General features: G+C 67.5%; 51 protein-coding genes and 1 riboswitch (2 of these 52 cut by a window edge). Of the genes, 21 read left to right on the top strand and 30 right to left on the bottom strand.

From position 1 onward, the window contains the following. From U742_RS0111955 to U742_RS0111975, 5 genes are all read right to left on the bottom strand, one after another. Positions 1-216: the 5' end (the start) of an L-serine ammonia-lyase gene (locus tag U742_RS0111955; protein ID WP_029353290.1), read on the bottom strand. Its footprint begins 1,149 nt before the window's first position; the window shows 216 of its 1,365 coding nt (coding positions 1-216); the start codon lies at positions 214-216; the stop codon falls past the left edge of the window. A 147-nt stretch (positions 217-363) separates the two neighbouring features. Then, complete coding sequence (gene soxG, locus U742_RS0111960; protein ID WP_029353292.1) at positions 364-945, bottom strand: sarcosine oxidase subunit gamma; 582 nt, start codon at positions 943-945, stop codon at positions 364-366. Next, on the bottom strand, positions 938-3,949 hold the full coding sequence (locus U742_RS0111965) for a sarcosine oxidase subunit alpha (protein WP_029353294.1): 3,012 nt from the start codon (positions 3,947-3,949) through the stop codon (positions 938-940). The genes soxG and U742_RS0111965 overlap by 8 nt, the downstream gene beginning before the upstream one ends. Continuing rightward, positions 3,946-4,236 carry a sarcosine oxidase subunit delta gene (locus U742_RS0111970; RefSeq protein WP_029353295.1) on the bottom strand — a complete coding sequence of 97 codons (291 nt, stop codon included), beginning with the start codon at positions 4,234-4,236 and terminating at the stop codon, positions 3,946-3,948. The genes U742_RS0111965 and U742_RS0111970 overlap by 4 nt, the downstream gene beginning before the upstream one ends. Positions 4,237-4,253: 17 nt before the next feature. Next, entirely contained in the window at positions 4,254-5,504 is a 1,251-nt protein-coding gene (locus U742_RS0111975; protein ID WP_029353297.1) for a sarcosine oxidase subunit beta family protein, read from the bottom strand. A gap of 423 nt (positions 5,505-5,927) precedes the next feature. Here U742_RS0111975 and U742_RS0111990 point away from each other — a divergent pair, with 423 nt between their 5' ends. The 5 genes from U742_RS0111990 (at position 5,928) to serA (ending at position 11,933) form a co-directional block, all read left to right on the top strand. Next, the gene (locus tag U742_RS0111990) at positions 5,928-6,716 is read left to right on the top strand and encodes a tellurite resistance TerB family protein (RefSeq protein WP_029353300.1); all 789 of its coding nucleotides are present in this window, start codon (positions 5,928-5,930) and stop codon (positions 6,714-6,716) included. A 273-nt stretch (positions 6,717-6,989) separates the two neighbouring features. Continuing rightward, complete coding sequence (locus U742_RS0111995) at positions 6,990-7,826, top strand: outer membrane protein (protein ID WP_051661103.1); 837 nt, start codon at positions 6,990-6,992, stop codon at positions 7,824-7,826. Positions 7,827-8,001: 175 nt separating this feature from the next. Beyond that, the gene (locus U742_RS0112000) at positions 8,002-8,811 is read left to right on the top strand and encodes an outer membrane protein (protein ID WP_051661105.1); all 810 of its coding nucleotides are present in this window, start codon (positions 8,002-8,004) and stop codon (positions 8,809-8,811) included. Between the two features lie 154 nt (positions 8,812-8,965). Beyond that, positions 8,966-10,141 (top strand): phosphoserine transaminase, encoded by a 1,176-nt coding sequence (locus tag U742_RS0112005; protein ID WP_029353304.1) that lies wholly within the window; start codon positions 8,966-8,968, stop codon positions 10,139-10,141. Positions 10,142-10,346: 205 nt separating this feature from the next. After that, complete coding sequence (gene serA, locus U742_RS0112010) at positions 10,347-11,933, top strand: phosphoglycerate dehydrogenase (protein ID WP_029353307.1); 1,587 nt, start codon at positions 10,347-10,349, stop codon at positions 11,931-11,933. A gap of 51 nt (positions 11,934-11,984) precedes the next feature. On the opposite strand, the gene eda is transcribed toward serA, so the two are convergent. Further along, a complete protein-coding gene (gene eda, locus U742_RS0112015) occupies positions 11,985-12,632 on the bottom strand; it encodes a bifunctional 4-hydroxy-2-oxoglutarate aldolase/2-dehydro-3-deoxy-phosphogluconate aldolase (protein ID WP_029353308.1) in 648 nt (215 codons plus the stop codon). Positions 12,633-12,808: 176 nt separating this feature from the next. On the opposite strand from eda, the gene puuE reads away from it, so the two are divergent. Then, a complete protein-coding gene (gene puuE / locus U742_RS0112020) occupies positions 12,809-13,726 on the top strand; it encodes an allantoinase PuuE (RefSeq protein WP_029353310.1) in 918 nt (305 codons plus the stop codon). 11 nt (positions 13,727-13,737) lie between these two features. Here the strand turns inward: puuE and U742_RS0112025 are convergent, their stop codons facing one another. Beyond that, complete coding sequence (locus U742_RS0112025) at positions 13,738-14,205, bottom strand: potassium channel family protein (RefSeq protein WP_051661106.1); 468 nt, start codon at positions 14,203-14,205, stop codon at positions 13,738-13,740. Positions 14,206-14,255: 50 nt separating this feature from the next. On the opposite strand from U742_RS0112025, the gene U742_RS0112030 reads away from it, so the two are divergent. Then, a complete protein-coding gene (locus U742_RS0112030) occupies positions 14,256-15,095 on the top strand; it encodes a GNAT family N-acetyltransferase (RefSeq protein WP_029353315.1) in 840 nt (279 codons plus the stop codon). Here the strand turns inward: U742_RS0112030 and U742_RS0112035 are convergent. Continuing rightward, the gene (locus tag U742_RS0112035; RefSeq protein ID WP_029353317.1) at positions 15,073-15,999 is read right to left on the bottom strand and encodes a DMT family transporter; all 927 of its coding nucleotides are present in this window, start codon (positions 15,997-15,999) and stop codon (positions 15,073-15,075) included. The two genes, U742_RS0112030 and U742_RS0112035, sit on opposite strands and share 23 nt — an antisense overlap. A gap of 137 nt (positions 16,000-16,136) precedes the next feature. Then, entirely contained in the window at positions 16,137-17,015 is an 879-nt protein-coding gene (locus tag U742_RS0112040; RefSeq protein ID WP_029353319.1) for a VOC family protein, read from the bottom strand. A 311-nt stretch (positions 17,016-17,326) separates the two neighbouring features. Between U742_RS0112040 and U742_RS0112045 the strand changes: the two genes are divergently transcribed. The 3 genes from U742_RS0112045 to U742_RS23710 all read left to right on the top strand — a co-directional run bounded on the left by U742_RS0112045 (position 17,327) and on the right by U742_RS23710 (position 20,414). Beyond that, positions 17,327-18,622 (top strand): adenylosuccinate synthase, encoded by a 1,296-nt coding sequence (locus U742_RS0112045; protein ID WP_029353322.1) that lies wholly within the window; start codon positions 17,327-17,329, stop codon positions 18,620-18,622. Between the two features lie 63 nt (positions 18,623-18,685). Continuing rightward, positions 18,686-20,113 (top strand): hypothetical protein, encoded by a 1,428-nt coding sequence (locus tag U742_RS0112050; protein WP_029353324.1) that lies wholly within the window; start codon positions 18,686-18,688, stop codon positions 20,111-20,113. Between the two features lie 169 nt (positions 20,114-20,282). Next, entirely contained in the window at positions 20,283-20,414 is a 132-nt protein-coding gene (locus tag U742_RS23710) for a hypothetical protein (protein ID WP_282568321.1), read from the top strand. Positions 20,415-20,513: 99 nt separating this feature from the next. On the opposite strand, the gene sucD is transcribed toward U742_RS23710, so the two are convergent. The 7 genes from sucD to gcl form a co-directional block, all read right to left on the bottom strand. Further along, on the bottom strand, positions 20,514-21,410 hold the full coding sequence (gene sucD / locus U742_RS0112060) for a succinate--CoA ligase subunit alpha (protein WP_029353326.1): 897 nt from the start codon (positions 21,408-21,410) through the stop codon (positions 20,514-20,516). Beyond that, positions 21,410-22,612 carry an ADP-forming succinate--CoA ligase subunit beta gene (gene sucC / locus U742_RS0112065; RefSeq protein WP_029353328.1) on the bottom strand — a complete coding sequence of 401 codons (1,203 nt, stop codon included), beginning with the start codon at positions 22,610-22,612 and terminating at the stop codon, positions 21,410-21,412. Before sucC ends, sucD begins: the two co-directional genes overlap by 1 nt. Before the next feature lie 101 nt (positions 22,613-22,713). Continuing rightward, on the bottom strand, positions 22,714-23,487 hold the full coding sequence (locus U742_RS0112070; RefSeq protein WP_029353329.1) for a fumarylacetoacetate hydrolase family protein: 774 nt from the start codon (positions 23,485-23,487) through the stop codon (positions 22,714-22,716). A gap of 11 nt (positions 23,488-23,498) precedes the next feature. Continuing rightward, positions 23,499-24,476, bottom strand: a complete 978-nt coding sequence (locus U742_RS0112075; RefSeq protein WP_029353330.1) for a 2-dehydropantoate 2-reductase — start codon at positions 24,474-24,476, stop codon at positions 23,499-23,501. Between the two features lie 363 nt (positions 24,477-24,839). Continuing rightward, positions 24,840-25,727: a 2-hydroxy-3-oxopropionate reductase gene (locus U742_RS0112080; protein WP_029353331.1), complete on the bottom strand. Its 888-nt coding sequence runs from the start codon at positions 25,725-25,727 to the stop codon at positions 24,840-24,842. Between the two features lie 46 nt (positions 25,728-25,773). Beyond that, entirely contained in the window at positions 25,774-26,559 is a 786-nt protein-coding gene (gene otnI / locus U742_RS0112085; protein WP_029353332.1) for a 2-oxo-tetronate isomerase, read from the bottom strand. A gap of 142 nt (positions 26,560-26,701) precedes the next feature. Continuing rightward, positions 26,702-28,468 carry a glyoxylate carboligase gene (gene gcl, locus U742_RS0112090; protein ID WP_029353334.1) on the bottom strand — a complete coding sequence of 589 codons (1,767 nt, stop codon included), beginning with the start codon at positions 28,466-28,468 and terminating at the stop codon, positions 26,702-26,704. A gap of 439 nt (positions 28,469-28,907) precedes the next feature. Here gcl and U742_RS0112095 point away from each other — a divergent pair, with 439 nt between their 5' ends. Further along, positions 28,908-29,723, top strand: coding sequence for an IclR family transcriptional regulator (locus U742_RS0112095; protein ID WP_029353336.1), 816 nt, complete (start codon positions 28,908-28,910; stop codon positions 29,721-29,723). Between the two features lie 376 nt (positions 29,724-30,099). Here the strand turns inward: U742_RS0112095 and frc (U742_RS0112100) are convergent, their stop codons facing one another. The 6 genes from frc (U742_RS0112100) to U742_RS0112125 all read right to left on the bottom strand — a co-directional run bounded on the left by frc (U742_RS0112100) (position 30,100) and on the right by U742_RS0112125 (position 37,175). Further along, positions 30,100-31,350, bottom strand: a complete 1,251-nt coding sequence (gene frc / locus U742_RS0112100) for a formyl-CoA transferase (protein WP_029353338.1) — start codon at positions 31,348-31,350, stop codon at positions 30,100-30,102. Positions 31,351-31,472: 122 nt separating this feature from the next. After that, entirely contained in the window at positions 31,473-31,907 is a 435-nt protein-coding gene (locus tag U742_RS0112105; RefSeq protein WP_029353339.1) for a PAS domain-containing protein, read from the bottom strand. A gap of 74 nt (positions 31,908-31,981) precedes the next feature. Next, complete coding sequence (gene frc / locus U742_RS0112110; protein ID WP_029353341.1) at positions 31,982-33,259, bottom strand: formyl-CoA transferase; 1,278 nt, start codon at positions 33,257-33,259, stop codon at positions 31,982-31,984. A 114-nt stretch (positions 33,260-33,373) separates the two neighbouring features. Next, a complete protein-coding gene (gene oxc / locus U742_RS0112115; RefSeq protein WP_029353343.1) occupies positions 33,374-35,110 on the bottom strand; it encodes an oxalyl-CoA decarboxylase in 1,737 nt (578 codons plus the stop codon). Positions 35,111-35,322: 212 nt separating this feature from the next. Then, entirely contained in the window at positions 35,323-36,048 is a 726-nt protein-coding gene (locus tag U742_RS0112120; protein WP_029353345.1) for a GntR family transcriptional regulator, read from the bottom strand. A 425-nt stretch (positions 36,049-36,473) separates the two neighbouring features. Beyond that, positions 36,474-37,175 carry a GntR family transcriptional regulator gene (locus U742_RS0112125; protein WP_029353347.1) on the bottom strand — a complete coding sequence of 234 codons (702 nt, stop codon included), beginning with the start codon at positions 37,173-37,175 and terminating at the stop codon, positions 36,474-36,476. A gap of 465 nt (positions 37,176-37,640) precedes the next feature. Between U742_RS0112125 and oxlT (U742_RS0112130) the strand changes: the two genes are divergently transcribed. Both oxlT (U742_RS0112130) and oxlT (U742_RS0112135) read left to right on the top strand, forming a co-directional pair. Then, entirely contained in the window at positions 37,641-38,930 is a 1,290-nt protein-coding gene (gene oxlT / locus U742_RS0112130) for an oxalate/formate MFS antiporter (protein ID WP_029353350.1), read from the top strand. Between the two features lie 609 nt (positions 38,931-39,539). After that, positions 39,540-40,835, top strand: coding sequence for an oxalate/formate MFS antiporter (gene oxlT / locus U742_RS0112135; RefSeq protein ID WP_282568324.1), 1,296 nt, complete (start codon positions 39,540-39,542; stop codon positions 40,833-40,835). A 66-nt stretch (positions 40,836-40,901) separates the two neighbouring features. Here the strand turns inward: oxlT (U742_RS0112135) and U742_RS0112140 are convergent, their stop codons facing one another. From U742_RS0112140 to thiC, 3 genes are all read right to left on the bottom strand, one after another. After that, positions 40,902-41,327, bottom strand: coding sequence for an NUDIX hydrolase (locus U742_RS0112140; RefSeq protein ID WP_029353354.1), 426 nt, complete (start codon positions 41,325-41,327; stop codon positions 40,902-40,904). A gap of 66 nt (positions 41,328-41,393) precedes the next feature. Next, complete coding sequence (locus U742_RS0112145; RefSeq protein ID WP_029353356.1) at positions 41,394-41,999, bottom strand: class I SAM-dependent DNA methyltransferase; 606 nt, start codon at positions 41,997-41,999, stop codon at positions 41,394-41,396. A gap of 69 nt (positions 42,000-42,068) precedes the next feature. Then, positions 42,069-43,910, bottom strand: a complete 1,842-nt coding sequence (gene thiC / locus U742_RS0112150; protein ID WP_038361366.1) for a phosphomethylpyrimidine synthase ThiC — start codon at positions 43,908-43,910, stop codon at positions 42,069-42,071. A gap of 91 nt (positions 43,911-44,001) precedes the next feature. Next, positions 44,002-44,119: riboswitch (TPP riboswitch) on the bottom strand. Between the two features lie 144 nt (positions 44,120-44,263). On the opposite strand from thiC, the gene U742_RS0112155 reads away from it, so the two are divergent. Further along, positions 44,264-45,484: a lytic murein transglycosylase gene (locus tag U742_RS0112155; RefSeq protein ID WP_197028245.1), complete on the top strand. Its 1,221-nt coding sequence runs from the start codon at positions 44,264-44,266 to the stop codon at positions 45,482-45,484. 124 nt (positions 45,485-45,608) lie between these two features. On the opposite strand, the gene U742_RS0112160 is transcribed toward U742_RS0112155, so the two are convergent. After that, positions 45,609-46,496, bottom strand: a complete 888-nt coding sequence (locus tag U742_RS0112160; RefSeq protein WP_029353362.1) for a cation diffusion facilitator family transporter — start codon at positions 46,494-46,496, stop codon at positions 45,609-45,611. A 213-nt stretch (positions 46,497-46,709) separates the two neighbouring features. Here U742_RS0112160 and U742_RS0112165 point away from each other — a divergent pair, with 213 nt between their 5' ends. From U742_RS0112165 to U742_RS0112180, 4 genes are all read left to right on the top strand, one after another. Then, positions 46,710-47,321 (top strand): tetratricopeptide repeat protein, encoded by a 612-nt coding sequence (locus tag U742_RS0112165; RefSeq protein ID WP_248310342.1) that lies wholly within the window; start codon positions 46,710-46,712, stop codon positions 47,319-47,321. A 93-nt stretch (positions 47,322-47,414) separates the two neighbouring features. Then, positions 47,415-47,834 carry a DoxX family protein gene (locus U742_RS0112170; RefSeq protein WP_038361451.1) on the top strand — a complete coding sequence of 140 codons (420 nt, stop codon included), beginning with the start codon at positions 47,415-47,417 and terminating at the stop codon, positions 47,832-47,834. Between the two features lie 79 nt (positions 47,835-47,913). Further along, on the top strand, positions 47,914-48,447 hold the full coding sequence (locus U742_RS0112175) for an RNA polymerase sigma factor (protein ID WP_051661109.1): 534 nt from the start codon (positions 47,914-47,916) through the stop codon (positions 48,445-48,447). After that, positions 48,444-49,292 carry an anti-sigma factor family protein gene (locus U742_RS0112180; protein WP_029353370.1) on the top strand — a complete coding sequence of 283 codons (849 nt, stop codon included), beginning with the start codon at positions 48,444-48,446 and terminating at the stop codon, positions 49,290-49,292. The genes U742_RS0112175 and U742_RS0112180 overlap by 4 nt, the downstream gene beginning before the upstream one ends. A 19-nt stretch (positions 49,293-49,311) precedes the next feature. Here the strand turns inward: U742_RS0112180 and U742_RS0112185 are convergent, their stop codons facing one another. The 3 genes from U742_RS0112185 to U742_RS0112195 all read right to left on the bottom strand — a co-directional run bounded on the left by U742_RS0112185 (position 49,312) and on the right by U742_RS0112195 (position 52,145). Beyond that, positions 49,312-50,220 carry a sugar kinase gene (locus tag U742_RS0112185; protein ID WP_029353373.1) on the bottom strand — a complete coding sequence of 303 codons (909 nt, stop codon included), beginning with the start codon at positions 50,218-50,220 and terminating at the stop codon, positions 49,312-49,314. 112 nt (positions 50,221-50,332) lie between these two features. Next, complete coding sequence (locus U742_RS0112190) at positions 50,333-50,887, bottom strand: lysozyme inhibitor LprI family protein (protein WP_051661111.1); 555 nt, start codon at positions 50,885-50,887, stop codon at positions 50,333-50,335. 49 nt (positions 50,888-50,936) lie between these two features. Further along, complete coding sequence (locus U742_RS0112195; protein ID WP_029353377.1) at positions 50,937-52,145, bottom strand: pyridoxal phosphate-dependent aminotransferase; 1,209 nt, start codon at positions 52,143-52,145, stop codon at positions 50,937-50,939. Between the two features lie 139 nt (positions 52,146-52,284). Between U742_RS0112195 and U742_RS0112200 the strand changes: the two genes are divergently transcribed. Further along, a complete protein-coding gene (locus tag U742_RS0112200; protein ID WP_248310343.1) occupies positions 52,285-53,439 on the top strand; it encodes a GNAT family N-acetyltransferase in 1,155 nt (384 codons plus the stop codon). Between the two features lie 69 nt (positions 53,440-53,508). On the opposite strand, the gene U742_RS0112205 is transcribed toward U742_RS0112200, so the two are convergent. After that, on the bottom strand, positions 53,509-54,282 hold the full coding sequence (locus tag U742_RS0112205; protein WP_029353381.1) for an SDR family oxidoreductase: 774 nt from the start codon (positions 54,280-54,282) through the stop codon (positions 53,509-53,511). A gap of 111 nt (positions 54,283-54,393) precedes the next feature. Between U742_RS0112205 and U742_RS0112210 the strand changes: the two genes are divergently transcribed. Next, the gene (locus U742_RS0112210; protein ID WP_051661113.1) at positions 54,394-55,263 is read left to right on the top strand and encodes a helix-turn-helix transcriptional regulator; all 870 of its coding nucleotides are present in this window, start codon (positions 54,394-54,396) and stop codon (positions 55,261-55,263) included. Between the two features lie 93 nt (positions 55,264-55,356). After that, on the top strand, positions 55,357-55,412 hold the 5' end (the start) of the coding sequence (gene map, locus U742_RS0112215; RefSeq protein WP_029353383.1) for a type I methionyl aminopeptidase. The gene runs 772 nt beyond the window's last position; the window shows 56 of its 828 coding nt (coding positions 1-56); its start codon is at positions 55,357-55,359; its stop codon lies off the right edge, out of view.

Here is a 55,412-nt window from a genome sequence, read left to right on the forward strand (position 1 = left end):
GCCGGCGAGGCCGAGGATGGTGGCGGTGTCGGTGCCGTGGCCCTTGCCGGTCCAGGCCAGCGAGCCGAACAGCGCCACCTCGACGCGGGCGACGTCCTCGATCTCGCTGCGAGCGGCGAGGGCGTCGACGAAGGCGAAGGCCGCCTTCATCGGTCCCACCGTGTGCGAGGAGGAGGGGCCGATGCCGATCTTGAACAGCTCGAACACGCTGATCATGCGGGCGCCTGTGCCTTCCTGCGATGCGTTTCCTGCGGCCGGTTTCTCGTGCGATGCGCCGTCCGGCCGGCGGCGCCCGCTTGTCGCGCCGTCGCGACGGAACGGGCCGCGGCGGCGTCATCGGCACGTTCCGTGCCACTCGCTCGTTCACTCGAACTCGCGACGGGCCTCTTCCAGAAGGCCCCAGACATAGGCTGCGAAGGAGCGCCAGACATCGATCTGGAAGGCGTCCGGCGCGGTGCGGATGAGCACGATCTCGGACTTGGCGAAGATCGTGCGGGTGCACATGCCGACCGGGAAGGCCGCGGTCGAGAGGTCGAGCGGGCAGCCCTGGTTTAGCACGAATGCGGCTCTGGCTCCCGACAGCTCGATGCCGACGCTGCGCGAGGAGATGTCGACCAGCGCATGCGGCTCGCTGCCGAGGCTGGCCTCGATGCCCTCGAACAGCGGCGCCGGGTCGAGGCCGGGAGCGAGGAGCACCCATTCATCCGGGCCGAGCCACAGCGCGAGCTTGCCGCTCGCGGTGTTGAAGCGGCAGGCCTCGCGCGGCAGCTCGACGCCGAAGGCGATGCCGGCGAGGCCCGCGGCCCGCTCGCCGCCCCGGAAGGCGAGGCGGGCGCTGGCGGGAAGGGCGCGCAGGCTGGCGGCGGGAACGGCCTTCGCCGCGCCGGCGAGCGCGTCGAGCGGGCTCGCGGCCGGCGGCAGCGGCCGGCGGGATATGTCAAGCATCGAGGCGCTCCCCCTTGGGGTCGTAGAAGATGGGGTCGGTGATCTCGATCTCGATCGCGCGGTCCGGCATCGGCACGACGAGCTTCGAGCCGATCCGCGCTCGCCCGCCCTTCACCACGGCGAGCGCGATGGAGCGGCCCAACACGGCACTGTGATAGGATGAGGTGACGTGGCCGAGCATCGGCACCGGCACCGGCGCCTCCGGGTCGGCGACGATCTGCGCGCCTTCCTCCAGCACCACGTTCGGATCGGTGGTGAGCACGCCGACGAGCTGCTTGCGGTCCGGCGCGCTCATCGCGGCGCGGGCGAGCGAGCGCTTGCCGACGAAGTCCTTCTTCGCCTTGCCGACCGCCCAGCCGAGGCCCACATCGTCCGGCGTCGCGGTGCCGTCGGTCTCCTGGCCGACGATGATGTAGCCCTTTTCGGCGCGCAGCACGTGCATGGTCTCGGTGCCATAGGGGCAGATGCCGTGGCGCTCGCCCTCGGCATAAATCTGCTCCCACACCGCGCGGCCATATTCGGCCGGCACGTTCACCTCGAAGCCGAGCTCGCCGGTGAAGGAGACGCGGAACAGCCGGGTCGGGGCGCCGCAGATGCGGCCCTCGCGCACGCTCATATGCGGCATCGCCTCCTTCGAGATGTCGATGCCCTCGACGAGGGGCGCCAACACCTCGCGGGCCTTCGGCCCCTGCACGGCGATGACCGCCCACTGCTCGGTGGTGGAGGTGAGCCACACCTTGAGGTCCGGCCATTCGGTCTGGAGGTAGTCCTCCATCATGGCGAGGACGCGCGGCGCGCCGCCAGTGGTGGTGGTGACATGGAAGCGGTCCGGCGCCATGCGGCCGATGACGCCGTCATCGGTCACGAAGCCGTCCTCACGCAGCATCACGCCGTAGCGCAGGCGGCCGGGCTCCAGCTTCGACCAGGCATTGGTGTAGATGCGGTTCATGAACTCGGCGGCGTCAGGGCCGACGATCTCGATCTTGCCGAGCGTGGACGCATCGAAGATGCCGACATTGGTGCGCACCGCGCGGCATTCGCGGGCGACCGCCGCGTGCATGTCCTCGCCGCCCTTCGGGAAGTAGTGCGCGCGCTTCCACATCGCCACGTCCTCGAACGCCGCGCCACGCTCGGCCGCCCAGCCGTGGATCGGCGTGGTGCGGACCGGGTCGAACAGATCGCCGCGTGCCGCGCCCGCGAAGATGCCGAAGGTGGTCGGCGTGAAGGGCGGGCGGAAGGTGGTGAGGCCGATCTGCGGAACCGGCGTCTTCAACGCCTCCGACACGATGCCCAGGGCATTCATGTTGGAGGTCTTGCCTTGGTCGGTCGCCATGCCGGTGGTGGTGTAGCGCTTCACATGCTCGATGGAGCGGAAGCCTTCGCGGGTGGCGAGCTTGATGTCCTTGGAGGTGACGTCGTTCTGCCAGTCCACGAAGGCCTTGGCGAAGGCCGGGTTGCGCGGGTGCGGGGTGGCGCCGATGAAGCCGTCGGTGCCTGTGTCGGTCGCCTCCGCCGTCAGCTCGCGGGCGGGAACCGGACCGCCGCCGGCAGCATGGGCGGCCGCCTCGCCCTTGGCGTAGCCGTCCTCAAGCACCGCCGTGAGCCCGTATATGCCACGGCAGGCACCGGTCGAGCGCTCGCGCTCCACCGAGGCGCCGGGCACGTAGCATTGCAGCGCCGGGTCATAGGCGAGCTTGCCGCGCGACTGGGAGAACAGGTGCACGCTCGGCGTGAAGCCGCCCGACATCAGCACCACGTCGCAGGCGATCCGCTCGACCGGGCCGAGACCATGCGCAGCTTCCCCCCTGAGCTTGGCGAGCTCGGCGGCGGAGACGCGCAGGCGTCCCTTTGTGCCGACCACCGCGGTGCCGGGGCGCACATCGATACCGGCGGCCAGCGCGCGGGCCGGCAGCTCGCCCTTCGGGGCGGCGCGCAGATCGGCGATGGCGGCGATGGTGACGCCGCCGGCGGCGAGGTCGAGCGCAGCGCGGTAGCCGGCGTCGCAGGCGGTGAAGACCACCGCGCGGCGGCCGGGCTGCACGCCGTAGCGGTTGAGATAGGTGCGGCCGGCATCCGCCAGCATCACGCCCGGGCGGTCATTGTCCGGAAACACCAGCGGACGTTCCAGCGCGCCGGTCGCCAGCACGACCTCCTTGGCGCGCACCTGCCAGAGGCGCTCGCGCGGCAGCGTCGCCGCCGGGTTTGGCAGATGCTCGGTGACGCGCTCGGCGAGCGCGATCATGTTGTGCGGGAAATAGCCGAACGCCGTCGTGCGCGTCATCAGCGTGACGTTGTCGCGCGCCGCCAGCGCCGCCACCGTGTCGGCCAGCCAGTCCTTCGCCGGCTTTCCTTCGATGGTGGCCTCGGTTTCGGCGAGCAGCGAGCCGCCGAGCTCGGCCTGCTCATCGACGAGAATGACCTTTGCGCCCGAGGCGGCCGCCGCCAGCGCTGCGGCCAGACCCGCCGGGCCGGAACCGACCACCAGCACGTCGCTGTGGGCGTAGTGCTGGGTGTAACGGTCGGGATCGGCCTCGACCGGTGCACGACCGAGGCCGGCCATGGCGCGGATCTTCGGCTCGTAGAAGCGCTTCCACGCGCCCGCCGGCCACATGAAGGTCTTGTAGTAGAAGCCGGCCGGCAGGAACGGCGCGGCGAGGTCGTTCATCGCGCCGGCATCGAAGGAGAGCGAGGGCCAGCGGTTCTGGCTTTCGGCGGCCAGCCCCTCATAGAGCTCGACCTGCGTGGCGCGCAGGTTCGGCGTGGTGCGCCCCCCACCGCGCGAGACGTCGACGAGCGCGTTCGGCTCGTCCGAGCCGGCCGAGATGACGCCGCGCGGACGGTGATATTTGAACGAGCGGCCGATCAGGTGCACGCCGTTCGCGAGCAACGCGGAGGCCAGCGTGTCGCCCTTGAAGCCGCGATAGAAGTGGCCGTCGAAGGAGAAGGAGACCGGGTTCAGCCGGTCGATGCGCCCGCCGACGGGCGTACGGAACGAGCCGCTCATGGCTGCGTCTCCTTGAGGTCGGGCCGCGGCTCGCCGGGCTTGTAGGTGGCGACGAAGAAGTCGCTCACGGTGTCGCGGACCGCATTGAAGAAGCGACCGCAGCCATGGATGTGGCGCCAGCGCTCGGCGTGGCGGCCCTTCGGGTTGGTGCGGTTGTAGAGGAACTCCGCCCATTCCTCGTCGGAGAGGGTCGCGGGATCGGCGGGCCGCGCAATATGCGCCTCGCCGCCGTAGCGGAACTCGATCTCCGGCCGGTCGCCGCACCAGGGGCAGTTGATGATCAGCATGGTTCGATTCTCTGCCTTCAGTGCGCGACGGCGGCGGCCGCCGCCTCGTCGATCAGGAAACCGTCGCGGAAGCGCTCCAGCGTGAAGGGCGCGTTGATCTTGTGCGGCTCGTCCTTGGCGATGGTATGGGCGAAGACGTTGCCGGAACCCGGCGTCGCCTTGAAGCCGCCGGTACCCCAGCCGCAGTTCACGTAGAGGCCCTTGACCGGCGTCTTGGCGATGATCGGCGAGCGGTCCGGCGTCACGTCGACGATGCCGCCCCAGTTGCGCAACATGCGCAGGCGCCGGAACTGGGGCACCAGCTCGCAGATGGCATCGAGCGTGTGGGTGGTGATGTGCAGCGCGCCGCGCTGCGAATAGGAGGTATAGGCGTCGGTGCCGGCGCCGATCACCATCTCACCCTTGTCCGACTGCGAGATGTAGGCGTGGATGGTGTTGGACATGACCACGGTCGGGAAGGCCGGTTTCACCGGCTCGGAGACCAGTGCCTGCAGCGGATAGCTCTCCAGCGGCATGCGCAGGCCGGCCATCGCCATCACCACCGAGGTATGGCCGGCGGCGGAAACGCCGATCTTCTTCGCCTTGATGAAGCCGCGCGAGGTCTCGACGCCTTCGACGGCGCCGGTGGCGTCGCGGCGGATGCCCTTCACCTCGCAGTTCTGGATGATGTCGACGCCGCGCGAATCCGCGCCCCGGGCGAAGCCCCAGGCGACCGCGTCGTGGCGTGCGGTGCCGCCGCGCCGCTGCAGCGCGCCGCCGAGGATCGGGTAGCGCATCGAAGAGATGTTCAGCGGCGGGCAGAAGGCCTTGCACTCCTGCGCGCTCAGCCACTCATTGTCGACGCCGTTCAGTCGGTTGGCGTGGACATGGCGCTTGAAGCTGATCACGTCATGATGGTTGTGCGCCAGCATCAGCACGCCGCGCGCCGAATACATGACGTTGTAGTTGAGGTCCGTCGACAGGCCTTCCCACAGCTTCACCGCGTGCTCGTAGAGCGCGGCGCTCTCGTCGAACAGATAGTTCGAGCGCACGATCGTGGTGTTGCGCCCGGTATTGCCGCCGCCGAGCCAGCCGCGCTCCAGCACCGCGACATTGGTGATGCCGTGCTCCTTGGCGAGATAATAGGCGGTGGCGAGGCCGTGGCCGCCGGCGCCGACGATGACGACGTCGTACTCCGCCTTCGGCTCCGGGTTCCGCCATTGCGGCTGCCAGCTCTGGTGACCGCCGAGCGCGCGGCGGAACAGCTCGAGACCTGAGAATTTCTGCACCTTGGCCTCCGTCCCGGCCCGGGCGATAGGCGCCTTCGGGCGGGCTCATGTCAGCTTTCCGGCATCGTCGCGCAGCGCCGCGTCACAGGCGAGCACTGTTTCGGCGGCGATGTTGAACGGATGCGACATGGACCGGCGCGGGGCGTGGATATGCGGCTCTCGTCATCCACCCTGCTGTCGGCGAATGGCGGCTATGTCGACACGGCCGGCTTTCTCTCGCCTTCAGAATTTCAGGGCGCATGTGACCGGCAATTTCGTCACCTTCGGCGCGTCGCTGGCGCTACGCGAGGCGGCCACCGATGCCGCGCCCTGACGTCGCACATTGCCAAAACTTCATGCGGGAAGGGCGGCCGTTCCCTAGCGGAAGCCGCCCACGAGGCCTACCTGCCGAAGGTTGAGGCCGAGAAACGTCAGGAAGGACCGATGTTCGACACCCGTAATTTCGACCCCAAGCAGCTTCTCGACCAGTTCCTGACGCCGCAGGCGGGCACGCCTCCGGCGCGGACCGGGTCGCCGACGTCCGCTGGTCCCTGGGGAGCCGCGCCCACCGGCGGCGGCGACCTCATGACGAAGGCCAAGGAATATCTCGCCGGCAATGGCGGCTCGCTCGCTGGCGGCGCGGCGGCTGGCGCGCTGGTGTCGCTGGTGCTCGGTTCCAAGGGCGGGCGCAAGCTGGCGACCAATGCGGTGACGCTCGGCGGCCTCGCGCTGGTCGGCACGCTCGCCTACAAGGCCTATCAGAACTACCAGCAGGGCAAGGCGCCGGCCGAGGCTGGTGGGCCGACAGCGGCCCCGGCTCCGGCGCAGCTTCCTCCGCCCGAATCCCCGTTCAACCCGGCGCAGGCGGTCCAGTCGCAGCTTCCGGTGACACTGCTGCGCACGATGATCGCGGCCTCGCTCGCCGACGGGCATGTCGACGCGGGCGAGCGCGCCGCGATCTCCGCCAAGCTCAACGAGCGCCCCGGCGCGCTCGACGAGGCGGAACGCTTCCTCGCCGCCGAGCTCGCCAGTCCGGCGAGCGTCGAGACCATCGCCGCCGAGGTGAAGAGCCCGGAGGAGGCGGCCGAGGTCTACATCTCGGCGCTGCTCGCCATCGATCCCGATTCCAGCTCCGAGCGCGCCTTCCTCGCGCGTCTCGCGCTGGCCTTGAGGCTCGATCCGGCGCTGACGCCGCATCTGGAGGCGGCCGCGCGGGCGGCAAAGCAGGGCTAGATTCGGCCCATCCTCAGAATAATCAAGTCAGATCAACTTCTTGTCGGAAGGGCGGGCGGAGCGATCCGGCCCGCCTTTTCGCATCCGGACGCGGCGTTGCAGACAGCGCGTGCCGTGGGGGAATGCGGCGCTGCCCGGATTTGCTTCGAAAACGCGTAAACATTCGTGGTTAAGAGTTAAGGTTAAGTCCTCATTAAATAATCCCTGCGAATATCGCTCCATCGTAATCCTCGGGGTTGCCACGCCGCGCTCCGACCAACGAAGGAACGAGACATGCGCAGCTTTGCGTTTTCGGCGCTGATCGGCGCCGCCACGCTCGCGGCGGCGTCCGGCGCCGGCACCGAGAGCGTCCTTGCGGCCGACATGCCCGCACCAGTCTATACGCCCCCGCCCGTCGAGGTGGTGGCCGGCGGCTGGTATCTGCGCGGCAATATCGGCATGACCAACCAGCAGATCAGCGGTCTTTCCAGCGTCGAGGACGAAACGCAGTACTTCGACGTGGTGCAGAAGGAGTTCGACTCCTCGCCCTTCTTCTCTGCCGGCGTCGGCTACAAGTTCAACGACTGGTTTCGCGTCGACGTGACCGGTGAATATCGCGGCAAGTCGTCGTTCCACGGGCTCGACAATTACACCTATTACGACGACTGGGTGGGCTCCGACGTCACCCGCTCGAACGTCTACACCGCCACCAAGTCGGAATGGACGTTCCTCGCCAACGCCTATGTCGACATCGGCACCTGGTACGGCATCACCCCCTTCGTCGGCGCCGGTATCGGCTTCACCCGCAACACGCTGAGCGGTTACACGGACACGGACCCGACCCCGGGCATGCAGTCCTTCGCCTATGCCAACTCCAACACCGAGACGGAGTTCGCCTGGGCGCTCTATGCCGGTCTCGGAATGGAGATCACGCCGAACCTGACGCTCGAAGTCGCGTATCGCTATCTCGACCTCGGCAAGGCGGTCACCGGCGACGTGATGCTGCCGGACGGCACCAACAACTATTACAACCCGCTGACCTTCGACGATCTCGTCTCGCACGACATCTCGATCGGCTTCCGCTACATGTTCGGTGCCGCTCCGACCACTACGGCATTAATCACGAAGTAATCTCATCCAAAGTCTTCGTCGCATATTCATAAGAACGGCGCGTACTCGCGCCGTTTTTTATTTTTGCATTTAACATGTTATTCGACGTATTATCGAATTGTTTACCATGATTTGCGAGGCTTGCCGTCGAAACATCTCGCCAACCACGCGGCGATTCGACCGGGAGTGCACGACCATGGCCTCGATCCGACCCCTCGTCCTTGCGCTGATCGGCGGTCTCCTGCCGGTCGTCGCCTCGCTTCCCGGCGCGCTCGCCGCCGACATGCCCGATGTCGACTACGCGCCGCCGGTGCAGGAATTCGGCTCGAACTGGTACCTGCGCGGCGATGTCGGCTATGTCTTGCAGGACAGCTCGGCGTCCGGCTCCAGCAGCCTGTTCGACATGAACACCGGCCTGCTCTACGGCACCTCCTTCAGCCCGGCCGATCTCGACAATACCTGGACCATCGGCGGCGGCTTCGGCTTCAAGGCGACCGAATGGTTGCGCTTCGACGTAACCGGCGACTATCGCGGCGAGGCCAGCGGCACGCTCAACGGCACCTTCTCGACCTATGACGCCTGGAGCGGCACGTGGTCGACCGGCGGCAACAGCCGCGACTTCGAGGGGCGGCTGTCCACCGCCCTGTTCCTCGCCAACGCCTATCTCGATCTCGGCACCTGGAGCGGCTTCACGCCCTATGTCGGCGCGGGCATCGGCGCGGGCTATCTCAGCCTGACCAATCTCGACATCCAGGATGTCGGCGTCACCACCGATTTCGACGGCAAGTGGAGCTTCGCCTGGGCGCTGATGGCCGGCGCCAGCTTCCAGCTTGCGCCGAACTGGCTGCTCGACTTCGGCTATCGCTACACCTCGATCAGCGGCGCCGACTTCACCTCCGGCGTCGATGGCGTCGACGGGCTCGGCTATATGGGCGAGGCCGTGGTGCATGTCGACGACATCACCGCGCACGAGTTCCGCGTCGGTGCGCGCTTCATGATCGACTGACGCTCTTCACCGACCATCCTCTCGCGAAGGGCGCCCGCATGGCGCCCTTTTGCGTTTCGAAAGCCCTCTTGACGCCTCCCTCTCCACAGGCGTATTGCCGTCCACGGGACACTCCTCCCCAACGAGGAGCGGACCATCTGAGAGGATGGATATCATGACGATTACCGCGCAGCCGGCTGCCAAGCCGGCGAACTCCAATTTTTCGTCCGGCCCCTGCGCCAAGCGTCCAGGCTGGACGCTGGAAGGCCTGAGCGATGCTCCGCTCGGCCGCTCGCACCGCGCCAAGGCGGGCAAGGCGAAACTCAAGCTCGCCATCGATCTCACCCGCGAGGTCCTGCAGGTTCCCGCCGGTTACCGCATCGGCATTGTTCCCGCCTCCGACACCGGCGCCGTGGAGATGGCGCTCTGGTCGCTGCTCGGCCCGCGTCCCGTGGACGTGCTGGCCTGGGAGAGCTTCGGCGAGGGCTGGGTCACCGACATCGTCAAGCAGCTCAAGCTGCGCGACACCCGCGTGCTGAAGGCTGGCTATGGCGAGCTGCCGAACCTCGCCGAGGTCGACTTCGCCCATGACGTCGTCTTCACCTGGAACGGCACGACCTCGGGCGTGCGGGTGCCGAACGGCGATTTCATCCCCGCCGGGCGCGACGGGCTGACCATCTGCGACGCCACCTCGGCGGCCTTCGCGCAGCGTCTCGACTGGGACAAGCTCGATGTCGTCACCTTCTCCTGGCAGAAGGTGCTCGGCGGCGAGGCGGCGCACGGCATGCTCATTCTCTCGCCGCGCGCAGTGGAGCGGCTCGAGACCCACACCCCGGCCTGGCCGATGCCGAAGATCTTCCGCATGACCAAGGGCGGCAAGCTGATCGAGGGCATCTTCGAGGGCGAGACCATCAACACGCCCTCCATGCTCTGCGTCGAGGACTATATCGACGCGCTGCAATGGGCGAAGGCGCTCGGCGGGCTCGACGCGCTGGTCGCGCGCTCCGATGCCAACTTCAAGGTGCTGGCCGATTGGGCGGCGGCGACCCCGTGGGTCGACTTCCTCGCCAAGGACCCGGCGACCCGCTCCAACACCTCGGTCTGCCTCGTCGTGGCCGATCCCGAGGTTACGGCGCTCGCGCCCGACGCGCAGGCCGCCTTCGCCAAGCAGATCGCCTCCGCGCTCGAGAAGGCCGGCGTCGCCTATGACATCGGCGCCTATCGCGACGCCCCGGCGGGGCTGCGCATCTGGGCCGGCGCGACGGTGGAGGCCGCGGACCTCGCGGCGCTCACCCCCTGGCTCGACTGGGCCTTCGCCAACGCCAAGGCCGGCCTCGCAAAGGCCGCCTGATCCCGTTCCCGTCCCAGCCGCTGACGCGAGGGGACGGCGAAGGGACAGGGCGATGTACCGGCGGCTTCCGGCGCTCCCGGCCGGGCGCCGCCCTTTCCGGCAGTCCCGTTTCCTGCCGGACGCCTGATCCGCGAACGCTTCGCCGTCCCCTCCCGCCAGCGGCGGGACGACCCATCAATGGACCCGATTCCAAGGACCGCCCGCCATGGCCCCTCGCGTTCTGATTTCCGATGCGCTCTCCCCGGCAGCCGTGCAGATCTTCAAGGATCGCGGCGTCGAGGTGGATTTCCAGCCAAACCTCGGCAAGGACAAGGACAAGCTCGCCGAGATCATCGGCGACTATGACGGCCTCGCCATCCGCTCGGCGACCAAGGTGACGCCGAAGATCCTCGCCAATGCCACCCGCCTCAAGGTGGTCGGCCGCGCCGGCATCGGCGTCGACAATGTCGACATCCCGGCCGCCACCGCCAAGGGCGTGATCGTGATGAACACGCCGTTCGGCAACTCCATCACCACCGCCGAGCATGCGATCGCGATGATGTTCGCTCTGGCGCGTGAAATTCCGGCGGCAGACGCCTCGACCCAGGCCGGCAAGTGGGAGAAGAACCGCTTCATGGGCGTCGAGCTCACGGCCAAGACGCTCGGCGTCATTGGCTGCGGCAATATCGGCTCGATCGTCGCGGACCGCGCGCTGGGCCTGAAGATGAAGGTAATCGCCTTCGATCCCTTCCTCTCGCTGGAGCGGGCGCTCGATCTCGGCGTGGAGAAGGTCGAGCTCGACGACCTGCTCGCCCGCGCCGACGTCATCACCCTGCACACGCCGCTCACCGAGAAGACGAAGAACGTGCTCTCCGCCGAGGCGCTGGCCAAGGCGAAGAAGGGCGTGCGCATCGTCAACTGTGCGCGCGGCGGCCTCGTCGACGAGGCGGCTCTCGCCGAGGCTCTGAAATCCGGCCATGTCGCGGGCGCCGCCTTCGACGTGTTCGTGACCGAGCCGGCGACCGAGAACCCACTGTTCGGCCTGCCCAACGTGATCTGCACGCCGCATCTCGGCGCCTCCACCGCCGAGGCGCAGGAGAACGTCGCGCTGCAGGTCGCCGAGCAGATGAGCGACTACCTGCTGCGCGGGGCGATCTCCAACGCGGTGAACTTCCCTTCGATCACCGCCGAGGAAGCCCCCAAGCTGAAGCCCTTCATCGAGCTCGCCGAGAAGCTCGGCTCGTTCGCGGGCCAGCTCACCGAGACCGACATCAAGATCGTGCGCATCACCTATGAGGGCGCGGTCGCGGACCTGAAGACCAAGGCGCTGACCTCGGCGGCGGTCGCCGGCCTGCTGCGCCCGGCGCTGCAGGACGTGAACGTCGTCTCGGCGCCGAGCGTTGCCAAGGAGCGCGGTATCGTTGTCGAGGAAGTGACCCGCGAGGTCTCCGGCGACTATGAGAGCCTTGTCACGCTGACCGTCGTCACCGAGAAGATGGAGCGCTCGGTCGCCGGCACGGTGTTCGCCGACGGGCGCCCGCGCATCGTCGACATCAAGGGCATCAAGGTTGACGCCGAGTTCGCGCCCTCGATGATCTACGTGACCAACGAGGACAAGCCGGGCTTCGTGGGCCGCTTCGCCAGCCTGCTCGGCGATGCCGGCATCAACATCGCCACCTTCGCGCTCGGCCGCGACCGGCAGGGGGGCGACGCCATCGCGCTGGTCGAGGTGGATGGCAAAGTGCCGGCCGAAATCCTCGCCAAGGTGCAGGAAATCCCCGCCGTGAAGCAGGCCAAGCCGTTGAGCTTCTGAGCTTCGGACAACACGTTAGACATGGAATGCCGCGCCGCAAGCGCGGCATTCTCACATCGGGAAGGCCGCGCGGTGCAGCTTCGCGGCGGCCTTGGCGAGGGCGGCGATCTGCTCCCAGTCGCCCATTGCCACCGCCTCGCTCGGACACACCCAGGAGCCGCCGACGGCGAGGATGTTTGGCTGGGCGAGATAGCTGCCGACATTGGACGGGCCGATGCCCCCCGTCGGGCAGAAGCGCAGGTCCGGCAGGGGGCCGGCGAGCGACTTGATCAGCCCGACGCCGCCGACCGATTCGGCCGGGAACAGCTTCAGCACCGGAAAACCCATGGCGTGCAGCGTCATCGCCTCGGTGGCGGTGGCGCAGCCGGGCATCACCGGCACCGGCGCCTCGGCCAGCGCCTCGGCGAGCGCCGGCGGGCAGCCGGGGGAGACGAGGAAGCGCGCGCCGGCGCCGATCGAGGCGGCGATCAGCTCAGGCCGCGTCACGGTTCCGGCGCCGACGATGGCGTCCGGCACTTCGGCGGCGATGGCGGCGATGGCGTCGAGTGCCGGCTCAGTGCGCAGCGTCACCTCGATGAGCGGCAGACCGCCGTCCACCAGGGCGCGCGCGAGCTTCACGCCGGCGGCGACGCTCGGCACTGTGACGACCGGCACGACCGGTGCGCGGGCAAGCAGGAAACTGGGATCGGGGAGCGACATGGCCGGCCTATCGGTGAATTCGACGCGCCAATGAAGACCGCCGCACCCCGGCTTGTCGAGGGGAGCGGGGGATTTTTCCCGCAACTGCGAGATAAAGTTTCGCCGCGGCGGCGGAGGCATTAGCCTCGGGCCATTCCGGCGCTTCGCGCGCCGCCCATCGTCCCGACGGTCCGTTCATGTTCAACTACGATTCCCCCTATCCCCGCGACCTCCTCGGCTATGGCCGCAATCCGCCGGACCCGAAATGGCCCGGCGGCGCGCGCGTCGCGGTGCAGTTCGTCGTCAATTACGAGGAGGGTGGCGAGAACTGCATTCTCCATGGGGATGCCGCTTCGGAGGCCTTCCTGTCGGAGATCGTCGGCGCTCAGCCCTGGCCGGGCCAGCGGCACATGAACATGGAGTCGATCTACGAATACGGTTCGCGCGCCGGCTTCTGGCGGCTGTGGCGGCTGTTCACCGGGCGCGGCGTGCCGGTGACGGTGTTCGGCGTCGCCACGGCGCTCGCCCGCAACCCCGGTGCCGTCGCAGCGATGAAGGAGGCCGACTGGGAGATCGCCAGCCACGGCCTGAAATGGATTGACTATCGCGACCATTCCTACGAGGCGGAGAAGGCGGATTTCGAGGCGGCCATCGCGCTGCACACGCGCGTCGTCGGCGAGCGTCCGCTCGGCTGGTACACCGGGCGCACCTCGGTGCATTCGCGCCGCATCACCATGGAGGAGGGCGGCTTCCTCTATGATTCCGACACCTATGCCGACGACCTGCCCTATTGGGTCGAGGGGCCGCGCGGCCCCCATCTGACGATTCCCTATACGCTCGACGTCAACGACATGCGCTTTGCCGCCGCGCAGGGTTTCAATTCCGGCGACCAGTTCTTCGCCTATCTGCGCGACAGCTTCGACGCGCTCTATGCCGAGGGGGCGCAGGCGCCGAAGATGATGACCGTCGGCCTGCATTGCCGCCTTGTCGGCCGGCCGGGGCGGATCGTCGCGCTGGAGCGCTTCCTCGACCACATCGCCCGGCACGACAGAGTGTGGGTGGCGCGGCGGATCGACATCGCGCGCCACTGGCACGCGGTGCATCCGCCGGGATGAGGCCTTCGGCGTCAGTCGCGCGAGTCGGGGTCGCGTTGGCGCCGCATCTGGCGCCGATGCTCTTCGAGGCTGGGCAGATGGCGCTGCAGGACCGAGATCAGGATGGCGGTCGACCAGCCGAACATCAGGATGCCGCTGGCCGAGGCGAAGGGGCCGAGCAGGCGGGTGTGGGTCTCCTGCAGCGCGTCGCCATAGCCGAGTGTCGTGTAGTTGACGAAGGCCGAGTAGAAGGCGTCGCCGCTGTGCTGGACCAGGCCCATCTCGGAATAGACCAGCGCCCAGATGGCGACCTCCGCCAGATGCGCGAAGAGCAACACGACGCCGGCGACCGCCAGCGCCATCATGAGCCGCAGATGCGGACGGCGCAGCAGGCCGCCCTCATAAGGCGCGACCAGACCGATCAGGATGAAGGTGGCGGAGAGATGCACCAGCATCACCGCGACATTGACCGAGATACCGACGGCCAGCTCGTGAATCATCCCCAAATCCATCGTCGACCCGTCTCTGAACCTGCAGGCACCGCACGCGCATGTCCGGCCATCTGACCATCCGACCGCTGCTCATGGACGAAATCTCCCTCGCCGTCGACTGGGCGGCGGGCGAGGGCTGGAATCCCGGCCTGGGCGATGCGGTCCCGTTCGGCGTGACAGACGGCGAGGGCTTTCTCGTGGCCGAGCTCGACGGCGCGCCGGCAGCCACCATCTCGGTGGTGAACTACGACGCACGCTTCTCCTTCCTCGGCTTCTACATCGTGCGGCCGGACCTGCGCGGGCGCGGCATCGGCTGGCGGCTGTGGCAGGCGGGCCGCGCGCATGCCGGCACCCGTACCGTCGGACTCGACGGGGTCGTGGCGCAGCAGGCCAACTACGCGAAGGACGGCTTCGCCTTCTCCCATCGCAATATCCGTTATGGCGGGCCGGCGCCATCGGGCGGGCTGGGAAGCTGCGCGCCGCTTGCCGACGTGTCCTTCGCGGCGGTCGCTGCGAGCGACGCGCTGGTGTTCCCTGCCGACCGGCCGGCCTTCCTGCACGCCTGGATCTCCGCGCCGGGGCATGTCGGGCGGGCGCTGATGCGTGAGGGGCGTCTCGCCGGCTGGGGCGTGATCCGGCCGGCCCGGCACGGCTTTAAGATCGGCCCGCTGGTCGCCGAGGACGAGGCGGCGGCCGAGGAGGTATTCGGTGCGCTGGCCGCGACGGCGGGCGGCGCGGCGCTCTATTTCGACGTGCCGGAACCGAACCGTGCGGCGGTGGCGCTGGCCGAACGCGCCGAGCTCGCCCCCGTGTTCGAGACGGCGCGCATGTATTCCGGCCCGATCCGCGAGGTCGCACTCGACCGGCTCTACGGCGTCACGAGCTTCGAGCTGGGCTGACCCCGGCGGCCGCGCGGCGGCCGAAGATGGTGGCGATGACGACGCCGGTCAGCACCAGCGCATAACCGACCGCATGATAGAGGTGCGGCTGCTCGCCAAGCACGAGGATGGCGAGCGCCGAGCCGAACACCGGCATCAAATGGAAGAACGGTGCTGCCCGGTTCGGACCGATTAGCTCGATGCCGCGATTGAAAAATAGATAGGCGAGCACCGAGGCGAAGACCGACACATAGGCGAAGGAGGCTAGCGTCAGCGCGTTGAACACCAACGGCGGGCCGGCGAGCCTCTCCCAGACGAAGGCGGGGGTCAGCAGCACCGCACCCCAGCCGATGGAGAAGGCGAGGAAGCCGAGGCGGCTCATCGAGGGGCGGCGCACCAGCAGCGCGGAATAGAAGGCGTAGAGGATCATCGCGGCGATCAGCCAGAGATCGCCCTTGTTGAACTCGATGCCGGTGAGCACCGCCGGATCGCCGCGCGAGATGATGACCAGCACGCCGCACAGCGACAGCACGATACCCGCCGCCTGGCCGATGGACAGGCGCGATCCGCTCAGCACGAAGGCCCAGAGGGCGATCAGCAGCGGCGCGGTCGATTGCATGAGCAGGCCGTTCAGCGCAGGCGTGAACTGCAGGCCCCAATAGAAGAAGGTGTTGTAGAGCGTGATGCCGGGCAGGGTGAGCAGCGTCAATATGCCGATGTTGCGGCGGATGACCGGCCAGTCCTGCCTCAGCGAGCGCCAGGCGAACGGCAGCAGGATCAGGAAGGCGAGCGTCCAGCGGAACCAGGCGATGGCGATGGGCGGCACCTGCCCGGCGATGAAGCGGCCGAGCACGATGTTGCCCGCCCACAGCAGCGGAACGAGAGTGAGCAGCACATAGGGGGCGTCGAGTAGACGACGGAACATCGCGGCACCGGCAGGACCATTCGCGGACCATTCGCGCGCCAACGGTCTAGGGGGCCGTGCCGCCGGGGTCAATGTCCCGCCGAAGCGCTCCCGGATGCGGCGTGGCGGCCGTTCCGGGATACCGTTTCGCGCATGCCCTATCCCGCCACCACATGTGCCGTGGTGCCCCACGGATCGGCGACGGCGAAGCCGCCTTCGATCGCCGTGGTGGCCTGCCCGTCGGCGGCGAGGCGCTCGCGTAGTTTCTCGACGGCGGCCGAATCCGGCAGCACCACGCTGTAGTGGACGAGGCCGAGCGCACCGGCCGGCGCCGGGCCGCGGCCCTGGCTGTGCCAGACGTTCAGCCCGAGATGGTGGTGGTAGCCGCCGGCGCTGACGAAGAGCGCGCCGGGATAGCGCTCGGTGGTGATGTCGAAGCCGAGCTCGTTGACATAGAAGCGCCGCGCGGCGGCGAGGTCGCCGACCTGCAGGTGCACGTGGCCGACCACGGTGCCGTCGGGCATCGGGGTGTCGGCCGGCACCTCGGCGGGGGCGTCGGTGAGCAGGTTGCGCAGGTCGAGCGGCTCGGTCGCCATGGCGATGGTGCCGGCCTGCCAGAACCATTCGTCGCGGCGGCGGTCGCGGTAGATCTCGATGCCGTTGCCGTCCGGATCGTCGAGATAGAGCGCCTCGCTGACGATGTGGTCGGAGGCGCCGAGCCGCACGCCGCGTGCGATCAGCCGTTTGAGCACGACGGCCAGCGCCGCGCGGTCGGGCATCAGTATCGCGACGTGGAACAGCCCCGGAGTTCCGCGCGGGCGGGCCGGCGCGTTCGGCGCTTCCTCGAGCTCGACGAGCGTGCGGGTGCCGGCGCCGAGGCGGACGATTCCGTCCTCACTGCCAAGCGGCGTCAGGCCGATGACATCACGGTAGAAAGCGAGGGAGCGCGCCGCGTCGCGCACGCGCAGCCGCACCGGGCCGAGCGTGAGCGCGTCGGGCAAGGGCGTGCGGGCAGCGGGAAGTGTGGCGGTTTCCATGATGACGTCCTCCGACCGGAAACATCCGGACAGCCCATGATTTCGTGCAAAGGAAGCTGATATCAAGCCGGAACGCGTTGCGTTTGCGCAATGTCTCCGTGGTGCCGACGCTGACCGTGCGACAGATGCCGATTCGGCCTGCGACATCGGCCTGCCGTATCCCGCTGCCTTGCATCGGACGCGCGTCTTGCCTCCCCGGTATCCATCCCTTAAGACGAAGCGGCCCCGGTCGGATTGCTTCGCCGGGGTTTCTTCTGTGTGGCCGGCGCGGCGCAAGGGCCGGCGCGGGGACGCAATCAGGAGCATTGCTCGTGGCGAATGTCGTCGTCGTCGGCTCCCAGTGGGGCGACGAGGGTAAAGGCAAGATTGTCGACTGGCTCAGCGAGCAGGCCGACGTGGTGGTCCGCTTCCAGGGCGGGCACAATGCCGGCCATACGCTGGTGGTAGGCAATGCCACCTATAAGCTGTCCCTGCTGCCGTCGGGGCTGGTGCGCGGCGCCAAGCTGTCGGTGATCGGCAATGGCGTGGTGCTCGATCCGCAGGCGCTGATCGACGAGATCGCCCGCATCGCGGGGCAGGGGATCGAGGTCACGCCGGAGCGGCTGCGCGTCGCCGAGAATGCCGCGCTGATCCTGCCGCTGCACCGCGAGCTCGACGCCATCCGCGAGAACGCGGCCGCCACCGGCACCAAGATCGGCACCACCAAGCGTGGCATCGGCCCGGCCTATGAGGACAAGGTCGGCCGTCGCGCCATCCGCCTCGTCGACCTCGCCCATCCCGCAACGCTCGACGGCAAGATCGAGCGGCTGCTCGCCCATCACAATGCGCTGCGGCGCGGCCTCGGCATCGACGAGGTGGACGGCGTGGCGCTGCGCGAGGAACTGCTCGCCATCGCGCCGAAGGTGCTGCCCTATATGGACCGCACCTGGGCGCTGCTCGACGACGAGCGTCGGCGCGGCGCCAAGATTCTGTTCGAGGGCGCGCAGGGCGCGCTGCTCGACGTCGACCACGGCACCTATCCGTTCGTGACCTCCTCCAATACGGTGGCGGCGCAGGCGGCCACCGGCTCCGGGCTCGGACCGGGCGCGGTGGACTATGTGCTCGGTATTACCAAGGCCTACACGACCCGCGTGGGCGAGGGGCCGTTCCCGACCGAGCTGACCGACGCGGTCGGCCAACGGCTGGGCGAGCGCGGCCACGAGTTCGGCACCGTGACCGGCCGCGCGCGGCGTTGCGGCTGGTTCGACGCCGTGCTGGTGCGCCAGACGGTGCGCACCTCCGGCATCAATGGCATCGCGCTGACCAAGCTCGACGTGCTCGACGGCTTCGACGAGATCAAGGTGTGCACGCGCTACCTGCTCGACGGGCAGGAGATCGACTATTTCCCGGCCGGGCAGGACGCGCAGGCGCAGGTCGAGCCGGTCTACGAGACGATCGAGGGCTGGTCCGGCTCGACCGCCGGTGCCCGTTCCTGGGTCGACTTGCCCGCAGAGGCGGTGAAATATGTGCGGCGGATCGAGGAGCTGATCGGCTGTCCGGTCGCGCTGCTCTCCACCAGCCCCGAGCGCGCGGACACCATCCTCGTGCAGAATCCCTTCGAACCGTGACGGGGCGGGGATCGTGCGAACCATGTTTCCTCTTCTCCTGCCCGCCGGTGACACCGAAGTCTGATGGCTGACTATTATCCTCTGCTGGCGCGCGCGATCTCCGGGCTTCCCGTCAATTCGAAGGAAGCCCGGCAGGTCGTCTATGACCGCGCCCGCACCGCCCTGCTGGCGCAGCTTCGCGGTGCCGATCCGCCGCTGCCGGAAGAGGATGTCGAGCGCGAGCGCCGTTCGCTCGACGACGCCATGCGCCGTATCGAGGCCGATTACGCATCGCCGGCCGCGCCACCGCCGGCCCCCTCCGCGCCCGCACCGCGCGCGGCTGCCCCATCGCCCGAGCGGGCGGCTCAGCCGAACCGCGTGCCACCGCCCGCACCGCCGGCGCGCGAGCCTCTGTTCAATCGCCCGGCCCCCGCCCGGCCTCCGGCCTCCGGGCCGGCCCAAGACACGGCGCCGGAAGGCGACAGGCCGGGCTTCATCCGCGCGGGGCTTACGCCCCGTTCCGGCGAGGTCGGGCGCGAGCCCGACGAGGACCCGATGGTCGCGCCGCTCGGCTCCGCCCGGCGTGGTGACGAGCCGTCGGCATCGGAAGACGAGGGTGGTAGCTGGGAGCTGCCGGACCCGGACGACGCGGAGGCGCGGCGCCGTCGGCGGATGCGGCTCATCCTCGCGTTGGCGGCGGTGGTCGTGCTCGGCGGCGCTACCGCGATCGGCTATGTCCAGCGCGATCCTATCATCGCCGCGATCCGCTCGCTGCGCGGCGGCGAGACGCCGGCGACCCCGGCTCCGCAGCAGGCGGCGAAGCCGGAATCGACCAAGTCGACCGACCGGGTGGCCCAGGCGCCGAGCGATCCGGCCCGCCGGCCCACGGCGCCGAGCCAGGCGCCGGCCGGGCAGACGGCCGCCGTCGCTCAGCGCGCGGTGCTGTTCGAGGAGAATCCCGGCGGCGGGCAGCAGGGGCTACAGCAATTCGTCGGCACTGCTGTGTGGCGGACCGAGACCTTCGACGCCGGCGGCGGCCTCGGCCCGGATATCGGCATTCACGCGACCGTCGAGATTCCCGACCGCCAGGTGAAGGTCGAGATCACGCTGCGGCGGAACCAGGATGCCAGCATTCCGGCCTCCCATATCGTGGAGCTTCAGTTCGCCCTGCCGCCGAATTTCGATCTCGGCACGGTCGCGAACGTGCCCGGCATCCGCGCCAAGGTGACGGAGGCGGCCCAAGGTCTGCCGCTCGCCGGCCTTGCCGTGCGGGTGACGCCGGGCTTCTTCCTGATCGGCCTTTCCGCGCTCGACGCCGAGCGCCAGCGCAACCTTGCTTTGCTGCTCACCCGTAACTGGCTCGACGTGCCGATCGTGTTCAGCAATGGCCGGCGCGGCATTCTCGCCATCGAGAAGGGACTGCCGGGCGATCAGGCGTTCCGCGAGGCGTTCAGCGCCTGGGGCCTGCCGCTGCCGCCGCAGACTCCGCCGAACCAGCAGCCCCAGCAATAATCCTCCGCCGGCAGGCGGGGATGGGACGGGCATTCGCGGCCATCGTTTTGCCGCGCCGGTTGCGGCCATGCAGATCGGGCATGGGTGGTATCTGGCATCTGTTATACCAGACTGACCGATAATGATTATGCTGCGTCGCAACAGGAACCGCTGGGATGGAGCCCCGCGCATGTTGGATGCCGTATTTCCGGTCTTGCCGGCTTTGATCGTCTGCCACGCCTGGGTGACGATCCTCATGGTGCAGGTGCTGAGCGACGACGCCGAGATCTTCTCGCTGCCGCCGGAATCCTTCCCGGTCTGACCCGGTATCTTCAGCCCCGACCGCCATTTCTCAAAGACGAACGCCCCGCGCCGGTCGGCGCGGGGCGTTGCGTTTTCTGACGATGAACAGGTCGGGCCGTCAGGCCGCGGCCTTCTTGTTCAGCACGTCGACCAGCGTCTTGCCGAGACGGGCCGGGGAGGGGGAGACCACGATGCCGGCCTCCTCCATCGCCGCGATCTTGTCCTCGGCGCCGCCCTTGCCGCCCGAGATGATGGCGCCGGCATGGCCCATGCGGCGGCCGGGAGGGGCGGTGCGGCCGGCGATGAAGCCGACCATCGGCTTCTTGCGGCCGCGCTTGGCCTCGTCCTTGAGGAACTGGGCGGCTTCCTCCTCGGCCGAGCCGCCGATCTCGCCGATCATGATGATCGACTCGGTGGCGTCGTCGGCAAGGAACAGCTCCAGCACGTCAATGAATTCGGTGCCCTTTACCGGGTCGCCGCCGATGCCGACCGCGGTGGTCTGGCCGAGGCCTTCCTGCGAGGTCTGGAACACCGCCTCATAGGTCAGCGTGCCGGAGCGCGAGACGACGCCGACCGAGCCCTTGCGGAAGATGTTCGCCGGCATGATGCCGATCTTCGACTCGCCGGCGGTGACGATGCCGGGGCAGTTCGGGCCGACCAGGCGGGACTTCGAGCCGTCCAGCGCCCGGCGCACCTTCACCATGTCGAGCACCGGGATGCCCTCGGTGATGCAGACGATCAGCGGGATCTCGGCAGCGATGGCCTCGCAGATCGCGTCCGCCGCGCCCGGCGGGGGCACGTAGATCACGCTCGCATCGGCGCCGGTCGCCTCGCGGGCCTCGATCACCGTGTCGAATACCGGCAGGCCGAGATGGATGGAGCCGCCCTTCCCGGGCGAGGTGCCGCCGACCATCTTGGTGCCGTAGGCGATCGCCTGCTCGGCGTGGAAGGTGCCGTTCTTGCCGGTGAAGCCCTGGGTGATGACCTTGGTGTCTTTGTCGATGAGCACGGACATCAGGCGGCCTCCTTCTTTACGGCCTTGACGATCTTCTGAGCGGCGTCGTCGAGGTCGTCCGCCGGGATGACGTTCAGCCCGCTGTCGCGGATGATCTGCTTGCCTTCCTCGACATTGGTGCCCTCGAGGCGAACCACCAGCGGCACTTCGAGGCCGACCGCCTTCACCGCCGCGAGCACGCCGCGGGCGATGACGTCGCACTTCATGATGCCGCCGAAGATGTTGACGAGGATGCCCTTCACCTGCGGATCGGCGGTGATGATCTTGAACGCCGCCGTCACCTTCTCTTCGGTGGCGCCGCCGCCGACGTCGAGGAAGTTGGCCGGGCTCTCGCCGTACAGCTTGATGATGTCCAGCGTCGCCATGGCGAGGCCGGCGCCGTTCACCATGCAGCCAATGGTACCGTCGAGCGCGATATAGGCGAGGTCGTATTTCGAGGCCTCGATCTCCTTGGCGTCCTCCTCGGTCTCGTCACGCAGGGCGAGAACGTCGGGGTGCCGGTAGAGCGAGTTGGAATCGAAGGAGATCTTGGCGTCGAGGCACTTCAGCTTGCCGTCCTTGGTGACGACCAGCGGGTTCACCTCGAGCATCGCCATGTCCTTGCCGACGAAGGCGGCGTAGAGCTTGGTGACCAGATCGCCCGCCTGCTTGGCGAGGTCGCCGGACAGGCCGAGCGCCTTGGCGACGGTGCGGCCGTGATGCGGCATGACGCCGGTGGCCGGGTCGACCGAGAAGGTGTGGATCTTCTCGGGCGTCGAATGCGCGACTTCCTCGATGTCCATGCCGCCTTCGGTCGAGACCACGAAGGCGACACGCGAGGTGGCGCGGTCGACGAGGGCCGAGAGGTAGAACTCCTTGTCGATATCGGAGCCTTCCTCGATATAGACGCGGTTGACCTGCTTGCCGGCCGGGCCGGTCTGGATCGTCACCAGCGTCTTGCCGAGGATCTGCTTGGCATTGGCCGCCGCTTCCGCAGCGGACTTGACGACGCGCACGCCACCCTTCTCGCCGGCGTCGGCTTCCTTGAATTTGCCCTTGCCACGGCCGCCGGCATGGATCTGGCTCTTCACAACCCACACCGGACCGGCGACCTTGGACGCCGCCGCGTCGGCCTCTGCCGCGTCTAGAATCGCGACACCGCTCGGCACCGGGACCCCGAATTCGCGGAGCACCCCCTTCGCCTGATACTCATGGATGTTCATTCGTCCCGCTCCTCCACAACCGTGCGGTCGGGAGGACGCGTTCCCGCCCTCCCGTCGATTGGCATTTCCTATTCCCCTATAGGCGCTGGCGCGCCAGGACGCTACTGCACAAAAGTGTTGCTGAGCGTCCCGATTCCCTCGATCACGATGTCGACCGCGTTGGTCGGGGCCTTCATCGTGCCCACGCCGATCGAGGTTCCGCAGCAGATGACGTCGCCGGGGTTGAGCGTCATGTCGTGCGAGATGCGGCTGACCAGCTGGCGGGTCGAGAACACCATGTCGCTGATCGGGTAGCGCTGCCGCTCCTCGCCGTTCAGCACGGTGCGCACCACCAGCGTGGCCGGATCGATGCCGGTCGCCACCGCCGGGCCGAAGGGGCCGAAGCCGTCGAAGCTCTTGGCCCGCACCCACTGCGCGAAGGTCGGGTCCTTGTTGATGATGTCGGCGGCGGTGATGTCGTTGACGCAGGTGTAACCGAAGATGCAGGCCTCGGCCTCCTCCTCGGAGACGTTGGTCGCGGTCCTGCCGATGACGATGCCGAGCTCGCCCTCATAGACCACCTTGCCGTCATAGCTCGGCGGCCGGCGCACCTCGGCGCCCGGATGGGCGAGGCAAGAGCCGGCTTTCAGGAGATAGAGCGGATCGGCCGGCACCGGCGAGTTCAATTTGGCCGCCAGCGCGTGGAAATTGTTCCACAGAGCGATGATCTTGGTCGGCTCGGTAGGAGCGAGCAGCTCGACCTCGGTGAGCGCGAGGCGCTCCCCGGTCGGCTGCGCGCCGTTGAACATGTTACCGCTGTGGACGGCGATCGCGTCGCCGTCGAGCGTGCCGAAGCCAGCCGCGCCGGCGCGGCTGAAGCGAACCCAATGTGCCATGATGCAGGAACTCAGTTGTAGCAGCCGGCGATCTGCGCGCGCTGACGCACCAGCGCGAGCACGATGTCGATGGTTGGTGTCGGGATACCGGCGAGCCGGCCCATTTCCTGAACCACGGTGACCAGCGGATCGATCTCCATCGGGCGGGAACGTTCGAGGTCCTGCAGCATCGAGGTCTTGTGCGCGCCGACCGCGCCGGCGCCGTCGATGCGCCGCTCGACGCCGACACGGAAGTTCACGCCGGACTGGATCGCGATCTCCTGCGCCTCCAGCATCATCGCCTTGGCGACCGCGCGGGTGCCGGGGTCCGAAGCGATGGTGTCGAGGGTGGCGTGGGTGAGGGCGCTGATCGGGTTGAAGCAGAGATTGCCCCACAGCTTCAGCCACAGCTCGTCGCGGATGTTCGGCAGCACCGGGGCGCGCATGCCGCCGGCGGCGAACGCCTCGGACAGCTTGGTGACGCGCTCGGTGATCTCGCCGGACGGCTCGCCGAGCGGGAACTTGTCGCCATAGACGTGCTTGATGACGCCCGGCTCGACCACCTCGGTCGCCGGATAGACGATGCAGCCGATGGCGCGCTCGGGGCGCAGGCCGTTCCACTGCTTGCCGCCGGGATCGATGCTCTCGAGCGTGCGGCCTTCGAGCTGGTCGCCGTGCTTATAATAATACCAGTAGGGGATGCCGTTGACCGCGGTGACGACCGCGGTGTCGTTGCCGAGCAGCGGCTGCATGGCATCGACCACGCCCGGCACCGAATGGGCCTTCAGCGCGACGATGACGTAGTCCTGGGGGCCGAGCTCGGCCGGATTGTCCGAGCAGGGGATGTGCTCGACCCGCTCCTCATCGTCGATCAGAAGCTTGAGGCCGTTGGCCTTCATCGCCGCCAGATGGGCGCCGCGCGCCACCAGGCTGACGTCGACGCCCGCGCGCTTGAGCTGGACGCCGACATAACCGCCGATCGCCCCGGCGCCGTAAATGCATACCTTCATGGGCTCCCTCCTCAACCGCCGCGCATTGCCTGTGACACGTCGGAGTTCTTATATTGGTATTTTGTATGCCATGATTGAGCGGATTTCGGCGTTCGTCAAGTGCGAATAGGGCTCCGTGATAATACGTCGCGCGTTACGCGGGTTACGTTGCCTGTTGAACGCCGGACCTGCCGACAGGTTCAAGGTTATGTCGGCAAAGGATGGCGATGTCCACGGCGTAAAGGCCAGAACAATTGTCTCGCCGAGACATCAAAAGACTACCCCGGCAGAGATGTTTCATCTGCCGGGGTGCGGTAGGTGCTTGGTAATTAGAATTTACCACGTAGCATCGGGATGTTGCATCCGACGCCCGCGGGTATCAGCTCACGCGTCGGGGGCGACCGTGTGGTTGGCGAGCAGCTCGAGCGCCTTCACCATCGCCGAGTGGTCCCACGCCGCCCCGCCATGCGCCGCGCAGGCGCTGAAGAGCTGCTGGGCGAGCGCGGTCGCCGGCAAAGCGAGGCCGAGCTGGCGGGCGCCGTTCAGCGCGAGGTTCAGGTCCTTCTGGTGCAGCTCGATGCGGAAGCCCGGAGCGAAGGTGCGCTTCACCATGCGCTCGCCGTGCACCTCGAGTATGCGCGAATTGGCGAAGCCGCCCATCAGCGCCTGGCGCACCTTGGCCGGATCGGCGCCGGCCTTGGAGGCGAACAGCAGCGCCTCGCCGACCGCCTCGATGGTCAGCGCCACGATGATCTGGTTCGCCACCTTGGTGGTCTGGCCGTCGCCATTGCCGCCGACCAGCGTGATGTTCTTGCCCATCTTCTCGAACAGCGGCTTCACCGTCTCGAAGGCGGCGTCCGGGCCGCCGACCATGATGGTGAGCGAGGCCGCCTTGGCGCCGACCTCGCCACCGGAGACCGGGGCGTCGAGATAGTCGCAGCCGAGCGCGTTGATCTTCTTGGCGAACTCCTTGGTCTCGACCGGCGCGATCGAGGACATGTCGACGACGATCTTGCCGGGGGTCAGGCCCGCCGCGATGCCGCCCTCGCCGAACAGCGCCGCCGCCACGTGCGGGGTATCGGGCACCATGGTGATGATGACGTCGGCGTTCTTGGCGACTTCGGTGCCGCTGGCGCAGGCGACGCCGCCCTTGCCGGTCAGCTCCGCCGAAACCGGCTTGATGTCGTAGAGATAGAGTTCATGGCCCGCGTCGATGAGATGGCCCGCCATCGGCGCGCCCATGATGCCGAGACCGACAAATCCGACCTTCATTTTCGTTCCTCGCGATTCCCAGGTGAATGTTTCTTGTTCGGCGCTGTCACGCCGCGGCGCTGAGCGTCTTGATCCAGCCGAGGCCGGCGCCGGTGTCGCCCTTCGGCTTGTACTCGCAGCCTACCCAGCCGGTGTAGCCGATGGCGTCGAGATGGCGGAACAGGAAGGGATAGTTGATCTCGCCGGTGCCCGGCTCGTTGCGGCCCGGATTGTCGGCGAGCTGGATGTGCGCGATCAGCGGGAGGTTGGCCTCGATGGTGCGGGCGAGGTCACCCTCCATGATCTGCATGTGATAGATGTCGTACTGGATGAAGAGGTTGTCGGAACCGACCTCCTCGATGATCGCCTTGGCCTGCTTCGTGTAGTTCAGGAAGAAGCCGGGGATGTCGCGGGTGTTGATCGGCTCGATCAGCAGCTTCAGGCCGGCGTCCTTGATGCGCGGCGCGGCGTATTTCAGGTTGTTCACGAAGGTATTGTGCAGGATTTCGCGGTCGGCCCCGGCGGGGACGATGCCGGCGAGGATGTTCACCTGCGGGCAGCCGAGCGCGGTCGCGTAGGTGATCGCCTTGTCGACGCCGGCGCGGAACTCGTCGACGCGGTCCGGCAGGATGGCGATGCCGCGCTCGCCGCCGCCCCAGTTGCCGGCGGGGAGATTGTGCAGCACCTGCTTCAGGCCGTTGGCCTTGAGCTTGGCGACGAGCTCCTCGGGGGAGAAATCATAGGGGAAAAGATACTCCACGCCGGCGAAACCGGCGGCGGCAGCCTTCTCGAAGCGATCGAGGAAGGGCACCTCGTTGAAGAGCATGGTGAGATTGGCGGCGAAACGGGGCATGGACCGCTCCTGAACGTGATGAACAAGCAGACGAGAGTGACGGGACGTGGCGGGGCGCGTCCCGCGCCGATCTATAGCGGCGGCTTTCGTCGTTAGGACGAAAGCGAGCGGACGGGAAGCGCCTTGCTCCCCGTCCGGAACCTCAGGCCGGTTCCTTGACGCTGTCGAGCGGAACGTCGAGCACTTCCTCGAACTCGTTGACCGCGTCGATCTCGGCACCCATGGCGATGTTGGTGACGCGCTCGAGGATGAACTCCATCACCACCGGAACCTGATGCTCCTTCATCAGCGCCTTGGCGCGGACGAAGGCGTCCTTGAACTCGTTCGGCGAGGTGACCCGCACCGCCTTGCAGCCGAGGCCCTCGGCCACCGCGACGTGGTCGACGCCATAGCCGGCATTCTCTTCGGCATTGATGTTCTCGAAGGCCAGCGAGACCTCGAAGTCCATGTTGAAGCCGCGCTGGGCCTGACGGATCAGGCCGAGATAGGAGTTGTTCACGACCACATGGAGATAGGGCAGCTTGTGCTGGGCGCCGACCGCCAGCTCCTCGATGAGGAACTGGAAGTCGTAGTCGCCCGACAGCGCCACGATCTCGGCGTCCGGATCGGCCGCGCGCACGCCGAGCGCGGCGGGCAGGGTCCAGCCGAGCGGGCCGGCCTGGCCGCAATTGATCCAGTTGCGCGGCTTGTAGACGTGCAGCATCTGCGCGCCGGCGATCTGCGAGAGGCCGATGGTCGAGACATAGCGGGTGTCGCGGCCGAACGCCTCGTTCATCTCCTCATAGACGCGCTGCGGCTTGAGCGGCACGTTGTCGAAATGCGTCTTGCGCAGCATCGTCTTCTTGCGGTTGAGGCATTCCTGCGCCCAGGCCGAGCGGTCCTTCAGCTTGCCGGCGGCCTTGTATTCCTTGGCCACCTCGATGAAGAGCTTCAGCGCCGCGCCGGCGTCCGAGGCGATGCCGAGATCCGGGCCGAAGACGCGGCCGATCTGGGTCGGCTCGATATCGACATGGATGAACTTGCGACCCTTGGTGTAGACGTCGACCGAGCCGGTGTGGCGGTTGGCCCAGCGATTGCCGATGCCGAACACGAAGTCGGAGGCGAGCAGCGTCGCGTTGCCGTAGCGGTGCGAGGTCTGCAGGCCGCACATGCCGGCCATCAGGTCGTGATCGTCGGGGATGGTGCCCCAGCCCATCAGGGTCGGGATGACCGGCACGCCGGTGAGCTCGGCGAACTCGACCAGCAGGTCGGAGGCATCCGCATTGATCACGCCGCCGCCGGAGACGATGAGCGGACGCTCCGCCTCGTTCAGCATGGCGATGGCCTTCTCGGCCTGCTTGCGGGTGGCGAGCGGCTTGTAGACCGGAAGCGGGGCGTAGGTGTCCTCGTCGAACTCGATCTCGGCGAGCTGGACGTCGAGCGGCAGGTCGATGAGCACCGGGCCGGGGCGGCCGGAGCGCATGACGTGGAAGGCCTGCTGGAACACCTGCGGCACCAGCGCCGGCTCGCGGACGAGCACCGCCCACTTGGCGACCGGCTTGGCGATCGATTCGATGTCGACGGCCTGGAAGTCTTCCTTGTAGAGGCGGGCGCGGGGCGCCTGGCCGGTGATGCACAGGATCGGGATCGAATCCGCGGCGGCCGAGTAGAGGCCGGTGATCATGTCGGTGCCGGCCGGGCCGGAGGTGCCGATGCACACGCCGATATTGCCCGCCTTGGCGCGGGTATAGCCCTCGGCCATGTGCGAGGCGGCCTCGACGTGGCGCGCCAGTATGTGGCGCATCGAGCCACGCGCGCGCATGGCGGAATAAAGCGGATTGATCGCCGCGCCGGGCACGCCGAAGGCGGTGGTCACACCTTCCTTCTCAAGAATCCGGATTGCAGCATCGACGGCACGCATCTTGGCCATGGCCAGTCCTCCTCGTCGCCCTTGTCGTCGGCGTCCGGGTGCCGGCAGCCGCCTTGCGGCGGCCCTTGGAGGCAGATGCCCGGAAGCCATGTCTGGCGCGTTCGAAAATCCCGCCTCCGGGTCCGCAGCGATCTCGCGAAGAGCCTCGCGAATCATCCTGCGAACATGCGCCCGTGGCGTGTCTCGCGGGGGCGGAGCCGGCCCGGGTTCCGGCCGCATGCGGCCGTCGCGCGGAGCGGGCGCCGACGAGAGGCAGCAAAGCTTGCCCCGGACGCTTCCGAAGTTGGCGGGACCATGCCACGCAGAAATCATTTCCGCAATACGGAATTGATTTCTAGTTTGCGAAAAAGCTCACGATGCGCCTTATATGCTAATCAGCATTATGGCGGGCGGGTTGCGCGCCGCCTGCCACTTTTTCGCGAACGAGGACGCGAAGCCGATGAACGAGGCCGTGACCATCCGCCGGCGGGGCCGCCCTTCCAGCACCGGCGCCACCGAGAGCGGCGGCGAGGTGCAGTCGCTCGACCGCGCCATCACGCTGATGGAGGTGCTGGCGGCGACCGACGGCATGACGCTCAGCGACGTGGCGCGCCGCGCCGAGCTGCCGACCTCGACCGTCCACCGGCTTCTGACGACGCTGGAGCGGCGCGGGCTGGTCGGCCACGATCCGGCGACCGGCCACTGGATGGTCGGGCTCGGCATGTTCCGCATCGGCTCGGCCTATCTGCGCATCCGGCGCCTGCCGGAGATCGCCCGCACCCAGATCCGCGAGCTCTCCTACGCGGTCAACGAGACGGTGAACCTCTCGCTGATCGACGGCGCGGAGCTCATCTGCGTCGCGCAGGTGGAGAGCCACGCGGCGGTGCGCGCCTTCTTCCGCATCGGCGGGCGGATGCCGATCCATGCCTCGGGCGGCGGCAAGGCGATCCTCGCCGCCATGCAGCCGGAGGCGCGCCGCGCCTGGCTCGGCTCGGATCAGCTCGAGCGCTACACCGAGCACACCCATGTCAGCCGGCGGGCGCTGCAGTCCGACCTCGCGTCGATCGACGCGCGCGGCTACTCGATCGACGACGAGGAGCACACGCCCGGCATGCGCTGCGTCGCCGCCGCGGTGCTCGACGAATGGAAGGAGCCGATCGGCGCGCTGTCGATCTCGGCGCCCACGGTGCGCATGCCGCCCGAGCGGATCGCCGATCTCGGCGCCCGCGTGCGGGAGGCGGCGCGGCGGCTGACGACGCGCTATTCGGGGCTTTGAGGGGGCCAGCCCTCTGTATCCAAAAGCTGTCATCCCGGCCAAGCCCGTAGGGCGCCGCGCCGGGATCGTCTGCGACCGGCCGTGCCTCCTTCGGCACGCGATCCCGGATACGGCCTCATGGCCGTTCCGGGATGACGCTGTCCATTCAGCGACGAGATTCATCTGAACAAAAAAATGCCGGCGTCGCAGCGCCGGCATTTGAGTCGCCTAGGAGGAACCGAACGTTCGCGAGACGTGACCGTCCGGCGTCTTGCGACGCTTTCGGGGCATGTCCCGAAGCGTTCCGCTCCGGGAGAACGCCGGCGCGAACGTCGGCGAACGGGCGCTTGCGGCGGCGACCGATGACGGCCGCCGCGCCGAATTCAAGGAGGCGAAATCACACCGCCTTGGCGTCGTGCAGGGCGGAGATCTCTTCCTGCGAATAGCCGAGGTCGGCGAGCACTTCGTTGGTGTGCTGGCCGAGCAGCGGCGAGGCCGTGACTTCAACGGTCATGTCCGAGAACTTGATCGGCGAGCCGACGGTCAGGTACTTGCCGATCTGCGGGTGATCGACCTCGACCACGGTGCCGCTGGCGCGCAGCGACGGGTCGTTGGCGATCTCCTTCATCGACAGCACCGGCGAGCAGGGGATGTCGAACTTGCGCAGGATGTCGACCGCCTCGAACTTGGTCTTGTCCGAGAGCCAGTTCTCGATGAAGGCGAAGATGTCGAAGATCTTGTCCTGGCGGGCGATCGCGGTGTTGTAGGCCGGATCGTCGATCCATTCCGGCTTGCCCAGCGCCTTGCAGATCGGCGCCCAGGCATGGCCCTGGATGGTGAAGTAGATATAGGCGTTCGGGTCGGTCTCCCAGCCCTTGCACTTCAGCACCCAGCCCGGCTGGCCGCCGCCGCCCGCATTGCCGCCGCGCGGCACCACGTCCGAGAACTCGCCGTGCGGATACTGCGGATACTCTTCGAGATAGCCCAGCGCATCGAGGCGCTGCTGGTCGCGCAGCTTCACGCGGCAGAGGTTCAGAACCGAATCCTGCATCGACACGGCGACCTTCTGGCCCTTGCCGGTCTTGTTCTTCTGGTGCAGCGCCGTGAGGATGCCGATGGCGAGGTGCATGCCGGTGTTCGAGTCGCCGAGCGCGGCGGCGGACACGGTCGGAGGGCCGTCCCAGAAGCCGGTGGTGGAAGCGGCGCCGCCCGCGCACTGCGCGACGTTCTCGTAGACCTTCAGGTCCTCATAGTGGTGACCGTCCGAGAAGCCCTTCACCGAGGCGAGGATCATGCCCGGGTTGAGCTCCTGGATGTGCGCCCAGGTGAAGCCCATGCGGTCGAGCGCGCCGGGGCCGAAATTCTCGACCATGACGTCCGATTCTTTGATGAGCTTGGTCAGGACTTCCTTGCCCTGCGGCGTCTTGGTGTCGAGGGTCAGCGAACGCTTGTTCGAGTTCAGCATGGTGAAGTACAGCGCGTCGGCGTCCTTCACATGGCGGAGCTGCGAGCGCGTGACGTCGCCGGCGCCGGGACGTTCCACCTTGATGACGTCCGCGCCGAACCACGCGAGCAGTTGCGTGCAGGCGGGGCCCGCCTGCACGTGGGTGAAGTCGATGATCTTTATCCCTTCAAGCGGCTTGGTCATCTCAGGTGTTTTCCCTTTTAAGCGTTTGACGTCGTCTTCTCGGCCGGCATTCCCGTTCCAATGCCGGCCGGCTGGTGATTAAGCCACCTTAGCTCCGGTGGTACAAAAAATTCCAGAGGAGCTCACCCGGCCTTCTCCTCCAGTTCGCGGAGGCGGCGGCGCAGGGTGCGCTCCTCGTTCCAGCGCTCGGTCTCGTCGCGGACCAGCGCGACGATCGCGCTCACCGTGCCGTCCGGCGCATGCAGCAGCGCCACGGTGAAGGCGATGGAGAGCGGCGCGCCGTCCTTGCGCAGCGCCGGCACCCGCAGGACCGACTCGCCGTAGCGGGTCTGGCCGCTCGCCATGGTCTCGCGATACCCCTCCCAGTGGCGTGCCCGCTGCCGCTCCGGGATGATGATGTCGAGCGACTGCCCGAGCGCCTCGGCCTCGCTGAAGCCGAAGATCCGCTCGGCCGCCGCGTTCCAAAGCACGATATCGCCGGCGGGGTCGGAGACGACGATTGCGTCTCCGACCGCCGCGACGAGCTGGTTCAGATCGACCGATGTCCGCATGGCCATGCACTTTCCAGAACCGCTGCCGGCCGCTCCTCCGCCATCGCTAGAGCGGGCGCGCGCCGGCGCCGTCGTCTCCTCTACTCCGCCGCCTGGCGCAGGGGCTCGCCCACCGCGCCGGACGCCTTGATCTCGGCGATCCGCGCGGCCTCCAAGCCGAGCACCTCGGCCAGGACCTCGTCGGTATGCTCGCCGAGCAGCGGCGAGCGCTCGACCTGCACGTCGTTGTCCGAGAGCTTGATCGGGTTGCCGACGGTCAGATAGGTGCCGCGCCCGGGATGCTCGACATTGACCAGCGTGCCGGTGGCGTAGAGCGACTCGTCCTCGGCGATCTCCTTCATCGAGAGGATCGGGCCGCAGGGGATGTCGACCTCGTTGAGGATCTCCATGGCCTCATACTTGGTATGGGCCATCGTCCACGCCTCAATGCGGGTGAAGATCTCGTTGAGGTGCGGCAGGCGCGCCGCCGGGGTCGCGTAGTTGGCGTCGGTCTTCCAGGTCGGCTCGCCGATGATGTCGCAGATCTTCCCCCAGACCGGACCCTGGGTGATGAAGTAGATGTAGGCGTTGGGATCCTGCTCCCAGCCCTTGCATTTCAGGATGCGGCCGGGCTGGCCGCCGCCGGAATCGTTGCCGGCGCGGGGAACCGCGTCGCCGAACGGGATGCCCTCGCCATACTGGCTGTATTCGCGCAAGGGGCCGCGCTGCAGGCGCTGCTGGTCGCGCAGCTTCACCCGGCAGAGGTTGAGCACCGCGTCCTGCATGGCGCAGAGTACCTTCTGGCCGCGGCCGGTCAGCGTGCGCTGGTAGAGCGCGGTGACGATGCCGAGCGCGAGATGCAGGCCGGTGCCGGAATCGCCGATCTGCGCGCCGGTGACCATCGGCAGGCCATCGCGGAAGCCGGTGGTCGAGGCCGCGCCGCCGGTGCACTGGGCGACGTTCTCATAGACCTTGCAGTCCTCGAACGGACCGGGACCGAAGCCCTTGACCGAGGCGAGGATGATGCGCGGGTTCAGCTCCTGGATGCGTTCCCAGGTGAAGCCCATGCGGTCCAGCGCGCCGGGAGCGAAATTCTCCACCATGACGTCGCAGGCCTTCACCAGCTCCTCGAGCACCTTCTTCCCCTCCGGGTTCTTGGTGTCGAGCGTGATCGAACGCTTGTTCGAGTTCAGCATGGTGAAATAGAGGCTGTCGGCGTTCGGGACGTCGCGTAGCTGCGCGCGGGTGACGTCGCCTTCGCCCGGACGTTCCACCTTGATCACGTCCGCTCCGAACCAGGCCAGCAGTTGCGTGCAGGTCGGGCCGGACTGGACGTGGGTAAAATCAAGGACGCGGACTCCGTCGAGTGCCTTGCCCATAGGTCTTCCTCTCCTTTGGTACCGCGCGGTTTGACAAACCGTTTCTTGTTTTGATTGAGGCACGTTCTGGTCGGCACGGCGCGGGCGAGGCGGACCTCGCCCGCTGTGTCGGGATCAGGACTTCTTCTTCACGACGCTCTGCGGGTTGAGGCTGCCGATATTGCCGCTCTCGCTGCCGGCCGCCGGGTCGATCGCCGCGTTGATGAGGGTCGGAACGCCGGAGTCCATCGCCTTGTCGACGGCGCGCTTCAGCTCGTCCGGGGTCGTGACGTGCACGCCGACGCCGCCGAAGGCTTCCATCATCTTGTCGTAGCGCGAGTCCTTGACGAAGACGGTGGTGCCGGGATCGCGGCCGGTCGGATCGGTGTCGGTGCCGCGATAGATGCCGTTATTGTTGAAGATGACAATGCAGACCGGCAGGTTGTACCGGCAGATCGTCTCCACCTCCATGCCGGAGAAGCCGAAGGCGCTGTCGCCTTCGACCGCCAGCACCGGCTTGCCGGTCTCGACCGCCGCGCCGACGGCGAAGCCCATGCCGATGCCCATCACGCCCCAGGTGCCGACGTCGAGGCGCTTGCGCGGCTCGTACATGTCGATGATGCCGCGGGCGAGGTCGAGCGTGTTGGCCCCTTCGTTCACGAGGATGGCGTCTGGGCGCTCCTTGATGACGGTGCGCAGGGCGCCGAGCGCGGAGTGGAAGTCCATCGGCGCCGAGTTCTTCATCAGCTTCGGCGCCATCTTGGCGATGTTGGCTTCCTTGCGGGCGTTGATCGCGCCGGTCCATTCGGTGGACGGGGCCTGCCAGGAGCCGTCGATGCCGGCGAGCAGCGCCGAGATGCAGGAGCCGATGTCGCCGACCAGCGGGGCGACGATCTCGACGTTCGAGTCCATTTCCTTGGGCTCGATGTCGATCTGGATGAACTTCTTCGGGGCATCGCCCCAGGTCTTGCCCTTGCCGTGCGAGAGCAGCCAGTTCAGGCGCGCGCCGACCAGCAGCACGACGTCGGCGTCCTTCAGCACGGTGGAGCGCGCCGCGCCCGCCGACTGCGGATGGGTGTCGGGCAGGATGCCCTTGGCCATCGACATCGGCAGGAAGGGAATGCCCGACTTCTCGACGAAGGTGCGGATCTCCTCGTCGGCCTGCGAATAGGCGGCGCCCTTGCCAAGGATGATCAGCGGGCGCTTGGCGGCCTTGAGCACGTCGAGCGCGCGCTTCACGGCGGACGGGGCGGGGAGCTGCGCGGGGGCGGCGTCGATGACCTTGACCAGCGACTTGGCGCCGGCCTCGGCGTCCATCACCTGCGAGAACAGCTTGGCGGGCAGGTCGAGATAGACGCCGCCGGGACGGCCGGAGACCGCGGCGCGGATGGCGCGGGCGACGCCGATGCCGATGTCGGCGGCGTGCAGCACGCGGAAGGCGGCCTTGCAGAGCGGCTTGGCGATGGCGAGCTGATCCATCTCCTCATAGTCGCCCTGCTGCAGGTCGACGATCTCGCGCTCGGAGGAGCCGGAGATGAGGATCATCGGGAAACAGTTGGTGGTCGCGTTGGCGAGCGCGGTCAGGCCGTTGAGGAAGCCGGGCGCCGAGACGGTGAGGCAGATGCCGGGCTTCTTGGTGAGGAAGCCGGCGATCGCGGCGGCGTTGCCGGCGTTCTGCTCGTGGCGGAACGAGACCACCCGGATGCCTTCGGCCTGCGCCATGCGGCCGAGATCGGTAATCGGAATGCCGGGCACGCCGTAAATCGTGTCGATGCCGTTGAGTTTGAGGGCATCGATGACGAGGTGGAAGCCGTCGGTCAGCTCCTGCTCTACGTCGGCGACCGGATCAATCATCTGAGCTATTGCGGACATCCCGTATCCTCCCGGAGATCTTTGTCTGCACCGTTTCGCTGTCATTCTTGGAAGGCGGTGGCCGATCCGCGGCGTCCTTTGGCGGTTGTCTCCCCGCCGGCTTGAACGCAGCTTCCCAGCCTTGCCTTCCCGTTCCTTTGCGGCATGCGCCGCCCGTTCCGTCCCCCGATCAGCTCGATCCCGTCCGGCCGAACGTGCCGGGCGGGAACGCCCTAATCGAGGTCCACATGGTCCTCGACATACCTCGCCAGGCGGAGCGTATGGTCGCGGACCAGACGCTCGGCGCGGTCCGCGTCCCGCGCCTCGAGGGCCATGATGATCTCCCGATGGTCGGCCGCCGAACGTTGCGCCCGGTCCATCTCGAAGATCGTCCGATGGCGGATGGCCCTGACATGAAGGAACAGGTTCTCCGTCATCGACGCGAGCATGCTGGAGCCGCTCAGCCGGATCAGCGCCTGGTGGAAGGCAATATTCGCGGAGGAATATTCGTCACACCGGTCGCGCTCGATCCGGGAAAGATCGAACTCCTTGAAATAGGCCCGCAACTCGGCGATCGCCTCGTCGCTCGCACGCCTCGTCGCGATGCGGGCCGCCATGCTTTCCAGCGCCGCCCATGCCTCGATCATCTCGATGATCTCGGCCTTGGTCCGGCGCACCACCAATATGCCCCGCCGGGGAACGGCGCGGAGCAGGCCTTCCTGCTCCAGCATCGCGACCGCCTCGCGGACCGGCGTCCGGCTCGCGCCCAGACGCTCGGAGATGTCCCGTTCGTCGAGCAGCAGCGGCTCGTCCGAACCGTAGATGTTCATGTTGGTGATGGCTTCTTTGATGGCCGAGTAGGCTCGGCTCTTGAAGCTCTCCTTGACCGGCAGGCGCTCGATGGCGAGGCCATTGTCGCCGCTTTGCCAGCGCTTGTTCACAACTGCCTTGCTGCTCACCAGGGCGTCCTCTGCGAACGTCCGCGGGAAATTTCCGGCGGACATTGGCATACCAAATACCAGGGTGTCAATCTGACCGGCGGGTTTTCACCTGCTCCCCTTCTCCTTGCGTTTGCGGGAATGCCGATTGCCGACATTGCCTCAGGAAAAGAATGAGTTATCGAAATTCCGTATGCAATATACCACATTTTTGCGCAGTGGCGAGTTGCTGAAAGCGACATTCACGAAATTTGAATGACACCCCAGGGGCAGCCCGTCTGCGGCTGAAAAAGCGGGGATCGGGACCGGCTGCGGCGGCCCGCTTGTCCGCCAGCCGGCATCCTGAAAGGTGAACGGCGGCGGACTGCGGGCGAATCAGCGCATTGCCGCGTCCGGCATCGCGGGGCGCGGCTCGGCAAGCCCGAAGGGGCGAGGCTTCAGGTCGTTCAGGTCGGGAACTTGCCGTGCTTCTCGACATGGGCGGCGAGGCCCAGCGTGTGCTCGCGCACCAGCTTCTCGGCGAGATCGGCATCGCGGGCGACGAGCGCGGCGATGATGGCGCGATGCTCCTGCAGCGAGCGCTCGGAGCGGTTCTCCTGCCGGACCGAAACGGCGCGGATGCCGCGGATATGGATGAACAGATTCGCCGTCATCTCGGCGATCATCGCGCAGTTGCTGAGGCGGATGATGGTCTGGTGGAAGCGGATATTGGCGTCCGAGTACTCGTTCATGTGCTCGGCCGGCGCCTCGGCCTCGAAGTCGTGGAACATGTCGCGCAGGCCGGCCAGCTCGCGGTCGCTGGCGCGGGTCGCGGCGAGGCGCGCCGCCATGCTCTCGAGCGCGGCCCAGACGATGATCATTTCGATGATCTCGCGCTTCGACTTGCGCACCACGAAGATGCCGCGGCGGGGCACCGAGCGGACGAAGCCCTCCTGCTCCAGCACGGTCAGCGCCTCGCGGATCGGCGTGCGGCTGACCCCGAGGTCCTGTGAGAGCTGCCGCTCGTCCAGCCGGATCTCGCTATCCTGGCCGTACAGGTCCATTTCGGTGATCGCCTTCTTGATGGCGTCATAGGCGAGGGTGCGCAGGCTGGTGTTCGCCGCCAGAGGGGCGATGTTCAGTCTCGTCTGGGTATCTGCAGCTTCCACGGGGCGGCTCCTTGGCGTTGGGCGCACTTTCCGTGCGGTCTCATCGTGGATCGCGCGCGTGATTCCTCATAGGCGCAACCGGATCGCAGGATCATATAATATATACGGAATGTCCATGCGCCCATCGTCGCGCGGGCACCGAACCCCCTGATACGGCGAGATTTCCGGAGGGTGCCCGATCGCGGAGCGCCGCGTCCGGCCGGCGCCTGCCGCAACGATTGTGTACGAACATTGCGTCACCCTCCCTCATGACGTTGCGTTAGATCAGAATTCCCTAACGTCATGTATTGACGCAAAATTTCTGCGAAAATCTGGCATGCAAAATTTTGCATGCGGCACTTTTTATTGTATAGCTGATGTCATGACGCGATCCGCGCGGTTTAGATGCCGCCGATCGATCCCTCATGTCCAAAAACAACAATAACAGTATTTGAGCATCTACCTTAGGGAAGGTCCAAGGATATCATGACGACTACCGCAACGTCATCCGTGAACAATAAGCGCTGGCTGCAACTTCTGTTCGGCATCATCTGCATGTGCATGATCGCCAACATGCAGTATGGCTGGACGTTCTTCGTGAACCCGATCCAGGAGCGGCATGGCTGGGATCGCGCCGCGATCCAGGTTGCCTTCTCGATCTTCATCGTCACCGAGACCTGGCTGGTGCCGATCGAGGGCTGGTTCGTCGATAAATACGGCCCGCGCATCGTCGTGCTGTTCGGCGGCGTGCTCTGCGGCCTCGCCTGGGTGCTGAACGCCTATGCGACCTCGCTCGCCACGCTCTATGTCGCCGCCGCGCTCGGCGGCATCGGCGCGGGCGCGGTGTACGGCACCTGCGTCGGCAACTCGCTGAAGTGGTTCCCGGATCGTCGCGGCCTCGCCGCCGGCCTCACCGCCGCGGGCTTCGGCGCCGGCTCGGCGCTGACGGTCATCCCGATCCAGAACATGATCAAGAACCAGGGCTACGAGGCCGCCTTCCTGTATTTCGGCATCGGCCAGGGCGTGATCATCACCATCCTCGCGCTGTTCCTCGTCGCGCCGAAGAAGGCCGACGTCGCCGCCGCGGTCGCCAGGGTCGCCCAGAGCGCGCGCGACTTCAGCCCGAAGGAGATGCTCACCACCCCGCTGTTCTGGGTGATGTATCTGATGTTCGTCATGATGGCCGCCGGCGGCCTGATGGCGACCGCCCAGCTCGGCCCGATCGCCAAGGATTTCGGCATCGCCGACGTGCCCGTCAGCCTGATCGGCATCACTTTGCCGGCGCTGACCTTCGCCGCCGCCATCGACCGCGTGCTGAACGGCCTCACCCGTCCGTTCTTCGGCTGGGTGTCGGACCATATCGGCCGCGAGAACACCATGTTCGTCGCCTTCGCCATCGAGGGCGTCGGCATCTATGCGCTGAGCGTGCTCGGCCATAATCCGGTACTGTTCGTGGTGCTGACCGGCATCGTGTTCTTCGCCTGGGGCGAGATCTACTCGCTGTTCCCCGCCATGTGCGGCGATGCCTTCGGCTCGAAGTTCGCCACCACCAATGCCGGCCTGCTCTACACCGCCAAGGGCACGGCGGCGCTGATCGTGCCGTTCACCAGCATCCTGACCACCATGACCGGGAGCTGGCATGCGGTGTTCGTCTCGGCCGCGGCGCTCAACATCATCGCCGCGATCATGGCGATCGCCGTGCTGAAGCCGCTGCGCCGCAATCATGCGCAGTCGGCGGCCGCGGCGCCGAAGCTGGACGCCGTTCCGGCCAAGTGACCCTTTCGGCCGGGTTCGGCCAGGGCATATGGGCGCGCCTTCGGGCGCGCCCTTTTTGTTTTGCTCCCCAATTAACGTTAGGTAATATTTTGTGAATGGCAGTCGTCGGTTTGCCGACCTCCAGTCGTCAGCTTCAATAAGCTGACGCAGAGACCTCTTTCACGTCCTAAATTCTGCCGCCGATGTTTCGTCTCTATTGCAATATAAACTGTCAACATTTGCAGACTATCGATTTAAATAATTTATAACTGCTAAAAATATCGCCCGTATGACTATGACTTGGATAGGATATTCACAGGCCTGACCTAGCGAAGCCGATCCGAAGAAAGGAGATTGGCATACATAATATTGTAGATTATGCTCCCCTCGAGCGGATCGGATCCGTCTCCCCTGCGTCAGCGCGGCCGCGGCCTTGGCCCGCCGGCGCGAGGGAGCCGCCGATGACCTTGAACAAGACAATCACGCCCTACAGGCGGCCGCCGGCGGACGGGTAATCGATCCACGGCCAAACACAATGACGGAGCCGCCCCTAACGAGCTCCGCGACGCCGATCCGCGGCGAATGAATTGATTTGGAGAGGAGACGCCTTTGAGCACACCGAGCACCGCCGTGGCGGGCAGCACGCCCGATTCGACCCGCTGGCTGCAACTGATCGCCGGCATCGTCTGCATGGTTGCCGCCGCGAACATCCAGTACGCCTGGACCCTGTTCGTCCCCGAGATCACCAAGGAATTCGGCTGGTCGCGCGCGGCGATCCAGACCACCTTCACCATCTTCGTCGTGGTCCAGACCTGGCTGGCGCCGATCGAGGGCTATTTCATCGACAAATACGGCCCGCGCGTGATGGTCATGATCGGCGGCCTGTTCACCGGCCTGTCGTGGATCGTGAACTCCTACGCCGACACGCTGACCATGTACTATGTCGGCGCGATCATCGGCGGCATCGGCGTCGGCTGCGTCTACGCCACCTGCGTCAACGCCGCGATCAAGTGGTTCCCGGACAAGCGCGGTCTCGCGGTCGGTCTCACCGCCGGCGGCTACGGCGCCGGCTCGGCGCTCACCATCCTGCCGATCGCCAACATGCTGGCCACCAGCGGCGTCTCCGAGACCTTCTGGTTCTTCGGCCTGATCCAGGGCGCGGTCATCATGATCGCCGCGAGCTTCCTGAAGCACCCGCCGAAGGGCCTAAAGGGCTCCGACCGCGTCGCCCAGAGCCGCCGCGACTACGAGCTTGGCGAAGCGCTGCGCACCCCGGTGTTCTGGGTTCTCGCCGCGATGTTCATCGGCACCGTCACCGGCGGCCTGATGGCGGTGGCCCAGCTCGGCGTGATCGCCGAAGACCTCGGCGTGAAGAACTTCCAGGTGAACCTCTATTTCGTCACCATGGCGGCTCTGCCCTTCGCGCTGATGCTCGATCGCATCCTGAACGGCATCTCGCGCCCGCTGTTCGGCTGGATCTCCGACCATATCGGCCGTGAGAAGACCATGTTCGTCGCCTTCACCATGGAAGGCCTCGGCATCGTCGCGCTCGGCACCTTCGGCCATAATCCGTGGGCGTTCCTGATCCTGTCCGGCATGGTGTTCCTGGCCTGGGGCGAGGTCTACTCGCTGTTCTCGGCCACCGCCGCCGACACCTTCGGCACCAAGAACGTCGCCAAGATCTACGGCACGCTCTACTGCGCCAAGGGTGTGGCCGCGCTGCTGGTTCCGTTCGGCAACCTGCTGATGGAAGCCACCGGCACCTGGTCCTCGGTGCTCTACACCGTCGCCGCGATGGACCTGTCGGCCGCGCTCTGCGCGCTGCTGGTGCTGCGCCCGATGCTCGTCAGGCACCATGCCCGCAACGCCGAATGGGCCAAGGTCAACGGCATCACGCTGGCGCCCGCGCCGGCCGGCGGTCACTGACCGACGACCATACCTCCAGACTGGGCCTCCTTCGGGAGGCCCTTTTTGTTTGCGGCCGCCTCGTTCTCAAGGAACGCGAGCGGAAAGCGCCAGGTCGGCGAGGTAGCCGACGCGCAGGCTGGCCGTGGCGCCGAGCTCCGCGATCTCCTCGCGGCCGAACCAGCGTGTCTCCAGCGCGTCGTCCGCCGCCTCGCCCTCACCGGCACGCCAGCGGCAGGCGACCGCAATCATCGCGAAATGATGGGCGAGAGCGCCGGCAGTGTCGTGCTCGATGAAGTCGAGCACGGTCAGCAGCGCCGGCGCATTAGCTTCGATGCCGGTTTCCTCGTTGAGCTCGCGCAGGGCGGCGTCGAGATAGGCTTCGCCCGGCTCCACCCGCCCGCCGGGATAGCCCCAGAGCCCCTGATCGGGCGGATTGGCCCGACGCACGAGGAGGATTTCGTCGCCGCGCAGGACGACGGCGAGGACGGCGACGGTGGGGCGGACGGTCATGATGGTGCGTTCCGTGATGGGCGGCGAGTCCGCACAGATTGGTGGCATCGTCCTCGAATAGCGCTGTCACGCCCGCCTCGCCAACCAGACTGTCAGGCGCCCGCAATCCGGGTCCTCCACGACATGCCTCACGACCGAGAAACCGTTTTCGGCGAGGATGCTGCGGTATTCCTCGGCGCCGAGGCTGCCATGATAGAGCGGATCGCCATTGAACGAACCGATGGCCTCGCCATAAGCGGGGCCGCTCGTGAACATCAGCACGGCATGCTCGGCCGCGTGTGCCCGGAAAACAGGAAACATCAGGCGCTGATCGTCGGGCGTCAGATGGAAGAAGCTGTTCCACGCGATCAAACCGTCGAATTGCCGGCCGAGCGACATTCCCCGCATGTCGTCCGCGATCCATTCATGCTCGGGAAGGCGACGGCGGCACATGGCGAGCAGGGTCGATGATGTGTCGACGCCGGTGATACGGTGGCCTAGTCCGGCCAGATAACGGGCCACCGGCTCCCCCGAGCCGCAGCCAATGTCCAGTATGCTGGCCGGCGTCGTCGGAAGGTGATCGGAGAAGCGGTCGAGCCAGGCTGCCTCGACGTGTCTCCCGCCCCCCAGCCGGTCCCAGTCGAGGGCGTGCTTCTCATAGATCTCGATGATTCGTTCAGCGGGAGAGGGCATCGGCCGAACCGTGCGTGTGGTGAGCGTGCGAAGCCGAACCCATGGCCCGGCCTCGCACGTCGCGCAACGCTATTCCGCTGCCGTCGCCGGCCGATAGAGCTGCCCGCCGCCGGCGCGGAAGCGCTCGCTCATCTCGTCCATGCCCCGCTCGGCCGCTGCCTCGAGAGCGGCGTCGCGAATGTCCTGACTGATCTTCATCGAGCAGAATTTCGGCCCGCACATGGAGCAGAAATGCGCCAGCTTGTGCGCCTCCTTCGGCAGCGTCTCGTCATGGAAAGCGCGCGCCGTCTCGGGGTCGAGGCCGAGATGGAACTGGTCCTCCCAGCGGAACTCGAACCGGGCGCGGGACAGCGCATCGTCCCAGGCCCGGGCAAGCGGGTGGCCCTTGGCGAGGTCGGCGGCGTGGGCGGCGATCTTGTAGGTGATGACGCCGGTCTTCACGTCGTCGCGGTTGGGCAGGCCGAGATGCTCTTTCGGCGTGACGTAGCAGAGCATGGCGGTGCCGAACCAGCCGATCATCGCCGCGCCTATCCCCGAGGTGATGTGGTCGTAGCCCGGCGCGATGTCGGTGGTCAGCGGTCCGAGCGTGTAGAACGGCGCCTCGCCGCAGACGGCGAGCTGCTTGTCCATGTTGGCCTTGATCTTGTGCATCGGCACATGGCCGGGGCCCTCGATCATCACCTGACAGTCGTTCTGCCACGCGATCTTCGTCAGCTCGCCCAGCGTCTCCAGCTCGGCGAATTGCGCGGCGTCGTTGGCGTCGGCGATCGAGCCGGGCCGCAGGCCGTCGCCAAGCGAGAAGGTGACGTCATAGGCGCGCATGATCTCGCAGATCTCGGCGAAGCGCTCATAGAGGAAGCTCTCGCGATGATGGGCGAGGCACCACTTCGCCATGATCGAGCCGCCGCGCGACACGATGCCGGTGACGCGCCGCGCGGTGAGCGGCACATGGGGCAGTCGGACGCCGGCATGGATGGTGAAGTAGTCGACGCCCTGCTCGGCCTGTTCGATGAGCGTGTCGCGGAACACCTCCCATGTGAGGTCTTCGGCGACGCCGCCGACCTTCTCCAGCGCCTGATAGATCGGCACCGTGCCGATCGGCACCGGGGAGTTGCGCACGATCCATTCCCGGATGTTGTGGATGTTGCGGCCGGTGGAGAGGTCCATCACCGTGTCGGCGCCCCAGCGGATCGCCCACACCATCTTGTCCACCTCGGCGGCGACCGAGGAGGTGACGGCGGAATTGCCGATATTGGCGTTGATCTTGACCAGGAAGTTGCGGCCGATCGCCATCGGCTCCAATTCGCCGTGGTTGATGTTGGCCGGGATGACCGCGCGCCCGCGCGCCACCTCGTCGCGCACGAATTCCGGCGTCACGATGTCGGGGATCGAAGCGCCGAAATCCTCGCCGTCGCGGATGATCTCGCTCATGCGCTCGCGCAGGCCGTTCTCGCGGATCGCGACATATTCCATCTCCGGCGTGACGATGCCGGCACGGGCATAGGCCATCTGGGTGACGGCCGCGCCTGCCTTGGCGCGGAGCGGCCGACGTGTGCCGGGAAAAGCGGGCACGAGCCGGTCGGCCGGCACATTGCCATTGTCCTCCGGCTTCATGGTGCGTCCCTCATAGGCCTCGACATCGCCGCGCGCGATCACCCAGGCATCGCGTGGGCGGGGCAGACCGGCATGGATGTCGATCCTCGCATCCGGGTCGGTGTAGGGACCGGAGGCGTCATAGACCGCGAGGTTCGGCTCGCCGGCGGACGGGTGCAGCACGATCTCGCGGAACGGCACGCGAAGGCCGCGGGCTTCGCATTCGACATAGATGCGGCGCGAGCCGGGTATGGCGCCGGTGGCGACGCCGATGGGGTTCGCTTGCGGCGTTTGCGTCTCTTTGGACTTGGTCGGCATGATGGATCTCCTGAACCGGTGGGTGAGGAGATCCGGGCGCAGTGACGTTGGGGAGGGAAGGCGAGCCGCAATGGACCACGGGTCCTCTGGCGCGCCTTCTGGTTCCGATCCCTTCGCCGGCATGACCCGGATCAGGTTCGAAGGGTCATCGCGTTGCCTTTCGGCCGGCGATCTCTCAGCCCCCTAGCGGGGCTCCCCTTGGAACGGGACGAGTGTACGACGAAGGTCGCAGGGGCTGTCAACGCCACCATGGCGATCGCCGCGAGATCGTGCTGTAGGAAAGATTGTCGTCGTTCGGCTGCAATCTGCATGAAAATCGCGGCATCGATTCGAGGATGGGGCAGGGAACGGGCATGCGCGCAGGCTTCAGGGCGGCATTGGTGAAGACGGCTCTCGTCACGGCGCTCGCGGCGGGGGCGGGGACGGCAAGCGCGGCTCCCTGTCCCGGCGCGGCGGGATTTCCCGCCTGGCTGTCGCAGTTCCGGCAGGAGGCGGCGGGGCAGGGCATCTCCCAGCGCACGCTGTCCGCCGCGCTGGACGGCCTCTCCTACGACGCCAGCGTGGTGAAGTCCGATCGCGGGCAGGGCGTGTTCAGCCAGAGCTTCTTCGAGTTCTCCGACCGCATGGTCGCGAAATACCGCATTCAGCAGGGCGCCGCGCTTATCCAGAAGAATCGCGCGACCTTCGACCGGATCGAGCAGCGCTTCGGCGTGCCGGCGCCGGTCATCGTCGCCTTCTGGGGGCTGGAGACCGATTTCGGCGCCAATATGGGCGACCGGCAGACGGTGCGCTCGGTGGCGACGCTCGCCTATGACTGCCGCCGGCCGGACATGTTCCGCACCCAGCTTCTCGCGGCGCTCAAGATCATCGACCGCGGCGACCTCACCGCGCAGACCATGCGCGGGCCCTGGGCGGGCGAGCTCGGCCAGTTCCAGTTCCTGCCCGACCACTATCTGAACTACGGCGTCGATTTCGACGGCGACGGGCGCGTCGACCTGCTGCGCTCGACCCCGGACGCGCTCGCCTCCGCCGCCAACTACATTCTCGCGCTCGGCTGGAAGCGCGGCCAGCCGTGGCTCGAAGAGGTTCGCGTGCCGCCGAGCCTGCCATGGGACCAGGCCGACCTCGCCATCAAGCTGCCGCGCGCGCAATGGGCGAAATGGGGCGTGCGCCGCGCCGACGGCAATGCATTGCCCGGCGATCAGGTGACCGCCTCGCTGCTGCTGCCGATGGGGCGGACCGGTCCGGCCTTTCTCGCCTATCCCAATTTCGACATCTACACGGAGTGGAACAACTCGTTGGTCTACGCCACCTCGGCCGCCTATCTGGCGACGAGGATCGCCGGGGCAGGCCCCTATTATCGCGGGCAGGGCACGATCCCGACGCTCTCCATGGCGCAGGTCGCCGATCTTCAGCGCATGCTCAATGCGCGCGGCCATCATGTCGGGGGCGTCGACGGCAAGCTCGGCGCGGCGACCCGCGCGGCGGTGAAGGCCGAGCAGGCGCGTCTCGGCCTGCCGGCCGATTCCTATCCGACTTTGGAACTGATCGCGCGGCTGAAGGCGGGAGGCTAGAGCGTTTTCGAGCGAAGTGGAAACCGGTTCGCGTGAAGAAAACGCGATAAAATAACAACTTAACGCCCTTTCCGATCAGGTGGAATCATCTGATCGGCAGGAAAGTGCTCTCGATTCAGCGTGCTCACACCACCGGGATGCCGGCGTGCTTGGCCTTCACCTCCGGCTCGACGTGGATGTTGACCATGATGTCCTCCACCGCCGCCTCCAGCGCGTCCTCGATCCGGTCGCAGATGGCGTGCGCCTCCGAGACCGGCATGTCGCCCGGCACGACGAGGTGGAAATCGACGAAGGTCATGCGGCCGGCGTGACGGGTGCGCACGTCGTGCGCCTCGATGGCGCCGACCGCCTCGGCGGCGATGACGGTGCGGATGCGGTTCAGTGTCTCCTCCGGCACCGCCTCGTCCATCAGCCCGCTGACGCTCTCCTTGATGATGCCCCAGCCCGACCACAGGATGTTCAGCGCCACCAGCGCCGCCAGGCCGGGATCGAGCAGCGGCCAGCCGGTCGCATTGGCGAGCACCACGCCGGCGAGCACGCCGACCGAGGAGATCACGTCGGTCAGCAGGTGCCTGCCGTCGGCCACGATCGCGGGTGAGCGCGCGCGGCGTCCCTCGCGCAGCAGGATGGCGCACCAGATGGCGTTCACGACGCCGGCCGCCCCGTTCATCGCGAGGCCCTGCACCGGCGCGTCGAGCGGCGTGGGATTCCTGAGGGCGTGAAAGGCCTCGTTGAAGATCGAAAGCGCCGCCACGACGATCAGCACACCGACCACGACGGCCGAGAAATATTCCGCCTTGGCATAGCCATAGGGGTGGGCGGCGTCGGCCGGCTTGGCGCTGAACCGGAGCGCGATGACCGCGGCGACGGCGGTGCCGACATTCACCAGGCTTTCGAGCGCGTCCGAATAGAGCGCGATGCTCCCGGTCATGCGGAAGGCCAGATATTTCAGCCCCAGCACGGCGATGCTGACGAAGACGTTGATGATCGCGATTCTGAATAGCTGGCTCATGGCGGCCCGGCTCGTCTCCCCAAAGCGCAGCGGCGCCGTCGTCGCTTTCCGATACGGGCAGGATCAGGAAAAAGCAAGTATCGACAATGCTTTGCGACTTATACTGAGAAGCGTTAGCGGGTAGCGGGAGACTTTTTTCGTGCCCCCGCCGAATAACCCTGCCGGTTGAGGTGTTTGCCTCGTGTCCGGATCACGGACACGACGGAGGACGCGATGCAATCCCTCGGACATATCTTTCGGATGACGGCGCGGCGCGGGCCGCGTTTATCGGCGATCGCCCTCGGCTTCCTGCTGAGCGCGGCGGTCGCGACGGGCAGCCTTGCCGCCGGTGGCGGCGGAGGCGGCAATGGTGGCGGCGGCGGCGGAGGCTCGGGCGGCAGTTCGGGCGGCTCGGCGCAGACCTGCAAGAAGGGCGAGATCTGGAGCATCTGGAAGCGCCAGTGCGTGCCCGCGCGCAGCGGCGCGCTGCCGGACGACGAAATCGTCGACTACGCCTTCGCGCTGGCGGAAGAGCACCGCTACGACGAGGCGCTCACGATGCTGGACCTGATGCAGGGCCCGCAGACGGCCAAGTCGCTCAATTATCGCGGCTATGTCACGCGCAAGCTCGGCCGCACCGAGGAGGGGATCGGCTACTATCTGCAATCGGTGGCGCTGGACCCGAAATACCCGCAGGTGCGCGAATATCTCGGCGAAGCCTATGTGATCCAGGGCAAGCTCGATCTCGCCAAGGACCAGCTCAAGGTCATCGAGACGCTCTGCGGCACGACCTGCGAGGAATATGAAGACCTCGACCACGCCATCAAGGCGTCGTCCGGGCTTTGAGCCCGAAGGGCGCGGCGGCTTCGCCGCCACGCCCGCCTGCTCCTGTGATCCGCGGCCTGCGGATCAGGAGCGATGCTTCGGGAGACCTATCCCATGGACCAGCTTCGGGATCCTGTCGCTCTTCTCGGGCGGCTGCTCATCGCCTGGATCTTCGTCGTCGAGGGGCATGCCAAGATCGGCGCCTATGCGATGACCGCGGACTACATGGCGGCCTATGGTGTGCCGGCGGCGCTGCTGCCGCTCGTCATCGTCACCGAGCTCGGCGGTGGCCTTCTGGTGGCCTTCGGCCTGTTCACCCGCCTTGCCGCCTTCGCGCTCGCCGGCTTCTGCGGATTGACGGCGCTGTTGTTCCACACCGATTTCGCCAATCCCGATCAGGCGATCGCCTTTCAGAAGAATCTCGCCATCGCCGGTGGCTTCCTCGGTCTGGTGGCGTTCGGGCCGGGCGGGTGGTCGCTCGACGCCCTGCGCGCCCGACGGACGGGGCGGAGCGCGGCCCCGACGATGCCGTGAGCGCATCGTCATGCGCCGGCACTTCCAGGCCGAACGGGCGGTGCTACTGTGCCGGCCGGCAACCCGGATGGCCGTACGCATGACCACCACCGGTCAGGACGAGGTGAAGGCGCGGCTTGCGGAGCATCTGGTCCTGCTCTGGCGCTACGCACTCGTGCTGTCGCGCCGGCGGGACGTCGCCGAGGACCTGGTGCAGGCGACCTGCCTGCGCGCGCTGGAGCGTGCCCACCTCTTCGAAGCCGGGTCCCGGCTCGATGCGTGGCTGCTCTCCATCCTGCATGGGCTCTGGCTGAACGAGCTGCGCTCCAATCGGGTGCGCCAGGGCGCCGGCACCGTGGAGGCGGGGCAGGTGCTGACCATGGACGGAGCGGGCGAGATGGACGTGCAGGTGTTCGCCGGGCAGGTGCTGCAGGCGGTGGCGCAACTGCCCGAAGCCCAGCGGTCGGCGGTGTTCCTGGTCCATGGCGAGGGCATGGCCTATCGCGAGGCGGCGGAAATACTCGATGTGCCAATCGGCACAATCATGAGCCGGCTGGCGGCGGCGCGGCTGACGCTGGCGCGTCGGCTGGGCGGGATGGACGGCGAAGGGCCCGCGGAGGTTGCGCAGACATGAACGGACGCGACGATAACCGGGTTCTTTCGGACGCCGAGCTTGCCGCCTTCATGGATGGCGAGCTCGATGCGGAACGCCGGCGCGAGATCGAGCGGATGATCGGCGCGGACCCCGAAGCCGGCGCCATGCTGCGGGAGATGACGAAGGCGCGGGATGCGCTGCGGGGGTCGTTCGACGGTCTGCCGCCGCTGCCGGAGCATCTGCGCGGCTTCGTGACGGAGGTGACGGCGCCGGGCGCATCCATGCCGCGCGTCGCCCCGCGCCATCCGCGCCGCGGCGTGCTCGCTCTCGCGGGCTTCGCGCTTCTCGCCGCGACCTTTCTGCTCGGCGTCTGGTTCGGGGCGCGGAATCTGCCGGGCCTTCCGGCGACGCCCGGCGGCGAGCTGGCGCAGCACGATGCCGAGAGCGCCGACGACTGGCGCGACGCGGTCGCCGCCTATCTCGCGCTCCACACGCCCGAGACCTTCCGCGATGTCCCGGCCGACGACGCATTGCGCGGCAAAGAGCTCGCGACGGTGGGCGCGCGCCTCGGGCTCGACCTCGCCCCAGGGCTCGTGACGCTGCCGGGCCTCACGCTGAAGCGCTCCCAGCTCTTCGACTATGACGGGCTGCCGCTCGCCCAGATCGCCTATGTCGACGACGCGGGAGAGCCGGTCGCGCTCTGCGTGGTGAAGGCGTCGGGCTCCTCGGGCGCGAAGGCGGAGGCGCCCAGCTTCGAGGAGCTGCACGGCCTCAACGTCTATCACTGGTCGGCGGGGCGGCATGGCTTCATGGTCGCCGGGCGCATTGCGCCGGAACGCCTGCGGGCGATGGCCGAGCAGCTTCAGGCGCGGCTGCCCGGCTGAGCCGGCAGGCGCCCGCCGGTCATGCGTTGGCCTGACGGGGGAGCAGCGCGCCGCGATGCTGGATCACCCGGCCGGCGAGATGGTGCCCGGCCTCGGCGGCGATGTCCGGCGCCGATCCGGCGAGCCGCGCGGCGAGATAGGCGGCGTTGAAGCTGTCGCCGGCCGCCGTGGTGTCGACCGGCTCGACCGGCTGCGGCAGAGGGACGAACTGGCTGGTGCTGCCGGTGCGTACCAGCGCGCCATCCGCGCCGTTCTTCACCACGATCTCCTCGACGCCGAAGGTGGCGATGCGCTCGGCGGTCGCCGCAGGCGAGCCGTCGCCCCACAACCGGGCCTCGTCCTCGAAGCCCGGCAGGGCGATCGAAGTCCGCTTCAGCATCTCGGCGAAGATGGCGCGGGCGCGCGTCAGGTCCGTGCCCCAGCTCGTCGGGCGGAAATTGCCGTCGAACACGATGCGGGCGCCGCGCTCGCGGGCGAATTCGAGCGTCGCCAGCAGGCGCCCGATGCCGATGTTGGAATAGAGCGAGAGCGTCACGCCGGAGAGATAGACGATCGAGGATTCGACGATCCGCTCGGCCACGGCCTCCCAGCCGGGCAGCTCGAACAGCCGGCGCGCCGGCGCGCTGTCGCGCCAGTAGCTGAAGGAGCGCTCGCCCTGCGCGTCGGTGTCGACGACATAGAGCCCCGGCATGCCGCCCGGCACGCGCAGCATGGCGGAGGTCTGGATGCCTTCGGCCTCGGCGACCGCAACGATGGCGTTGGAATAGCGGTCGTCGCCCAGCGCCGTGGCATAGGCGACCTCCACGCCGGCGCGCGCCAGATAGACGGCGGTGTTGAAGGTGTCGCCGCCCACGCCGAGGGCATAGCGGCCATCGGCGCCGCGGGCGAACTCCACCATGACTTCGCCGATGGCGATGGTACGGGGCATGGGGACCTCATCGGTTACGCATCTACGCATGGGGCGCCGATACCGGCGGCCCGTTCGGCGGCAGGGTCGCCGCATTCGCCTGCCCAGGCAAGTCGCATGGATTTCCGCTGGGTCAGCGCGGCATCTCGATGATGCGTGCCGGGGCCGCGTTCGAAGGGCGCGCCGGCTCGAGCGCCGGCTGCGGGGCCGGCTCGGAATAGCTCCAGCCTGGGGGCGGAGGGTAGCGGCGCTCGAGGTCGGCGGCGCGCTCGGAATTGAGCCGGATGAGGCAGAGGAAGCGCTGCTCCATCGTGCCGATGCCCATGCCGAGCCGGCCGCCGATGCTCTTCGCCGCCGAGCCACCCTCATAGGGCGCGATGCTCTGGCATTCGAAGTTGCGCCAGAGCACGAAACGGCCCTGCGCCTCGTCGATCAGGCCGATCCAGCGGCGGCGCTGGGCCGGCTGGACCGTGGCGGTGGCCTCGATCGCGGCCACCACCCCCGCCACGGCGCGATCCAGCCGGCGTTCGGCATCCTTCTGGGCGTTGCCGAGGCAATCGAGATAGTCGCGCTGGTTCTGCCGCAGCTTCGCGCAGTCCTCGGGTGCCTGCGCCGAGGCGGGCGCGGGCGGAAAGGCGAGGGTGGCGGCAAGCGCGGCGGCCGCCCCGGCGGAACGAAATACCCGCATGGATTTCGTCCTCACCGCGCCGGCTCCCCGTCTTTGCCGCTTCCCGCCCTCAGGCGGCCCGTGCCTCGCTCAGGAAATTGCCCATCCGCTCCAGAGCCCGGGAAATGTTGGCGGCGGAATTGGCGTAAGAAAGGCGGATATAGCCTTCGCCGTGCACGCCGAAATCCGGGCCGCCGATGGTCGCGACGCCGGCTTCTTCCAGCAGCGCCGAGGCGAGCTTCTTGGCCGAGGTCCAGCCGGTGCCGGCGACGTTCGGGAAGGCGTAGAAAGCGCCCTTCGGCACGGCGCAGCTCACGCCCGGCAGGGCATTCAGCCCCTTCACGACGAGATGTCGGCGGGCGTCGAACTCGGCCAGCATGTCGGCGACGCAGTCCTGTGGACCCTGCAGCGCGGCGAGTGCGCCATATTGCGCCGGAGCGTTGACGCAGGACCAGGCGTTCACGGCGAGCTTGCGCATCGCCTCGAACAGGCCGTCCGGCCACAGCGACCAGCCCATGCGCCAGCCGGTCATGGCGTAGGTCTTCGACCAGCCGTTCAGAAGGATCAGCCGGTCGCGGATCTCGGGATAGGCGAGCAGCGTCGCGTGCTTCTCCCCGTCGAACAGGAATTGGTCGTAGATCTCGTCGGACAGGATCGCCACCTGCGGGTGCGCGGCGAGGCCGGCGACCAGCCTGTCGACCTCTTCCTTCGGCGTCACGCCGCCGGTCGGATTGGCCGGGCTGTTCAGTATGATGAGGCGCGTCGCCGGGGTGATGAGGGCGAGCGTCTCCTCCGCCGAGAAGGCGAAGCCATTGGCCTCGCGGATCGGCACGGGAACCGGGCGCGCGCCGGTGAACTCGATCATCGAGCGATAGATGGGGAAGCCCGGATCGGGATAGAGGATGTCCGCACCCGGCTCGCCGAACATCAGGATGGCGGAGAACATCGTCACCTTGCCGCCCGGCACGATCACCACCTTGCCCGGATCGATCTCGGCGCCGAAGCGGCGGTGGACATCGGCGGCCACCGCCTCGCGCAGCGGCGCGATGCCGGTCGAGGGCGTGTAGCCGTGGTGGCCGTCGCGCAGCGCCTTGACCGCCGCCTCGACGATATGCGCCGGGGTAGAAAAGTCCGGCTGGCCGATGCCGAGATTGACGATGTCGCGGCCCTGCCCGGCGAGCTCGGTGGCGCGGGCGAGCACGGCGAAGGCGTTCTCCTCGCCGATGCGGTCGAAGGCGGGAATCGGACGGAGGCGCGAAGAAGGGGTGCTGGTCGGCATGGCGTTGTTTCGTCCCGGCGGCGGCTTGCCGATTATTCACTTGTGGTTTGTCCCTTCCTGTCACATGGACAGGACCGCGCTTCAAGAGCGGCATTCCCCGAAAAGACGACCGGCCATGATGAGCTCCGATACCGCGCCCATGACCACCGATATCCCCCTCGGCGCCGAGGTCGACCCCGCACCGGCCGAGCGGCCCGCGGACGTCCATCTGGAAGGCCGCTTCGTCGATATCGTGCCGTTCGACGCGGTGGCGCACGCCGCCGACCTCTATGCGCTCTCGCATGGCGAGGAGAAGGAATGGCTCTGGGCCTATCTCGGCGTGCCGCCCTTCGAGAGCCTGAAGGCCTTCACCGCCTATTATGCGGCCGCCGCGCAGAAGGACGACCCGCTGCTGCTCGCCATTCTCGACAAGGCGACCGGCAAGGCGGTCGGCCACGCCACCTATATGCGCATCGAGCCGGCGCACCGGGTGATCGAGGTCGGCAACATCCTCTACACGCCGGCGCTCTCGCGCACGCCGGGCGGCACGGAGGCGATGTATCTGATGGCGCGGCACGCCTTCGAGACGCTCGGCTACCGGCGCTACGAATGGAAGTGCAACGCGCTGAACGCGCCCTCGCGCCGCGCCGCCGAGCGCTACGGCTTTCGCTTCGAGGGCGTGTTTCGCAACCACATGATCATCAAGGGCCGCAACCGCGACACCGCCTGGTTCGCCATCACCGAGGAGGAATGGCCGCAGGTGACGCAGGCCTTCGAGACCTGGCTGGCGCCGGGCAATTTCGACGCGGAGGGCCGCCAGCGCACCCGGCTCAGCGTGCTGACCGCGCTCGTGCTCGAGACCGGCGGCCCGCCTTTGCGGCGCGCGACGCTGGACGATCTGCCGGCGGTGGAGGAGCTGCAGCGCGCCGCCTATGCCAAGAACCGGCCGCTGCTCGGCGTCGAGCCGGTGCCGCTGCTGTGGGACTACGCCCGGGTGTTCCGGGAACGCGAGGTGTGGGTCTACGACGCGCCTTACGGCGTCGGCGGGGTGCTGATCCTGCAGGCGCGGCCGGACGATCTGCTGATCGACAGCGTGGCGACCTCGCCGCGCTCGCAGGGCACCGGGCTCGGCAACGCGTTGCTCACCGCCGCGGACAAGCGGGCCGCCGACCTCGGCCGCGACGTGCTGCGCCTCTATACCGGCGAGCCGCTGGCGGCGAACATCCACTGGTATCGCCGCAAGGGCTTTTCCATCGAGCGCGTCGAGCAGATGCCCGACCGGCGCCTGGTCCACATGATGAAGCGGATCGGCTGAGGAGGCTGCCCTTTTTCCCTCCCCCGCCTGCGGGGGAGGGAGTCAGGCCGTTTGTTCAGGCCTGTCGGCTCACTTGGTGGTGTAGCCGCCGTTCACGAGGATGGTCTGCCCGGTCATCCACCAGCCCTCGGAGACCAGCAGGCGGATCCACGGCACGATGTCCTCGATGTCGGTGAGGCCGGTTTTGGACGAAGGCGACAGCGCCGCCGCCGTCTTGTGGTAGGCGACCGCGTCGGCGCCCTCGGCCGGGTAGAAGAACGGCGTGTCCATCGGGCCGGGGCCGATCGCGGTGACCGAGATGCCCCGCGCACCGAATTCCTTGGAGGCCGCGCGCGTGAAGTGCTCGACCGGCGCCTTGGTGCCGGCATAGCTCGCATAGAAGGGCGTGAAGGCACCGAGCAGCGAGGTGACGAGGGTCACGATCTTGCCGTTGTCGTTCAGGTGCTTGCCGGCTTCCTTGATGAAGAAGAAGGCGGTCTTCGCGTTGACCGCGCTCATCTCGTCATATTCGGCCTCGGAGATCTCGACCATCGGCTTCTTCAGCACCTTGCCGACGGTGTTGATGGCGATGTCGAGCGAGCCGAGCGCCGCGGTGGCGTCGGCGAACAGCTTCTCCACGGCGGCGGCGCTGGTGAGATCGCCCTGGAACAGGAAGGGCTCGCTGCCGGCGAAGCGCACCGCATTGGCGGTTTCCTCCGCCGCGCTGCGGCTCGCGGCGCTGTTGTAGTGAATGGCGATGGCGCGGGCGCCGCTGGCGGCGAGATCGCGCGCGATGAGGCCGCCGAGGTTCTTCGCGCCGCCGGCGATGATCACGTTCTTGCCGGCGATGTCGTGCTTACTCATGAATCCCCTCACGAATGGGTTGCGCGGGCAAGCTAGTCCGCTACCGTCGATCGTGCTTTCTGAATGTCCGGCGCTCTTTCGAAATCTCCGAAGGCCACAGGAGGGCACGGAATGGCCCAGCAGATTCAGGGCGAGATGGCCGCCGACGCTTCCGGCGCGTCGCCCCGCGTGGTGCTGTCCCGCCGCTCGGAGAACATCGGCGGGGTGGGCGTGACCCTCGCCCAGGAGGACGTGCGCGCGCTCACCGACTGGTCGTTCGAGGAGCCGAGCCACGTCTTCGTCGTGCATCTGGCCGGCCGGCTGTCGTCGATGGAATCGGTGTTCGCGCGCGGACCCTCGGGGCGCGTGCTGCCGCAGGTCGGCGATCTGTGGGTCATTCCCGCCGGCTGCCGCTATTCCGCCCTCGCGCAGGGGGACACCGTCCGCTTCGCCGAGTTCACCGTGCCCGGCGGGCTGATCGGCGGGCGGGACGTTGCCCCGCGCATCGGCCAGCGCGACCCCTTCCTGCACCAGCTCGCGGCGCGGCTCGACGCGGTGATGGGGCACGAGGACGACCTGTCGCGCATGCTGCTCGCCTCGCTGGTCGAGACCACGCGGCTTCACCTCGCCCATGCCTATGGTGCGGCAAGGGAGCAGCGCCGGGCGGCGCCGCAGCTCACCGCACATCAGCGGCGCCTGCTGGAAGCCTGCGTCTGCGATCGTCTCGAGGCGCGGCAGAGCCTCGACGAACTGGCGGCGCTGGTCGGCATGAGCGTGCACGAGCTGCTGGTCGCGTTCCGCGCCGCCTTCGGCATGACGCCGCGCCAATATGTGATCGCGCGGCGCCTCGCGGAGGCCAAGCGCCTGCTGGCGACCACCGGCCTGCCGCTGACAACCGTCGCGCTCAGCGTCGGCTTTTCGACGCCCAGCCATTTCTCCACCACCTTTCGCCAGCATGAGGGGGTGTCGCCCAGCGCCTATCGGCGGCTTTTCGGCCGCTGAAGCGGTGGGCGGGACAAGCGCACGAGGCTCGCGCGCTTGCGTCCGGCGGCGCAGGGCTTACATTCGGCGTCACAACATCTGGATTTTCGAACGATGAGCTATGTGGAAGCGGCCGGTGCGCCGCTGCGCAAGACCGGACACATCAAGCT

It is taken from the genome of Allobosea sp. 117 (assembly GCF_000702305.1).
Taxonomy (GTDB): Bacteria; Pseudomonadota; Alphaproteobacteria; order Rhizobiales; family Xanthobacteraceae; genus Ancylobacter.

What these genes read in the sequence shown, in the direction of transcription:
- soxG (WP_029353292.1), bottom strand. Translation starts at nt 945, where the DNA reads ATGCTTGACATATCCCGCCGGCCGCTGCCGCCGGCCGCGAGCCCGCTC.
- U742_RS0111965 (WP_029353294.1), bottom strand. Translation starts at nt 3,949, where the DNA reads ATGAGCGGCTCGTTCCGTACGCCCGTCGGCGGGCGCATCGACCGGCTG.
- U742_RS0111970 (WP_029353295.1), bottom strand. Translation starts at nt 4,236, where the DNA reads ATGCTGATCATCAACTGCCCCTGGTGCGGCGACCGGCCGGAGATCGAG.
- U742_RS0111990 (WP_029353300.1), top strand. Translation starts at nt 5,928, where the DNA reads ATGTTCGACACCCGTAATTTCGACCCCAAGCAGCTTCTCGACCAGTTC.
- U742_RS0111995 (WP_051661103.1), top strand. Translation starts at nt 6,990, where the DNA reads ATGCGCAGCTTTGCGTTTTCGGCGCTGATCGGCGCCGCCACGCTCGCG.
- U742_RS0112000 (WP_051661105.1), top strand. Translation starts at nt 8,002, where the DNA reads ATGGCCTCGATCCGACCCCTCGTCCTTGCGCTGATCGGCGGTCTCCTG.
- U742_RS0112005 (WP_029353304.1), top strand. Translation starts at nt 8,966, where the DNA reads ATGACGATTACCGCGCAGCCGGCTGCCAAGCCGGCGAACTCCAATTTT.
- serA (WP_029353307.1), top strand. Translation starts at nt 10,347, where the DNA reads ATGGCCCCTCGCGTTCTGATTTCCGATGCGCTCTCCCCGGCAGCCGTG.
- eda (WP_029353308.1), bottom strand. Translation starts at nt 12,632, where the DNA reads ATGTCGCTCCCCGATCCCAGTTTCCTGCTTGCCCGCGCACCGGTCGTG.
- puuE (WP_029353310.1), top strand. Translation starts at nt 12,809, where the DNA reads ATGTTCAACTACGATTCCCCCTATCCCCGCGACCTCCTCGGCTATGGC.
- U742_RS0112025 (WP_051661106.1), bottom strand. Translation starts at nt 14,205, where the DNA reads ATGATTCACGAGCTGGCCGTCGGTATCTCGGTCAATGTCGCGGTGATG.
- U742_RS0112030 (WP_029353315.1), top strand. Translation starts at nt 14,256, where the DNA reads ATGTCCGGCCATCTGACCATCCGACCGCTGCTCATGGACGAAATCTCC.
- U742_RS0112035 (WP_029353317.1), bottom strand. Translation starts at nt 15,999, where the DNA reads ATGTTCCGTCGTCTACTCGACGCCCCCTATGTGCTGCTCACTCTCGTT.
- U742_RS0112040 (WP_029353319.1), bottom strand. Translation starts at nt 17,015, where the DNA reads ATGGAAACCGCCACACTTCCCGCTGCCCGCACGCCCTTGCCCGACGCG.
- U742_RS0112050 (WP_029353324.1), top strand. Translation starts at nt 18,686, where the DNA reads ATGGCTGACTATTATCCTCTGCTGGCGCGCGCGATCTCCGGGCTTCCC.
- U742_RS23710 (WP_282568321.1), top strand. Translation starts at nt 20,283, where the DNA reads ATGTTGGATGCCGTATTTCCGGTCTTGCCGGCTTTGATCGTCTGCCAC.
- sucD (WP_029353326.1), bottom strand. Translation starts at nt 21,410, where the DNA reads ATGTCCGTGCTCATCGACAAAGACACCAAGGTCATCACCCAGGGCTTC.
- sucC (WP_029353328.1), bottom strand. Translation starts at nt 22,612, where the DNA reads ATGAACATCCATGAGTATCAGGCGAAGGGGGTGCTCCGCGAATTCGGG.
- U742_RS0112070 (WP_029353329.1), bottom strand. Translation starts at nt 23,487, where the DNA reads ATGGCACATTGGGTTCGCTTCAGCCGCGCCGGCGCGGCTGGCTTCGGC.
- U742_RS0112075 (WP_029353330.1), bottom strand. Translation starts at nt 24,476, where the DNA reads ATGAAGGTATGCATTTACGGCGCCGGGGCGATCGGCGGTTATGTCGGC.
- U742_RS0112080 (WP_029353331.1), bottom strand. Translation starts at nt 25,727, where the DNA reads ATGAAGGTCGGATTTGTCGGTCTCGGCATCATGGGCGCGCCGATGGCG.
- otnI (WP_029353332.1), bottom strand. Translation starts at nt 26,559, where the DNA reads ATGCCCCGTTTCGCCGCCAATCTCACCATGCTCTTCAACGAGGTGCCC.
- gcl (WP_029353334.1), bottom strand. Translation starts at nt 28,468, where the DNA reads ATGGCCAAGATGCGTGCCGTCGATGCTGCAATCCGGATTCTTGAGAAG.
- U742_RS0112095 (WP_029353336.1), top strand. Translation starts at nt 28,908, where the DNA reads ATGAACGAGGCCGTGACCATCCGCCGGCGGGGCCGCCCTTCCAGCACC.
- frc (WP_029353338.1), bottom strand. Translation starts at nt 31,350, where the DNA reads ATGACCAAGCCGCTTGAAGGGATAAAGATCATCGACTTCACCCACGTG.
- U742_RS0112105 (WP_029353339.1), bottom strand. Translation starts at nt 31,907, where the DNA reads ATGGCCATGCGGACATCGGTCGATCTGAACCAGCTCGTCGCGGCGGTC.
- frc (WP_029353341.1), bottom strand. Translation starts at nt 33,259, where the DNA reads ATGGGCAAGGCACTCGACGGAGTCCGCGTCCTTGATTTTACCCACGTC.
- oxc (WP_029353343.1), bottom strand. Translation starts at nt 35,110, where the DNA reads ATGTCCGCAATAGCTCAGATGATTGATCCGGTCGCCGACGTAGAGCAG.
- oxlT (WP_029353350.1), top strand. Translation starts at nt 37,641, where the DNA reads ATGACGACTACCGCAACGTCATCCGTGAACAATAAGCGCTGGCTGCAA.
- U742_RS0112140 (WP_029353354.1), bottom strand. Translation starts at nt 41,327, where the DNA reads ATGACCGTCCGCCCCACCGTCGCCGTCCTCGCCGTCGTCCTGCGCGGC.
- U742_RS0112145 (WP_029353356.1), bottom strand. Translation starts at nt 41,999, where the DNA reads ATGCCCTCTCCCGCTGAACGAATCATCGAGATCTATGAGAAGCACGCC.
- thiC (WP_038361366.1), bottom strand. Translation starts at nt 43,910, where the DNA reads ATGCCGACCAAGTCCAAAGAGACGCAAACGCCGCAAGCGAACCCCATC.
- U742_RS0112155 (WP_197028245.1), top strand. Translation starts at nt 44,264, where the DNA reads ATGCGCGCAGGCTTCAGGGCGGCATTGGTGAAGACGGCTCTCGTCACG.
- U742_RS0112160 (WP_029353362.1), bottom strand. Translation starts at nt 46,496, where the DNA reads ATGAGCCAGCTATTCAGAATCGCGATCATCAACGTCTTCGTCAGCATC.
- U742_RS0112165 (WP_248310342.1), top strand. Translation starts at nt 46,710, where the DNA reads ATGCAATCCCTCGGACATATCTTTCGGATGACGGCGCGGCGCGGGCCG.
- U742_RS0112170 (WP_038361451.1), top strand. Translation starts at nt 47,415, where the DNA reads ATGGACCAGCTTCGGGATCCTGTCGCTCTTCTCGGGCGGCTGCTCATC.
- U742_RS0112175 (WP_051661109.1), top strand. Translation starts at nt 47,914, where the DNA reads ATGACCACCACCGGTCAGGACGAGGTGAAGGCGCGGCTTGCGGAGCAT.
- U742_RS0112180 (WP_029353370.1), top strand. Translation starts at nt 48,444, where the DNA reads ATGAACGGACGCGACGATAACCGGGTTCTTTCGGACGCCGAGCTTGCC.
- U742_RS0112185 (WP_029353373.1), bottom strand. Translation starts at nt 50,220, where the DNA reads ATGCCCCGTACCATCGCCATCGGCGAAGTCATGGTGGAGTTCGCCCGC.
- U742_RS0112190 (WP_051661111.1), bottom strand. Translation starts at nt 50,887, where the DNA reads ATGCGGGTATTTCGTTCCGCCGGGGCGGCCGCCGCGCTTGCCGCCACC.
- U742_RS0112195 (WP_029353377.1), bottom strand. Translation starts at nt 52,145, where the DNA reads ATGCCGACCAGCACCCCTTCTTCGCGCCTCCGTCCGATTCCCGCCTTC.
- U742_RS0112200 (WP_248310343.1), top strand. Translation starts at nt 52,285, where the DNA reads ATGACCACCGATATCCCCCTCGGCGCCGAGGTCGACCCCGCACCGGCC.
- U742_RS0112205 (WP_029353381.1), bottom strand. Translation starts at nt 54,282, where the DNA reads ATGAGTAAGCACGACATCGCCGGCAAGAACGTGATCATCGCCGGCGGC.
- U742_RS0112210 (WP_051661113.1), top strand. Translation starts at nt 54,394, where the DNA reads ATGGCCCAGCAGATTCAGGGCGAGATGGCCGCCGACGCTTCCGGCGCG.